This is a genomic window from Staphylococcus sp. HMSC072E01, from assembly GCF_001814125.1.
Classification (GTDB): Bacteria; Bacillota; Bacilli; order Staphylococcales; family Staphylococcaceae; genus Staphylococcus; species Staphylococcus hominis.
The window spans coordinates 44372-102042 of the sequence record NZ_KV814963.1 but is presented as its reverse complement, the minus strand read 5'-3'; the positions used below and the strand labels follow the sequence as shown (position 1 = coordinate 102042).

Below are 57671 nucleotides of genomic sequence, written 5' to 3'. Positions count from 1 at the left end.
TTTAAAACAATAGGTAACATTCCATTTTTTGTACAATTCATATAGAAGATATCGCTAAAACCACCAGCAATAATAATATTAAAGCCAAAATCTTTTAAAGCCCAAGCAGCATGTTCACGACTTGAACCACAACCAAAGTTGTCTCCAGTAATAAGAATTGAAGCACCTTTATATTTTGGTTTGTTTAGATTAAAATCTGGGTTATCTGATCCATCAGGTAAATAACGCCATTCATCAAAAGCAAAGAGTCCAAAACCAGTTTTAGTAATTCGTTTAAGATGAACTTTTGGAATAATTTGATCTGTATCAATATTATCGTTAAACAAAGGGACTACTTTACCTGTGTATTGGGTGATAGGCTGAATATCCATTACTTATACAACCACCTTTCTTACGTCAACGAATTTACCATTTATTGCTGCGGCTGCTGCCATGGCTGGAGAAACAAGATGTGTACGTGCACCTTTACCTTGCCGACCCTCAAAATTTCGATTACTTGTTGAGGCACAATGGACACCTTCTGGTACTTGGTCAGGATTCATTCCTAAGCACATGGAACATCCAGGTTCTCTCCATTCAAAGCCTGCTTCTTTAAATACTTTGTCTAATCCAAGAGATTCTGCTTCTTTTTTTACTGTACGTGAGCCAGGAACAACAATAGCAGTAATTTTAGGATGTACTTTTTTTCCTTTTACGATATGGCTTGCTTCTATCAAATCTGATAGGCGAGCATTAGTACATGAACCTAAAAAGACATAACCTAAATCGATATCTTCTGCTTTTTGACCAGGTTTCAGTCCCATATAGTTGTATGCCCGTTCATCATTAATATTTTGAATTTCTGGGAATGGAGAACTAAAATTCACACCCATCTCTGGATTTGTGCCCCATGTCACTTGAGGTTCTAAATTTGTTACATCAAGTGTAATCACTTGGTCAAAATGAGCGTTTTCATCTGAATATAGTTTCTGCCATTCTCCAATAGATTGATTAAAGTTTTGTGCATATGGACGACCTTTGATATATTCAAATGTAGTTTCATCCGGTTGAATAATACCGTATTTAGCTCCACCTTCAATGGCCATGTTACAAATTGTCATTCGCCCCTCCATGGATAGTGATTGAATTGTTTCTCCAGTAAACTCAAGTGCATAGCCTGTTCCGAAATCTACACCATATTGATTGATTAAATGTAAAATAATATCTTTAGCATACACACCAGGTTGTAATTTACCAGAAACTTCAATTTTAAGATTTTTTGGTTTTGTTTGCCATAATGTTTGAGTTGCAAAAACATGTTCTACTTCACTTGTTCCAATGCCAAAAGCAATAGCACCAAATGCCCCGTGAGTTGCTGTATGTGAGTCACCACATACGATTGTCTTACCTGGTTGTGTTAATCCAGTTTCAGGGCCTACCATATGAACGATACCCTGCTCATCGGAACCCATATCAAAAATATGTACCCCAAAATCTTTGGCATTTTTCTGTAAGGTCGTAATTTGTTTATTAGCAATTTCATCTCTAATATTAAATATATCGATTGTAGGAACATTATGATCAAGAGTTGCAAAGGTTAAATCTGGACGTCTAAGTTGTCTTTTTTGAAGCCTTAATCCTTCAAAAGCTTGAGGAGAGGTCACTTCATGTATAAGATGCAAATCTATGTATAAGAGTTGAGGTTCGCCTTCTTTACCAGTTAAGACATGTTTATTCCAAACTTTATCAAATAATGTTTGAGCCATTATTTATGTACCTCCCTTTATTGATAGCTTTTTTTAAGTAACTCAAAGATTTCTGAAGTTTTATAGTGTCCTCCAAGGTCTTTTGTTGTTTTACCAATTTTAATTAAATGATATACAGCATCTTCTAATTCTTCTGCTGCTACACTTTGATTTAAACTTTCTCTTAAACACATTGCTAGTGACAATACCATTCCAAATGGATTAGCAAGATTTTGATTAGCAATGTCAGGCGCTGAGCCATGAATAGGTTCATAAAGTCTAGTACCGTGTTCACTAAAACTTGCCGAAGGGGATAAACCAAGTGAACCAGGTATTACTGAAGCTTCATCACTTAAAATATCACCAAAGAGATTTTCAGTAACAATGACGTCGAATTGTGAAGGATGAGTAATCAAATGCATACTACACGCATCAACGAGTAAATGATTTAATTCGATGTCCGGATAAGACTTGCTTACTTCAGTAACAGTTTTTCTCCAAAGTTTACTTGAAGCAAGGACATTCTCTTTATCTACAGAAGTTACTTTTTTATTACGAGTACGTGCTAATTCAAATGCAACTTTAGCAATACGTTCTATTTCAGCTTTAGTATAAATAAGAGAATCTAATGCTTCAGAATGATTAATATGTCTAGGTTCACCAAAATAAATGCCACTCGTTAATTCACGAACTATAACTAAGTCTGTATGTTTAACACGCGCTTCTTTTAAAGGTGAAAATTGACTGGTACCTTCAGTCACTTTAGTAGGACGAATATTAGCAAATAAGCCTAACTTTTTACGTAACGCTAATAATCCTTGTTCTGGACGATTATTAGAATCTGTCCATTTTGGTCCTCCAACTGCTCCTAATAAAATCGCATCTGCTTCTTGACAGGCAGAGAGTGTTTCATTAGGAAGGGGAGTGCCATGTGTATCAATGGCGGCTCCTCCAAAATCATAACTTTTTAAATTATAGGTGAAATTGTATTTCTTACTTATTATTTCTAATAGCTCCAAACTTCCATTTAAAATTTCAGGACCAATGCCATCTCCGGGTAAAGCAACAATTTTATATGTCATTATTTATTACCTACTTTCTCTAAATCTTGGGCAATATATTTAGCATGAGCTTCTACATATGCTTTACAAGAAGCTTGAAGTATATCATGATCGATACCTATGCCATTAACATGTCGATTTTCAATAACAAGCTCAACATGAACCTCAGCTTGTGCATCTGTACCTTCAGTAACTGAATCAATTCTATAATCGATTAGTTCACTATCCTTTTTAAAAATACGATCAACAGCATTGTAAATTGCAACAATTGATCCTGTACCAATGCTTGAGTCTTGATAAATATGACCTTTTTTATCTTTAATGACAACAACAGCACTTTGTAGACCATTTGAAACGTATTGTAATTGCAACGTTTCTACTTGATAAATTGCATTTTGTTCATGTTCAGAACCTTGAATCATCGCATGAATATCTCGATCAGATACTGATTTTTTCTTATCTGCTACTGCTTTAAATTGTTTGAATAACTCGATTTGTTGTTTAGGTTCAATGTCATAACCTAACGTTTTAAGTTTTTCAGCAAAAGCATGTTTACCAGAAAGTTTGCCTAAAGGTAATTCATTTTTACTTATTCCAACAAGTTGAGGCGTCATGATTTCGTACGTTTCAGGATTTTTAAGAACACCATCTTGATGAATACCTGATTCATGACTGAAAGCATTTTGACCAACAATTGCTTTATTTCTTGGAACTCGAATGCCTGCATATCTAGAAATTAATTCTGAAGTCAATTTAGTTTGCTCTAATTTTAATTTTGTTTCAATACCATAATGATCTTTGCGAACATATAGTGCTAATGCAATTTCTTCTAATGCAGTATTACCTGCACGTTCACCAATACCATTTACAGTACCTTCAATGCGTTTCGCGCCATTTTCAATTGCAGCTAAGCTATTTGCTACTGCCATACCCAAATCATCATGACAATGTGCACTATAAATAATTTCTTTTTCTGATTTAACATTTGTAATAAGAGATTTAAAAATGGCACCATATTCACTTGGATAGTTATATCCAACAGTATCTGGAATATTGATTATTGTAGCTCCAGCATCAACAGCTGTTTGAACAGACTTTATAAGGAATGCTTGATCTGTTCTTGATGCATCTTCTGGTGAGAATTGTACTACATCGAATAATGATTTAGCATAACTGACATGTTCTTTAATTGATCCTAAGACTTCTTCTTGAGTCATTTTTAGCTTATGTTCTAAATGGATAGGGGAAGTAGCAATAAATACATGAACACGTGATTTAGTAGCACATTTTGTTGCTTCATATACTGCATCAATATCAGATTTTTTACATCTTGCTAATCCACACACTGCAGTGGTAGTTAATGCTTTAGAGATTGCTTCTACTGATTTAAAGCTTCCAGTACTTGAAGCGGGGAAGCCTGCTTCAATAACATCGACTCCCCATTTTTCAAGTTGCTTGGCAATACTTAAACGTTCATCAAATGAAAAATTCACACCAGGTGTTTGCTCTCCATCTCTTAACGTTGTATCAAATATTTGAATATGGCTTTCCATTTTTAACATCTCCTTACATTTTATTTTTGAATGCTTTTAGATTTAATGAATGGCATCATTTTTCTTAGTTCACGACCCACTGCTTCAATTTCATGACCGTGTTGTTGTTCACGCAATTCATAAAATTCTTTAAATCCATTTTCGTTATCTTTAACAAAGCGATTAGCGAAATTACCATTTTGAATATCTTTAAGTACTTCTTTCATATTGTCTTTAACATCTGGAGTAATGACACGTGGACCAGATACGTAGTCACCAAATTCAGCAGTATTTGAAATTGAATAACGTACATTTTCCATACCGCCTTCATACATTAAATCAACGATAAGTTTCATTTCATGTAGTACTTCAAAATATGCTAATTCTTTTTGATATCCAGCTTCCACTAATGTCTCGAAACCACTTTGAATCAGTTTATGAATTCCCCCACAAAGTACAGCTTGTTCACCGAATAAGTCAGTTTCAGTTTCCTCTTTAAATGTTGTTTCAATAACACCAGCACGTGTAGCACCAATACCTTTTGCATAACTTAAAGCAATGTCACGTGCATGACCTGTAGCATCTTGTTGAACACCAAATAATGCTGGCACAGCTGAACCTTCAACAAATGTACGTCTTACTAGATGACCAGGACCTTTAGGTGCTACTAAGAAGACGTCTACATCTTTAGGAGGTTCGATGACGTTAAAATGAATATTAAATCCATGTGCAAAAGCTAATGCATTACCAGCTTCTAAATTTGGAGCAATTTCATTTTTATATACATTACCTTGAATTTCATCAGGAAGTAATACCATAATAACGTCTGTTTGTTTAACTGCTTCAGCCACTGGATAAACATCTAATCCATCTTCTTTAGCTTTATTAAATGAATTACCTGGACGAATACCAACTCTTACGTCGTAACCGTTATCTTTAAGGTTTTGAGCATGTGCATGGCCTTGAGAACCGTAACCGATAATAGCAATTTTTTTACCTTGTAGTGCATCTTTTTCTACTGATTGATCATAATAAACTTTTGTCATAATACTTTCCTCCATTAGTTAAAAAATTTAAAAAACTCTGAATATTGAAAAGGTAATAATTAACTTCGTGATGTTAGACATTAAATATGATAATTGATGTAAAATGCTAGCGCATCATCTAAGAATTAATCATTCACATCTTCAATATTAATAACACTGACTTGTTTTTTTAATTTAGTAATTAAAATTCGATATATATCTTCATCCTCAATATGAACTTTGATTGTCATATCAGATATGCCATCTTCACTAGCAGGTTTTACATATAATTCATTGATATTGTACTGTAATCTTACAAAAGCACTTGTGATTCGATTTAATGTACTGACTTGATCAGCTACTTTTAATTTTAAAGTTCGGTTCATTCTAGACCCTCCATTTCATGATTAGCTTTACCACTAGGAATCATAGGGTTTACAGGTTCCGCTGGAGAAATTCTTACTTCAATTAAAGCAGGACCTTCATAATTAAAAGCTTCATCTAATTGCGCTTTTAATTTATTAGGGTGATCGATTAAGAAGCTTTTAACACCGTAAGCTTCAGCCATTTTAATAAAATCTGGTTGATCATTAAAAACAGAATGTGAAAAACGTTGATTAAAGAATTTATCTTGCCATTGTTTTACCATTCCTAATGTACCGTTGTTAATTAAAACAATTTTTACATTTAGATGATATTCAGGTAATAACGCCATTTCTTGATTGGTCATTTGGAATCCACCATCACCTACAAAACAAATAACTGTTTTATCTGGAGCTGCGAGTTGGGCACCAATTGCTGAAGGAATACCGAATCCCATTGTTCCTAATCCACCACTTGTAACCCATTGACTATGATGTTTGAAAGGATAAAATTGTGCTGACCACATTTGATGCTGACCTACATCTGTAGTGACGATGGCTTCACCATTTGTGATTTTACCAATATATTCAATGGCTTCTTGAGGACGACAAAATGTATCATTAGCTTCTTTGTATTTAAATGGATGTTTTGATTTATTATCTAAACAATGGTCTACCCATTCTTTGTATGTAGCATGACTATGATGTTCAGTAACTAATGCTTCTAATACTTTTTTACAATCTGCAACAATTCCGAGTGTTGTAGGAATCACTTTATTAATTTCTGATTCATCAATATCAATGTGTACCACTTTAGCGTTTGGTGCGAATTCGTTAGGATTACTAGCCAAACGATCATCAAATCGACTACCTAAATTAATGAGTAAGTCACATTCAGTGAGTGCCATGTTACTTGCATAAGAGCCATGCATACCGCCCATACCAAGGAAAAGGGGATTTTCATATGGAATAGCACCTAGACCTAATAAAGTTGTAACAACAGGAATTTGATGTTGAGTAACAAATTCAGTTAATAAAGCATTTGATTTTGAGTGATTGATACCTGCTCCAGCTAAAACGACAGGTTTTTTTGCATGATTTAAATATTGAGAAAGTTGTTGAATATCTTCTTTATTTGGATTTTCAGTTACTTGATATGAAGGTAAATGAACCTCTTCTTCAAGTGGAGCAGAAGAAGTTAAAACACCCATATCTTTTGGGAAATCAATGACTACAGGTCCTTTACGTCCAGTATTTGCTAAATAGAATGCCTCGTGAACAATTCTAGGGATATCATCTACATGTTTAACTTGGTAATTAGCTTTTGTAATTGGCGTTGTCATTGATAATAAATCAGCTTCTTGGAATGCATCTTTACCAATACCAGGGGTTGCCACTTGTCCGGTAAATACGACTAAAGGTAGAGAATCACAATAAGCATCAGTAATACCAGTGATAGCATTTGTAGCTCCAGGACCACTTGTTACGACGACGACACCTGGTTTGCCTGAAACACGTGCGTATCCTTCAGCGGCATGGGTAGCACCTTGTTCATGACGTGCAAGAATATGTTTAATTTTTTCATCATAAAATGTATCGTATAATGGTAAAACTGCGCCACCTGGATATCCAAAAATGAAATCAACATCTTCGTGTACAAGTGCTTCTACTAATAAGTCAGAACCACTTCGAGTTGTAAGTGTTTCAGTTTGTTTATTACTTTCCTTTGTTTTTGACATATTTATCGCTCCTTAAATTTAAATAAGATTTTCTGGGACTTGCATAATACCACCCGTATTTGCACTGGTTACTAAAGCAGTGTATCTTGCAAGATAACCTGTTTTTACTTTAGCTTTAAAAGGCTCAAGTTCTTCTTTACGTTTATACAATTCTTCTTGAGGCTGATTAACGTCTAAAGTTCGATTTACTAAGTCAATAGTAATTTCATCACCATCTCTAATCAGACCAATAGGACCTCCTGAGGCTGCTTCTGGTGAAATATGACCTACAGCGATACCACGAGTGGCTCCAGAAAAACGACCATCCGTAATTAAAGCAACATCTTTTCCTAAACCTCTTCCGACGATAGATGATGTAGGAGCTAACATTTCTGGCATACCCGGACCTCCTTTAGGTCCTTCATATCGAATGACAACTACGTGACCTTCACGAACTGTTTTATTATCAATTGCTTCTACAGCTGCATCGTGTGAATCAAAGCAAATTGCTTTTCCTTTAAATACTTTAATTGAAGGATCAACACCACCAACTTTAATTACTGCACCTTTAGGAGCAATATTACCGAATAAGACGGACAATCCACCTTCTTTATCATATGGAGCATCTAAAGAATGAATAACATCGAAATTTTTAATCTCTTTACCTTGGTTATTTTCTCTTAATGTTTTACCAGTAACTGTTAGTCGATCTGGATGCAGAGTTCCTTCTTTTTTCATTAATTCATTAATGATTGCTGGACATCCGCCAGCTTCATGAACATCGTGCATAGAATAAGAAGAACTTGGTGCAATCTTAGATAAATAAGGCGTTTTTTTAGCAATTTCATTAATTCTTTCTAAGTCATATTCAATTCCAGCTTCATTAGCAATTGCTAATGTATGAAGTACAGTATTTGTTGAACCACCCATTGCCATATCTAAAGCAAATGCATCATCAATTGCTTCTTTCGTAACAATATCACGAGGTTTAATGTCATTTTTTATATTTTCTACCAATTGAAATGCTGCTTGTCTAATCATTTCACGACGTTGATCGCTTACTGCTAAAGCTGTACCGTTGTAGGGAAGTGCTAATCCTAAGACTTCCATTAAACAATTCATAGAATTTGCTGTGAACATTCCTGCACATGATCCACATGTTGGACAAGCATTTTGTTCCATATCTAAAAATTCTTCTTTAGTAATTGAACCTTCTTTAAAAGCTCCGACTGCTTCGAACATAGACGATAAAGTTAAAGCTTTTCCTTGAGCAGATAAACCAGCTTTCATTGGACCACCTGAACAAAAGATAGCAGGGACATTTGTTCTAACAGCTGCTAATAACATTCCAGGTGTAATTTTGTCACAGTTAGGAATATAAAATACACCATCAAACCAATGAGCATTGATAACAGTTTCAGCCGCATCTGCAATAATTTCACGTGACGGTAAGGAATACCTCATACCAATATGTCCCATTGCTATGCCATCATCGACACCAATTGTATTAAACTCAAAAGGAATTGCACCTGCTTCACGAATCGCTTCTTTTGCAATATCTGCTAATTCTCTTAAATGAACATGTCCAGGAACGATATCGATATATGAATTACAAATTGCTACAAAAGGCTTATTCATGTCAGTAGGACTTTTAAGTGCTCCTGTCGCGTGTAATAGGCTTCTTGCTGGTGCTTGATGATCACCTTTTTTTATCATGTCACTTCTCATTTATTCATTCCCCCATAAATTACTAATTATTAAAATAAAAAAACGCCCCAATAAAGTTGGGACGTTTTTAAGTCCCATTCAATGAGAAATAGGACTTAAACATTTAGTAAATTAAGCTACTAAAGTTCCAGCCCTGAAGAGTATAATAAAATAATTAAATTTTCTAGTGGTGATAGTGAATATGTAAATGATTGCATGATATTATACTCCTTTCTTGAATGGATGATTATTTGAATAGTTAGAATTGTTTAAAAATTTGATAAATTTAATTTACACTAAACAGATATTAAAGTCAATACTATTTTTAGAATTTTCTAACAATTTAGAAGAATGATTTATATTTTATTAATGAGAAATTTTTAGTAAAGTTTGTTACAATTATTAAGTTAAATTTAGATGAAATAACGAAGTGTAAAATAAACATGAGGAGAGAGAACAATACATGATACCTATCAAAAATTTAGATGAGATGGAACATTTTGCTAAAATTTTAATGAAGCATGTTGGTTCAAAAGATGTCATTTTATTGAATGGAGATTTAGGTGCTGGTAAAACAACGTTGACTCAATTTATAGGTAAATATCTAGGAGTAAAGCGTAATATTAATTCTCCTACGTTTAATATCATAAAATCATACAAAGGTAAGGAGTTAAAACTTCATCATATGGATTGTTATCGCTTAGAAGATTCAGATGAAGATTTAGGATTTAATGAATACTTTGAAGATGACGCTGTTACAATAATTGAATGGAGTCAATTTATACAGGAGTTCCTTCCGGAAGAGTATTTAGTGATTAATATTACGACTATAAATGAAAATCAACGACAAATTAATATAGCAGCAAAAGGCTATCATTATACTAAAATAAAGGAAGAGATAGACAATGAACTTACTGTTAATTGATACTTCAAATCAACCCATGTCAATTGCTTTGATGAACGATGATGAGGTGTTAGCAATAAAAACAACAAATAGTAAAAAAGATCATTCGAGCCAACTTATGCCTAGTATTCAATCCTTATTTAATGAATCGAATTTAAAAAAACAAGAATTAGATGGGATTGTTATTGCAAAAGGGCCTGGCTCTTATACAGGAGTGAGAATAGGCGTTACTGTAGCGAAAACATTAGCCTATGCTTTGAATACTAAATTATATGGTGTATCATCGTTAAAAGCATTAGCGGCTACTATAGATACGAATGATAAAAGAATTATCGTACCAATATTTGATGCTCGTCGCGAAGCGGTATATACAGGATTATATCAATATGAAAACAATCAATTAAATACAATTGAAAAAGACCAATATATTTCTTTAGAAGCGTTGCATAAAAAACTCAATGATTTAAATCAACCTTATGTGTTTGTAGGAGAGGACACGGAAAAATTATCTGAATTACTACATGGAGATATTGAGGCTAAACTGCCTAATGCAACTGTCATGAAACACTTGATTCATCAACCTGAGAACATTCATACGTTTGTACCAAATTATATAAAATTGTCAGAGGCGGAACGTAATTGGTTAAACCAACAGAAGAACAGTTAACCATTAGAGCGATGCAAGTCGATGATGTACCAAGTGTTTTCGATATTGAGAGAGAAAGCTTCAACGATAGTTCATGGACCATCGATGCATTTTACCATGAACTAAATGAAAATAACTTCGCAAAATACTTTGTTGTTATTTTTCAAGAAGAAATTATTGGATATTTAGGATTATGGATAGTAATAGATCAAGCTCAAATTACAACAATAGCAATCAAAGAATCATTCAGAGACTATGGATTAGGTCAGCTATTACTTAATTATGTGATGGACTATGCTAGGCATAATTGTGATGTGATGAGTTTAGAAGTGAGAATTACGAATGTGATAGCTCAACATGTATATAAAAAATTAGGGTTTCAATATGGCGGTAAAAGAAAAAATTACTATGGAGAAGGCGAGGATGCATTAGTGATGTGGGTGAATTTAAATGAATAGAGACATATTAATATTAGCGGTTGAAACAAGCTGTGACGAAACAAGTGTAAGTGTTATAAAAAATGGAAATACGATTTTATCTAATATTGTACTTAGTCAAATAGAAAGTCATAAACGTTTTGGGGGAGTAGTCCCTGAAGTTGCAAGTAGACATCATGTAGAGGGAATTACGACTACAATTGATGAAGCGTTATCTTCAGCTAATGTTACTATGGAAGATATCGATGCCATAGCTGTTACACAAGGACCTGGATTAATAGGGGCACTTCTAATAGGAATTAATGCAGCAAAAGCTTTAGCATTTGCTTATAATAAGCCAGTCATTCCTGTTCATCATATTGCAGGACATATTTATGCTAATCATCTTGAAGAACCGTTAGTCTTTCCTTTAATAGCATTAATCGTTTCGGGTGGACATACAGAACTCGTTTATATGAAATCACATTTAAATTTTGAAGTAATTGGTGAAACACGAGATGATGCTGTAGGAGAGGCTTATGATAAGGTAGCAAGAACAATTGGTTTATCATATCCAGGAGGCCCAGCTATAGATGCACTTGCTTTGAAAGGAAAGGACACATACCATTTTCCTAGAGTATGGCTTGAAAAAGATAGTTATGATTTTAGTTTTAGTGGATTAAAAAGTGCAGTGATTAATAAGTTACACAATCAACGACAAAAAAATGAAGACATAAAAAAAGAAGATGTTGCTACCAGTTTCCAAAATAGTGTCGTCGATGTATTAAGTACAAAGGCTATTAATGCTTGTAAAGCTTATCATGTTGAACACCTTATTGTAGCTGGCGGAGTAGCTAGTAACAAAGGATTAAGAGAACGATTAAATCATTTGTGTAAAGAAAATAACATTAAACTTTCAATACCTAATTCAAAGTTATGTACAGATAATGCTGCTATGATTGGGGCTGCTGGATATTATTACTATAAAGCTGGTGTAACTTCATCTCTAGATTTAAATGGAAAAAATAATATAGATATTGAAGATGTAACAGTTGAATAATAAAGTAAAAAGTAATTGAACTTAAAATCAAATAAGTTTCAATTACTTTTTTATTTAATTAGGTTAATATATTGACTGTTGATATATGTCAATAGAGAACGTGTGTACTTATCAACAAATAGTTAATATCTTGTGGATAAAAAGGGGGCAAAGATGTGAATATCGTTTAAATGTTGTGTAAAAGTTATGTGAATTATTATCGTTCGCGTTGTGGATAACTAGGATAAGTTCGTTGATAACTGAGATATCAGTATTTTATTTGTTTATAAATTTGTGAATGAAATAAATAAAAAACTAGTAAAAATTTGATACTTTTACTAGTTTTCTTAGATGTATTAAATTTTTTCTTGTAACTCTTCCCATTCAGCCATAACATTCTCTAATTGTTGTTCGGTACTTAATTTCTGTTCAGCAAGTTCATTTGCCTTAATAGGATCATTAAAAATATCAGGCTGAGTCAATTGTTGATTAATTTGAGTAATGTGTTCTTCATATTTTTCGATTTGTTCTTCACATTGCTCAATTTGACGCTCAATTTTTCGTAATTCTCTCTTATATTGTTTTTGAGAAGCATACGTATTAGTTGTTGACGAATCGGTGTCTTCTAAATCAAGCGTTTCATCTTTATTGTTTTCCGATTCAAATTCCTTTAACGCAGAAGCTTCTTCTGTTTTCTCAATAAAATATTGATAGTCACCTAAATATAGTTGACCGCCATCTTTATTTAAATCAAATACTTTATTTGCTAGTTGATTAATAAAATATCGATCATGGGAAACAAATAAAATTGTACCTTCAAAATCTTTTAACGCTTGTTCTAACATTTCTTTAGAATCTATATCAAGATGGTTAGTAGGTTCATCGAGTATCAAAACGTTATCACGTTGTAACATAAGTAAAGCTAATTGCAAACGTGCTTTTTCGCCCCCTGATAAATCATTAATAACTTTTTTGACGTCATCTTGAACGAATAAAAATCGTCCTAAAACAGCGCGGACATCTTTTTCATTCATCATAGGATATTGATCCCAAACATAATCTAATATTGTTTTATTAGATTTGAATTCTGCTTGTTTTTGATCGTAATATCCTATGTTTAAATTAGCACCATAAGTAATTTCTCCACCTAATGCTTTTTGACGATTTGCAATTGTTTTGATAAGGGTAGTCTTTCCAACCCCATTAGGCCCAATAATAGCAATATGGTCTCCTTTTGTAACTTCAATATTAATAGGAGCAGTGATAGGGGATTGATAACCTACTTCTAGATTACGGATATGCATCACATCATTGCCAGTATTTCTATCAAACCCAAACTGGATATTAGCACTTTTAGCATCCATCATTGGCTTATCGATACGTTCCATTTTTTCTAATGTTTTTCGACGACTTTTAGCCATACCGCTTGTTGAAGCTCGAGTAATATTTTTTTCCACGAAAGTTTCAAGACGTTTAATTTCGTCTTGTTGTTTTTCATATTCTTGCATTCTTAATTCATAGTATTTATCACGTTGAGTAATAAATTGCTCATAATTACCTACGTAACGCTTTACATCTCCTAAAGCAACATCATATATTTGAGTTACAATTTTATCTAAGAAGTATCTGTCATGACTAATAATAATGATGGCACCTTTAAAATATTTCAAATAATCTTCTAACCACTTAGTTGTTTCCAAGTCGAGGTGGTTTGTAGGTTCATCTAATAGTAATAAATCTGGCTCACTTAAAAGCATCTGTGCTAAAGATAAACGTGTTTTTTGTCCGCCACTAAAATCATTAATGGGTTTATCAAATTCTTCTTCAGTAAAGTTTAAACCATGCAATACTGTTTTAATTTTACTTTCATATTGATAACCTTCAAGTTGTTCAAATTGATTAGATAATGATTCATAACGCTCCATATGTTGTTTATAATCTTCTGAATCATAACTATCAACGTGAGCGGCTAACCAATCAGTTTCATCATTAATAAGCGTTTCCATATGCTTAATATGTTCAAATGGTTTTGACATTTCTTCAATTACAGTAAGAGAAGAATCAAGTGTCATTTGTTGAGTTAAATAACCAATACGTAAATTCTTGATTTTTGAAATATGGCCACTATCATAATCTTCAACACCTGCAATAATCTTCATTAACGTTGATTTTCCAGCGCCATTTCTTCCTACTACGCCAATACGTTCTCCAGTTTTAACTTCAAAATTAACATGATTAAATATATCTTCACCATCAAACGATTTTGAAATATCATTTAATTGTAAAAGTATCATTCAAGTTTCACCTTTCTATCTATGTAACAATCACATTTATTTAACTTTAAATTTGACATTATTATATCATTTTACAATATAAGGTATGCTTAGGAAACTAAGATATTTATTTTTGAAATAGGTTACGGTATAATATTGCAGTATCCATAATAGGCATTATATATATTTCACTAAAATAACTAATTGCACTCTAGTTAGTTTGAATATATAGATTAAAAAGTTCAAACAAAAAGGGGGACATTGCATATGCCTCAAAATCAATCAAAAATACCTCGCGCTACATTAAAACGTTTACCTTTATATTATCGATTTGTTAATTCATTAAAAATTAAAGGTATTGATCGCGTGAGTTCTAAAACAATTAGTGAAGCTTTAGATATTGAATCAGCTACGATAAGAAGAGATTTTTCTTATTTTGGTGAGTTAGGTAAGAAAGGATATGGCTATAACGTTGAGAGTCTTTTAGAATTCTTTAAAACGGAGATTAGCGATAGTAATAATATTCACATTGCTATTGTTGGTGTAGGGAATTTAGGACGTGCATTACTTACTTACAATTTTTCAATACATGATGAAATGACAATTACAGCTGCATTTGATATTGATAAAGATATTGTTGGTACAAAAGTTGGAAAAGTGACAGTAAAGCATATTGATGATATTTCATCTGAACTTCAAAAACAGAATATTAATGTAGTGATTCTTACTACACCAGGAAGTGTGGCACAATCTGTTTCAGATCGACTTATTAAGGCAGATGTAAAAGGTATCTTAAACTTTACTCCTGCTAGAATTGATGTGCCAAATGATGTTCAAGTTCATCATATCGATTTAGGTATCGAATTACAATCACTATTATTCTTTATGAAAAACTCTTCAAATTAATATTAAATTATTTTTTAAAGCTACAATGCATTTGCATTATAGCTTTTTTTATAAATATATTAATTCAATGGAAAATATTGAAATAGGTTAGTTAATCCATTATAATACCTTAGTAAATCAATCGGGAAAGGGTGTTTTATTTGATTTGGATGATTATTAGTGGATTAATCGTTGGCCTATTATTAGGTTTTGTTATGCAACGTACACGTTTTTGTCTTACTGGCGGATTTAGAGATATGTATGTTCAAAAAAATAATAAAATGTTTTATGCTTTGTTAGTGGCAATTACAGTACAAAGTATAGGCTTACTAGTTTTAACTGGTTTTGATGTATTAACAGTTTCTTATCAAACATTTCCAGTAATAGGTACGATTATTGGTTCATTTGTGTTTGGTATTGGTATAGTATTAGCTGGCGGATGTGCAACTGGCACATGGTATCGAGCTGGGGAAGGATTAATTGGTAGTTGGGTTGCTTTAATTATGTATGCTTTATCAGCAACAATTACAAAAGCTGGAATTCTATTACCTTTAATGAATAAAATTAATAAACCAACGAATGTAAATGCTAGTATGTCACAAACGACAGGCATACCAAGTTGGATATTAGTTATTATATTAACAGGTGTAACATTATTCTTAGTTATCCGTACATTACGTAAACCAAAACCCAAAATTGCTGTACCCAAATTAAAGCAAAGATATTCAGGAATACGACATTATTTATTTGAAAAGCGCTATCATCCATTTGTAGCTGGAATTATTGTAGGATTGATTGCTTTATTAGCATGGCCTATGAGTTATTCTACTGGACGTGAAGATGGATTAGGTATCACTACTCCATCAGCACATATTGTTCAATTCTTAATGAGTGGAGATTTAAAATTTATCGATTGGGGCGTTTTTTTAGTATTAGGTATATTTATTGGATCATATATTGCTGCTAGAGGAGCAAAAGAATTTAAATGGCGTTTACCAGATAAAATTACTATTAGAAATAGTGCTATTGGTGGTATATGCATGGGATTTGGTGCTTCAGTTGCTGGGGGTTGTTCCATTGGTAATGGATTAGTGGCGACTGCAACACTAAGTTGGCAAGGTTGGATTGCTTTAGCATCGATGATATTAGGTACATGGTTTATGAGTTACTTTATTTTCGTAAGACCAATGAAACAAATTCAAAAACAAATAGCTCAATCTACTCAAATATCTAAACAAACTCAAACAACTTAATTATTGGAGGACTGAATATGTTATACGAATTAGGAACTGTTGGAATGGTATGTCCATTTCCACTTATTGAAGCACAAAAGAAAATGGAAACATTAAAAAATGGTGACGAATTAAAAATAGACTTTGATTGCACTCAAGCAACTGAAGCAATTCCAAACTGGGCAGCAGAACAGGGGTATCCTGTAACAAACTATGAACAACTTGATGATGCTTCATGGACAATCACAGTTCAAAAAGCTTAAGTTTTTCTTTATAAATGTAATGTAATATGACAAATTGTGTCATTTAATCTTACGTGTTTTTGCTATTCTTAAAAACTATTAATATGATGTTTTTTAAGGAAGTGGTAAAAATGAAGATGGATGACACAATTTTTTTATTTCTGTGTATTTTATTAGTTTGGTTAATGACACCGGGATTGAGTTTATTTTATGGAGGCTTAGTTCAATCTAAAAATGTTTTAAATACAGTGATGCAAAGTATGGCCGCTATCATTATTGTTACGTTTACATGGGTGGTCATTGGGTTTTCTCTTAGTTTTGGTCATGGAAATGATTGGATAGGTAATTTTGATTTTATTGGTTTGCAACATGTAGGATTTAATACGAATGTTCAATTTAGTCCACATATTCCGTTTGCCTTATTTATGTTATTTCAGATGATGTTTTGTACTATTGCAGTTTCCATTTTATCAGGTTCAATTGCTGAGCGAATGAGATTTATTCCTTTTATCATTTTTATATTTATATGGGTAATTATGATTTACAGTCCTGTAGCCCATTGGGTATGGGGCGGTGGTTGGATTCAACAACTTGAGGCTTTAGATTATGCTGGAGGTACTGTGGTACATATTACATCAGGAGTATCAGGATTAGTATTAGCAATAATGATAGGTCACGGAAAAAAAGTAGAAAAACTACAGCCGAATAATTTACTTATTACACTTATAGGTGGTATTTTTGTTTGGATAGGATGGTACGGTTTTAATACAGGAAGTGCGTTTACTTTAAATGATATAGCAGTGATATCATTTGTAAATACTATCATCGCTGCAAGCGGAGGAGCATTTAGCTGGTTGATTCTTGAATACTTTTCTAATAAAAAGTTAAGCTTACTTGGTTTATTATCAGGTGTACTGTCAGGACTCGTAACCATTACACCAGCAGCTGGATTTGTAAACTACTTAAGTGCATACATTATCTCTATGATTGGTGGTATAGCATGTTATTTTGTGGTCAATTCTATAAAAGAAAAATTAAGATATAATGATACACTTGATGCCTTTGGTATTCATGGTGTTGGGGGTGTGATTGGTGCAATATTGACTGGTGTATTTCAATCACATAAAGTTAATAAAGATATATTAGATGGATTAATCTATACTGGTCATTTACATACTATATGGATACAATGTATTGCAGTTGTAGTAGTAGTCGTTTACTCGATTATTATAACTTTTATTATTGGAAAGACATTATCAATTTTTATGTCCCTTGCTACGACCGTTGAAGAAGATATGACAGGTTTAGATCAACTTGTGCATGGTGAAAAGGCATATTTTTATGGGGAATTAAATAAATTACATAAAAGGTATTGATATATATTTAAAATGTTAAAGTTTCATTAGTAAAACAGTATTTGAAGATAATCACGATATGATAAAATTAATATTATATTGATATTAATTTAGATGATTAGTCTATTGAAAAACATATCAGATATTGCAAAGTTTGCGGGAGTATCAAAAGTACAATTTCCCGCTTTTTAAATTATAGATTGTAAAGTCTTAAGACTAATTACCGTTACGATATTAAGTGATAAAATTAATACTAATGATTTAGGAGGACTAATATGACTGAGTGGTCAAGAGAACAACGCTATCGTCGTATTGAAGATGTGAACAAAGATGAATTAGAAGCGTTAAAGCATCGAATAGAACAATCAAGGTATCGTCAACACTTTCATATTCAACCTGAAACAGGTTTATTAAATGATCCTAATGGATTGATGTTTTATAACGGAACATACTATGTATCTCACCAGTGGTTTCCATTGGGTGCTGTGCATGGACTGAAATATTGGTTTAATTATACTAGTAAAGATTTAGTGACATTTGAACCCAATGGGCCTATATTAAAGCCTGATACGATTTATGATAGTCCTGGGGTATATAGTGGAAGTGCTTTTGAATTTGAAGGAAACTTATATTACATGTATACAGGTAATCATCGAGATGAAGAATGGAAAAGATATTCGAGTCAAATGATTGCAAAAGTAAAACAAGATGGTTCAATTGAAAAATTAAATAAGCCTGTGATTGCTCATCAACCTGAAGGATATACAAGTCATTTTAGAGATCCAAAAGTATTTAAACATCATGAAGAATATTATGCAATATTAGGTGTCCAAACTCAACAAGAATTAGGACGTTTACTTTTGTACAAAATGATACATCGACAGATTGACCAATGGGAATATATTGGAGAAATTACAACCGAACTAGAAGATTTTGGCTATATGTGGGAATGTCCAGACTATTTTAGTTTAAATGGACAAGATGTCATTATTTTTAGTCCTCAAGGTATTGATGCAAAAGATGAAAAATATAGAAATATTTATCAATCTGGATATCTAATCGGTCATCTAAATTTCGATACATTAGAATTCAAACATGAGACATTTATAGAACTTGATAATGGTTTTGATTTTTATGCGCCACAAACGTTTATAGATGAATATGGTAAGCGTATTTTAATTGGGTGGATGGGATTACCAGATACTCACTATCCTACAGATGAAGAAGATTGGGCACATTGTTTAACGATACCTAGAGAGTTAACAATCGAAGAAGGACGGTTACGCCAACGTCCTTTGAAAGCGTTAGAGACGTTACGTCAAAATAAAGAAACAGCATTAGGTTATGCTAACAAATATAATACAACACTTCATCCTTACGAAGGTACGCAATATGAGCTTATTATTGATATTTTAGAAAATGAAGCAACAGAAATATATTTTGAATTAAGAGCATCTAAGTTAAATTCAACATTAATTTCTTATAATACTAGGGAGCAAAAGATTACATTAGATCGATCAGAAAGTGGTGCATTACCTAGTAATGTTGAAGGTGTGACAAGATCTACATATTTAGATTCGCCATTAAAACAATTACACATTTTTGTGGATACGTCAAGTATTGAAATTTTTTGTAATGATGGAGAGTGTGTCTTAACGTCAAGAATTTTTCCTGATGAAAATGCTACAGCAATTCGCACATCTACAGAAACAGGTCAAGTTTATTTAAAATTTACTAAATATGACTTAGGGAGAGAAAAATAAATGAGGAAGTTATATGCTATTGGTGAAGCATTAATCGATTTTATTCCAAATAGAACAAATATTGAACTTAAAGATGTAACGCAGTTCAGTCGACAAGTTGGCGGGGCACCTGCTAATGTGGCAAGTGTGGCTAAAAAATTAGGTAGTAGGACAGAAATGGTTACACAATTAGGTAATGACGCTTTTGGAGATATTATCGTAGAGACGTTAGAGAAAATAGGCGTTGGTACAACATATATTAAACGAACACATGTAGCTAATACTGCACTCGCATTCGTTAGTTTAAAAGAAAATGGAGAACGAGATTTTTCTTTTTATCGTAAACCATCAGCTGACATGCTTTATCATGCTTCGAATTTAGATGAAATTAATATTTCTAATCAAGATGTTCTACATTTTTGTTCTGTTGATTTAATTGAATGTGATATGAAAAATGCACATCTTGCTATGATTGAAAAATTTGAAGCGGCTCATGGGATGATAGTGTTTGATCCAAATGTTAGATTACCATTATGGGATAGCGCAGAAGCGTGTAAAGCGACTATTCAGTCATTTCTTCCAAAAGCAAATATCATTAAAATTTCAGATGAAGAAATTGAATTTGTTACTGAAATAAGTGATGAACATAAAGCGATTCAATCTTTATTTAAAGGAAATGTTGAAGTAGTTATCTATACACAAGGAGACAAAGGAGCAACAGCCTATTTAAAAGATGGGACAATTATTCATCATCAAGGGTATAAAGTTGAAGCTGTTGACACTACTGGTGCCGGAGACGCGTTTATTGGTGCAGTCATTAATAGAATTTTAAATACAGAATTAACAGACATTACTTCTCTATTTAAAGAAAAAGGAGAAGAAATTTTAAAATTTAGTAATTTAGTAGCTGCAAAAGTAACTACTAAATATGGCGCTATTGAAAGTATTCCAAGTTTAGAAGAAGTTATTGAAGAACTTTAAAAAAGAGATTAAGAAACCCCTTCAGATATTAAAATGAAGGGGTTTTAATATTATATCTTTTTAACATTACGTACAGAGGCATAGCAATGCTCACCATTTCTGAAAGTTACAATTCGTTCTTTAGAATCGACTGAATCGATATTATGGCGATTTACAACAAAACTATTGTGACATCTGAAAAAACGATCATCGAGTTGTGCTAATTCTTTAAGATTTCCGTAGAATTCAATCTGACGGTTATCAAGATGTGCAATTAAACGATGGGATTTTGTAGACGATTCAAAGAACATGACATCATCATATTGTACATATATTGAATTGCTACCACGTTTTAATTCAATTGTTTCAACATTGCTTTCTTTTGAAAGTAATTTTAAACGTGTATGAGCAGTTTCAATGCAATCTATTATTCGCGTTTTTAGTTGATTAGGATCATCTTTAAAAATAAAATCCATTGCAGATACCTTATAGACAAATGTTAGGTAAGTGAGTTCACTATGACTTGTAACAAAGATGATATTCCCAATAGGATCATACTTTCGGATTTCACTTCCAAGTTTAATACCGTTAATATCAGCTTCCAATTGTATATCTAAAAAATAACATCCAACATCATTCATTTCTTTTGACTGTTCAATAATTTCATAAGGATCATCTGTCGCTAACGCTATTTCCATCGGTTTTTCTTCAATCATTATATAGTTGTTAATAATTGAAACCATATTTTCACGTTGTTTCACATCGTCTTCACAAATGAATATTTTCATTTTCTCACATCCTTATGGCATATTATTTATAATTTCTACTTTTTGAACGAAGTAGCCATTTTCTATAGTCGTATCAAGTAACACGTTTTCAGTAGTATCAGTAATTTCTTTTAAAGTCGTTAGACCAAGTCCTCTGTTATCTCCTTTAGTTGAAAAGGAGTCTTGAAATAATTCATGGATTTTCGGCATATCTTCTTTACATTTATTCATAACAATAAACATGACTGACGTTTCGACATTGATAAATGCAATTCTAATTAAGGCATCTTCTAATTCTTCTGAAGCCTCAATAGCGTTATCAATGATAATCCCAATGATACGACTTAAATCAACCGTATTCATCTCCATATGATCAATTAACTCTGGCACCTCAATACTAATAGGTATATTTTTTTCTTGAGCTTGTAAAATTTTAGTTGTTATCAATCCTTTAATAGCACGCACTTTTAAATTATCCGTACCATTAATTTTGATTGAGTTCATTTGAAGGTTATCTTTCATAGGAACAATATTATCATTAAAATATGTCTTTAAACCATCCATATCATTTTCTCTTATGTATTCTGACATTGTAGTAAGGATATTGACATAATCATGTCTAAACTTACGCATTTCATTATTAATCGATTCTATTTGTAGTGTGTATTCATAATACGTTTCAATTTCTTCCAAACTTTGCTTATAACGCATTTCTCTTAATGTGCTTATCGATATTAATATAATAACAATGACGAAAAAGAGAAGTATACTAATAAAAATTAAAGCATAACCTTTTAAAGTTGTTCCATTACTCTTAGGTATTTGAGAATACGTAGAAAGTATCATAAATGATGAAACTAATACTATAGAAATAACAAGTAAATAAGTTTTGTTAATTGCTAAATAAGATTTTTTAAGTCTTCTAAATAAAAATTTAAAAGAATAACCTAGGATAATAGAAATAAATGAAAAAATTATAGTATATGAAACAGCAACTAAAATAGTATTACTAATATAGAATCGCAAGAAAATTGATATAAAAAAACCTATAAAGTTACTTAAAAACATTAAGATTGCACTACTTAGGACAGCTAAAATAGAATATAACTTTACTTTTAAATATAAAAATATTACACAACTAATAAGTAAAAATAATAATAGAAAACTACCAAAAAAGTAATACAAAAAAGCAGAAGGGATTATAATCGCCAAAATGATTAAATAATCCCTTAAATTATATTTAATATCTAAAATAATTTTTGCAATTAAAAATAAAAGAAAACTTTGAAAAAAAGGTAAAGCTAAGTTTTCAAACAAATTCATAAGTCACACACTTTCTGACAAATACTATCTTTCTAAATTTGTTAACTCTTTAGGAACTTCTGATTCATCGAAATATCCATAGCATGTTGAATAAGTGGCAAGTGTACCAACAGTTTCTAAGATTAATGAGAATAGTTTAATGAATAAATCTGTAATAAATGTCATAATTAATAATCCTCCTTAGGAAAAAAGAATGGTAATAGTGTTGTACTTTCAAGTATCATACCTAATAAAATTAATTGTTTATATGGCTCTGGTACTATAATAGAAATAATGATTAAAACCACTACTAAAATAATAGACTTTATTTTTTTGCGAGGTTTTAGTCGTTCGGGTATAGGTTGTTTCTTAGTGGCAGCTGGTGCATAAATAATAATCAGTAATAATGCAAGGCCACTAACACTATACATGATACCCATATTAATATGATAGTAAGCAATAAGCCATGGTAAACCAACAAATAAGATTAAATTTTGAATATGGCATAGCAAAGTAGACTTTGCATGCGCCCCGTGTGCATTGTGTCGAATTAAAAAATAACTAATGTGTGTGATTAAAGTATACAAAAATGTATGGAATATGAGCGCAGCACCATATGTCACAATTGTTTTAGCAATATTACTAACAACCACTTGCATGCCTAATCGTACTTTTAAGAATTGGATATGATCAAGGTTGTTTTTCTTCTGTAAATAAGATGCAAAGTGCTCAATTTTATCATCAATTGCTTTCAATATTGTGCCACTCTCCTTGACTATATTATACAATTTTGCGCAATTAGTCTGTAAAATAATGCTTAACTGTTGAAATTTAATACTTAACTGTTAAAGTAATTCGATAACTCATATTTTACCATATAAAAATAAACAGTTTAGTAGAAAAAGTTGCAAGTTAAGAAATTTTTAATTACTTAAATGAATGTTATGTTTTAATATACTCATATCACATTAAAGTGATATCAACTTAATAATCTTAGTCTTTAAATTGTTAGTCTTTGTTTTATTCGAATAAATCTTTTTTTGATTTTGTTAGTAGTTGCGAAATTAAAAGTTGATTTATCGATGAGTTGTAAGGAATGTTTGTGTAGTTTGACTATGTATTTGTGATGATCGAGACCAATGGGTTATTCGATAATATCGATTTTCATAGTAAAATATTTCATTTATTTATTTCTTCGTGTAGTTCCATTCATTAATAAGCTATCCCAACTTATTGATGAGAAATGCATAAGACTCGCTGAAGTGTTAACTCAGTAGAAAATAATTAACTTAGCTATTCTGAATAGAAGGTAATTATTTTCAATATGCAAGCTATCATAACATTGTTATGCAATGTAATTTTTCATAATTAATAACATCCCCAAAAGATTGAAAAATAACTGTAAAACATTCCCTTAAGTAAAAGTCGTGAGTCTCTCCCAAGCTCACGACTTTTTTTATTTATATAAATGAGGTTTTAAATTTCTAAAGATTGGAATAGCATCTCTTTGGCGTGATACTTCTTGAATGTTGATATCAACTGAAATAGTAGCTTCTTCTCTGTTTAACTCAACAAGAATATCTCCATTAGGATTGATAATCATTGAATGTCCAGCGTATTCAGTATTTCCATCATGACCTGTGCCATTACATGCGACGATGAAAATATCATTTTCTATCGCTCTAGCTTGAAGTAAGCTTCTCCAATGATTAAGGCGAGATGTTGGCCATTCGGCGACATAAAATGCGATTTGAGCACCTTCTCTAGAGGGGTATCTTAGCAATTCAGGAAATCTTAAGTCATAGCATATAATTTGAGTGGCGAGCGCACCTGATGATAAAGTAAATGGTTCTGGAACTGTTTTTCCATCTTCTAAAAATTCTGGTTCATTTAGCATTGGAACTAAATGAACTTTATCATATTTGTTAATACGACGACCTTCTTTAGAAACAGTAAAAGCAGTATTATAAACTTTATTATTTCGTTTATTTGAAACAGATCCTGCGACGATATCAACTTGATATGTTTGAGCAAGATTCGAAATAAAAGGAAAACTACGTGATAATGCTTGATCTGCTTTTTCATTTAATTCTTCTAAAGCATAGCCATTGTTCCACATTTCTGGTAACACAACAACTTCAGTATCAGCATCTAATTGAGTATTAAACCATTCTGAAATTTTTTGTTCATTTTTCTCAACATTTCCATATTCGACATAAAATTGGAATATTTGTATTTTCACTTTAACCACTCCTCAACCTGCTTAATAATTTCAATTTACTAAATTTAGCTATGAAAAGCAAAATGAAGCACATTACAATTAAGGTAAAATGACTTAATTGAAATATGCTTCATTGATAAGTTTAAATTTATTATTTTTTAATAATAAATCGTTGATCAGTAGGGTGAATTTCTTTTTCACCAGCTTGTTCTTCAATATCACCAAATGGCATTTGTGCTACAAGTTTCCATGATGCTGGAATATCAAATGTTTGTGCTGTAATTTGATCAACTAGTGGATTATAGTGTTGTAACGATGCACCGATACCTTTTGAACTTAGTGCAGTCCAAATGGCGTATTGATGCATAGCATTTGTTTGAACAGCCCAGTTAGCAAAATTATCAGCATATGATGGCATTTGTTCTTGTAATGATTTTATCACATCTTCATCTTCAAAATATAAAATAGTTCCGTAGGCATGCTCGAAACCATTAATTCTTTGATCTGTAGATTCAAAGTCGCGATCTGGTCCCATTACATCTTTGAGTACAGTTTTAGCGTTTTCCCAGAATTTAATATGTTGATCGTTAAGTAATAAAACAATACGTGTTGATTGTGAATTAAAAGCTGAAGGCATATATTTTACAATATGTTCAATCAATTCCTCTAATTCTTCATCACTAATAGAAATAGATGTTTTAGTTTTATAAATTGTACGTCTGTTTTCAACTTCAGTTAAAAATGGTTTTGTGTTTTCTTTATCAAATAATCCCATCAGATAATCTCCTTTTTTTAATATATATCCAGTATAAAATTTATACTAGAATAAGTAAATTATTATATAACAAAAAATTTCATAAATATTAATATTCTTTATCAATTTGTTTATATACATGCATGATATTTTTTTATTCTTTATACTAAAACTGTTAAAAATAAGAGGAGGTCTCAGAATGATAAAACAAAACGTTATTCGAACAAGTCTTATTTTTGCTATAAGTACAATTATATTTAGTCACTATAGTTATGCTGAAACCTCTTCTAATATAGAGAGTGAAGGCGTAGATCAGAAAGTAAACCTACAAAAAACTTCTGACAATCAGCATTCTAAAATTGAACTAAGTAATGAAAATCAAAACATAAAAGAATTTAATCATACCAACGATGAAACTAGCAACACAGAAGAATCAAAAACAGAAGAATCACAACAAGAAAGCAACGAAACTAACAGTAAGGAAGAATCAACAGCAGAAGAATCACAACAAGAAAGTAACGAAACTAATAATACGAAAGAATCAACAGCAGAGGAATCACAACAAGAAAGTAACGAAACTAATAATACGGAAGAATCAACAGCAGAGGAATCACAAGAAGAAAGCGAAGAGCCTAACAGCACAAAAGAATCAACAGCAGAGGAATCACAAGAAGAAAGCGAAGAGTCTAATAGCACAAAAGAATCAATAGCAGAAGAGTCACAACAAAAAAGTAACGAAACTAATAGCTCTGAAGGATCAAAAAAAGAAAAAGTTAATGATAAGAATCAACAAAAGAGTGGAATAGAACATATTCATAAAAATAACACGTCATCTTCTAAAGAAAAAAATCATACTAAATATAAAACAGCACAAAAAAGTAAAAATTATAAAATTGATGATTCAACTATTTTTAAGCAAGAAGAACATCAAAATGTAAGGTCTAAATCAATGAAGTCGAAACAAAATCAAATCATACAACCATATAATGATAATATTTCATCTAATGTTTACTCAAAAACTACTTATCAAAAGGGTAAGTCTCAAAATAGTATTTCCAAAACAATGTTTAACCAATTGGTTTCACGACAACTAGTTGAAAACAATCATAATAATTTTGAACCAACACATTTAAAGCAAAATAATCTATATTTCCAAAGTGATAGAGGAAAAGAATCCACTTATCGAAATGCATATCAAATAGAGTCAAGATTTTCAGAAAATATCTTAAATAGGTTTAATCAATATGCAAAAGGTGCTTATAAGTACAACCCTTATATTATTAATAAGGTTAATCATTTAGATGATAATGGTGAAAAGATAACAAATAAAGATTTTAATCGTTTAATTAAGAAACAAAAATTTGATAATCAAAATCTAAATATATTACAAGAGGATTCTCAATACTTTAGATTTCAATATTTTAATCCACTTAATGCTAAAGAATATTATAAAAATTTAGATGAGCAAGTTTTATCATTAATTACAAGTGACATTGGCTCTATGCCTGATTTAAAAAAGCCAAAAACAATTCATAAGGATGAAGTAGAAGAAGAACAACATAAAAAAGTCATTACTTCTTCTCATAAAAAAACAGAATCAAAATCATATATAAAAACTTTGAATATGGTACTGATTCCTACTTTAATTTTAATATCTTCCGCTGTAATGATAATTTATGTATATCAAAATTTAAAAACGAAAAAAAAGTAAAAGCATCAAATGTCTAGAGCATTCGATGCTTTTATTTATTAAGATAAATTATATGCTAATTACACAAGTGAATAATAAATTGAGTTTGTTGTTTCAAATGATTTAATGAATCGCCAAGGAAAAATTGCATTACTACAACGAAGCCATTTTGAAATATATGAATAAGTATCGGCACAGAAATTCGTTTTGTTAAAGTATAAGCTAACGAAAGTATCATCCCCATACCAAAATAAATAAGAATAAATTTAATATCATTATGCGCTAATGCAAAAAGTAAAGAACTTACGGTAGAAGCAATTAAGAAGGCAATGATTCTATTTCCTTTAATTCGATCATATAGTTCACCAAAGAACACTTTTCTAAATACATATTCTTCTAAAATAGGGCCTACAACAGAAATTAATATAATAAAAATAGGAAGTTGTTTTGCTACAGCCATTATTCGTTGAGTATTTGGACTTTGTTGTGGTTGACCGAAAATCCATATATTAATCACGCCTACAATAACTTGATATAACATGACAATGAAAAAGCCAAGTATAGCCCATGGGATAATATAACGTTTTGATTCTTTATGTTCCTGCTCTAAGTTTGTAGGATTCTTAATTTTGAAATGAAGAAAGATGATTAAAATTGCTGCAAGTATAAATAAGATAACTTGAGTATACACCCCAGCTCTAGCTAAAGCCATACCTGATAAACGACTAAATATAGGCGTTTGTGCTAGAACTAAGGGTAAAAATTGTGCTAAAGCATATATAATTAATGTTAGTATTGCCACCCAAATTCTTGCCATTTGAAACCTCCAGATTAAATATCAATTATTCTTATTTTATCGTAAAACACTCAGATGTACAAAAGTAAGAGAGAGTTTTTACTTGAAATATTGACCAAATTTGATTATTATAAAAATTAGATTAGCACTCATTATATTAAAGTGCTAAATAGACCCTGCTAAGGAGGAACAATCATGCTTAAACCATTAGGAAATCGTGTGATTATCGAAAGAAAAGAACAAGAACAAACAACTAAAAGTGGAATCGTTTTAACTGATAGCGCAAAAGAAAAATCTAACGAAGGTGTTGTAGTTGCAGTAGGCAGCGGACGTCTTCTTGATAATGGTGAGACAGTTGCTCCCGAAGTAAAAGAAGGTGATTCAGTAGTATTTCAAGAATATGCTGGATCAGAGATTAAACGTGGAGAAGAAAGCTATTTAATTTTAAATGTAGAAGATATATTAGCAATTATAGAAAAGTAAAAATAACTATATAAAATTGTCGAAAAACAGGATTAATATTAATGGAGGTTGTATAAATGGCTAAAGATCTTAAATTTTCAGAAGATGCACGACAAGCAATGTTACGTGGTGTGGATAAATTAGCAAACGCTGTTAAAGTAACAATTGGTCCTAAAGGTCGAAATGTTGTATTAGATAAAGAATATGTTGCACCTTTAATTACAAACGATGGTGTAACAATTGCCAAAGAAATTGAATTAGAAGATCCATATGAAAATATGGGTGCTAAGTTAGTTCAAGAAGTAGCAAATAAAACAAATGAAATTGCTGGTGATGGTACTACAACTGCTACAGTATTAGCACAAGCAATGATTCAAGAAGGTTTGAAAAACGTAACAAGTGGTGCAAATCCAGTTGGTTTACGTGAAGGCATTGATAAAGCAGTCAGAGTAGCAGTTGAAGCATTACATGACATTTCTCAAAAAGTTGAAAATAAAAATGAAATCGCACAAGTAGGTGCAATTTCTGCTGCTGATGAAGAAATTGGTAAATATATTTCTGAAGCAATGGATAAAGTAGGTAATGACGGTGTTATTACAATTGAAGAATCTAATGGACTTGATACGGAATTAGAAGTTGTAGAAGGTATGCAATTTGATAGAGGTTATCAATCTCCATATATGGTAACAGATTCTGATAAAATGATTGCGGAATTAGAAAGACCATATATTTTAGTTACAGATAAGAAAATTTCATCATTCCAAGATATATTACCTTTATTAGAACAAGTTGTTCAATCAAGCCGACCAATCTTAATCGTGGCAGATGAAGTTGAAGGTGATGCATTAACAAATATTGTATTAAACCGCATGAGAGGTACTTTCACTGCTGTAGCTGTTAAAGCACCTGGCTTTGGTGATCGTCGTAAAGCAATGTTAGAAGATTTAGCAATATTGACTGGTGCAACAGTGATTACAGATGATTTAGGATTAGAATTAAAAGATGCTTCTATTGATATGTTAGGTACTGCAAATAAAGTAGAAGTAACAAAAGATAATACAACTGTTGTTGATGGTGATGGAGACGATAACAGTATTGATGCACGAGTAAGTCAAATCAAAGCACAAATTGAAGAAACTGATTCAGACTTTGATAGAGAAAAATTACAAGAACGTCTTGCTAAATTAGCTGGTGGTGTAGCAGTGATAAAAGTAGGTGCTGCTTCTGAAACAGAATTAAAAGAACGTAAATTACGTATTGAAGATGCATTAAATTCTACACGCGCTGCAGTTGAAGAAGGTATTGTTGCAGGTGGTGGTACAGCTTTAGTTAATATCTATAATAAAGTTGAAGAAATAGAAGCGGAAGGCGATGTTGCGACAGGTGTTAATATTGTACTTAAAGCTTTATCAGCACCAGTACGCCAAATTGCTGAAAATGCTGGATTAGAAGGTTCAGTTATTGTTGAAAGACTTAAACATGCTGATGCAGGTGTCGGATTCAATGCTGCTACAAACGAGTGGGTGAATATGCTTGAAGAAGGTATTGTAGATCCTACTAAGGTAACACGTTCAGCTTTACAACACGCTGCAAGTGTTGCTGCAATGTTCTTAACTACTGAAGCGGTAGTTGCAAATATTCCAGAACCTGAAAGTAATGACAATGCTGCAATGGGCGGTATGCCAGGTATGATGTAAAAACACCTATAAATGTTGATATATCAATGTTTTGTGTTTTTACTGGTCATGGTTATAGAAATTTAGAAAATATAATAAAAAGACTGATAAGTTCATTTTGAAGTGCGCTCAGTCAAATAGACAAGTAAATAATTAAAAGATATGGTTGGTTTTGTTTTATGCAAAATCAGCCATTTTTAATGTTAGTTTTTTGTATTAAAAAAGTAGATATATTCTTTAATTACTTATTTAATTTCACTGATATCTTTAAATATAATTTGAACAATTTTTACATAAAACTTGTCAAAATTTTACATCTTTTGATTTTTAACAATTTTATTTAATATACAAATTGAAAAAAAGATAATAAATAAAAATGCTAAATTTAATAATCAAAATAATAATATAGATTAATATAGTGATAAAAGAATTCTTGCTTTTTATATTTATGTTGTTATTTAATTTTCTGACGGTTTTGATTATAGAGTGAATCTGTACTGAAATATTGATTAGTTAATTCAAAATGATCCAGTCAAAGGTGATGTATGGGTTAAATGGTATGCAAAATTATTAAATGTTAATCCTAATATGAATATTGAACTAGCGTCTTCATTTGAACGTGGTGCTAGTAATGAAAAACTCAAAAAACATGGTGGAACACTGATTTATATTAGATGGAAAGATAGAATGAACCCTATTAAATACTATAGTGACTTAATAGAAAATAGAAAAGTATGAGTTTTATATTGGAGTCTATGGCAAAAAATGATTGTCTTAGATTCCTTTTATATATTGGAGTGCTTATAAAAGTTTTTTAAATATAAAAATTATATAATTTTTATAGTATTTATTTTAAGTGTTTCGAAGTATAATGATAGCAAAGATATAAATAAACATTGACTTTTAAAGGAGAATCAACAATGAGGATTAATATTTTACAACATACCCCTAATGAAGGTCCTGGAGTTATCAGAGATTGGGCTACCGAGCATCACCATGAATTATATATTTATCATCCTTATTTTAATAGTGGTATCCTTCCCAATGTTAAAGAAACAGATTTACTTATTATTTTAGGAGGACCCATGAGTCCTAATAATGAGGATAAATGGATTTTTGAAGAAAGAGAATTAATTCGCAATTTAATACAGCAAAATAAGCCAATATTTGGTATATGTTTTGGCGCTCAACAAATTACTAAAGCACTAGGATATACTGTAGGAAAATCTCCAGTAAAAGAAGTCGGTTGGAATAAAGTTTATCTTGAGTCATCCATCATTCCTAATATTCCAAAAGAATTGATGGCATTACATTGGCATGAAGAAACATTTTATATACCTAAAAATGCACAATTATTATTTTCAAGTCAATATTTAAAAAATCAAGGATTTATTTTGAATAATAATATTATCGGACTACAATTTCATTTTGAACCAAGTGCTCATGATATAAAAGAGATTATCATGAATGATGCTTCATATGTGTTTGATTCCGTATTAAATCAAACGCCAGAACAGATTCTTAACCAAGAAGTACCAAGAGAGAATAAAGAAGTAATGTTTAAATTGTTAGATTTTATTACAAGTCATTAAAAAATAGCGAGAACCTTCCTAGTTAGGTCTCTCGCTATTATACTTTTATGTTATTTTAAGTCATCAATTGCTTTAGCAATAGAATCAAAAACATGTGGAATATCGTTTTTTTCAACACAACTAAAAGCAATACGAATATCTGTATCATTAAGTGCAATAATACCAATTGAATAGTTGTCGATTAAATGAACACGAAGTTTTTCTGGGTTAACGCCGATTACTTTAAGTGCCATAAAGTATCCAGAGTTAAAATCATATGCTTGCCAATGTTGTTTATATTTTTCATCATAAACCACTTCTTTTGTTACTTCATAACGTTCTTGTAATGTTTTTACATTAGCTTGAATTTCTTTATCAAATTGTTCATGATTCTCTAGTATATATTTAATTGCACTTTGAGAAGGCATTGCTCCACTTGAAATATTACTTCTAATTAATCCTTTAACTTTAGCCTCTAATACGTCTTTAGCTTTTTGATTACTTAATCCAAATGTAAGAAAGCCAACACGTAAACCCCAAGCAAAAAATTCTTTAGTTGCACCGTCAAGGCGTATCGGTAAAATGTTTTTTGAATTTAATTGAGTAATTGCAGTAAAAATAGATTGTGTATAGACATCTTCATAAAATAAACCATAGTATGCATCATCTACGACTGTAATCACCTTAGTTCCTTTTTCTGCTAAGCGTTCAATTGCTGAGACAATTGTAAGAACTTCTTCTTTAGTAGGTGTATAGCCTGTTGGATTATTAGGATAGTTTAAGATAATAATAGCTTTATCTTGTTTAAAATTATCTAAAGTAGATACAAGTGAGTTTGTTGTATAATGTCCATCTTGATCGAAAATAGCATAAGTTTCAATATTTGCCTTATGTCTTGTATTAAAAATAAGTTTATAGTTTCCCCAGTTATGTGTTGGTAATAAAATTGTATCTTCATCATTTACAAATAAGTCAGCAACTAAAGATAAACCATGGGTTAATGCATTCGTCACGATCGGACGGCTTATAGATGAAGCTTTTAAACTAGGATTTTCTTTTAACATTTTTTGTTGCCATAAATCTCTTAAAGTTTCAATTCCTTGTGGCGGAGCATATGGGAAAATCTCATCAGGCGAAAGATGATTGTAGACATCAAATAATGTGTCTGCATACATTTTTCCTTTATCATTAGTTGCCATACCAATTGTTGCATTGTATTTTGTTGATTTAGCTTCTGCAGACTGAGACAGAATACCTTTGGGATAAAACATAGATTGACCTAATGTCGATAACATGCTTAATATTTCAGGACGGTCATCGCCTAGTTGATCGTTTAAATGTTGTGCTAAAGGATTCATTTTCATAACCTCGCTTTAAATTGTTATTCACATTATATATTATCTTGAATTAAACAAAATATAAAGTTTTCTAATAAAAATAAAGCAGAGAAGTGTTTTTATTAGAAAACAGAACGTATGTTCTGTTTGTGTGTTAAAATATATATAGGTCATCATGAGATATGACACTTTACTTTGTGGAGGTGTAGTGTAATGTCGTGGTTATTAGAAGGTTTAGTCACACTTATAACAGGGAGTATGCTAATTATATTTCGAGTTTGGTTAGAAACTAAGTGGAAAAATAAATAAGATGACCTTACACAAAAACCCCTTAACTTGATGTGGCAAGTTAGGGGGTGTAATGCAATTTGTGGATATAACACTATCTTAACATAGAACATATACAATTCAATTTTAATTAAATAAATGATTAATGCATATAAAATAAAAAATTTGATATAATTATTATAATGAGGTGACTAAAAATGATGAAACACCTAACAAAAATTTTTGTAGGTTTAGCTATTGTTTTGTTTGTCATTGGATATTATCTACAAGCCACTGGACATGAAAGTCAAGGTATAAAGTTATTATTGGCTGCCATTATGTTTATGATATGTGCATTTATTAATCGTAGCAATGACAGACGTAAAAATAAAAAGTAACATATGAAAACTATGATGCAATTACCACTGTAATACTGTATCATAGTTTTTTTGTTTAACTATGTTTATAGTGTATATACAACTTATGTCTTAAGAATACTGATTTTATCTTATTTTTATTATTTCACTTTACAAATCTGTATATACTGTATATATTATTTATATACAGTTGTAAAGGGGGACATAAATGAAAGTTATTCTAAAAAACACCAGTGAACAGCCCATTTATGAACAAATTAAACAACAAATTAAAGAAAATATATTAAAAGGTTACGTTGAAGCTGGAAGTCACTTACCATCTATGAGGGAACTGGCGAAAGATTTGCAAGTCAGTTTAATTACAACAAAGCGTGCCTATGAAGATTTGGAAAAAGAAGGGTTTGTCACAACAATAAGAGGTAAAGGAACATTCGTAAAAGAACAAGACAGTTCAATTTTAAAAGAAAAACAATTTTTTGTAATTGAACATCTTGCACGTTCCATGGTAAAAGAAGCAAAAACAATTGGTATGCCTCTAAAAGAATTAAATGAAGTTTTAGCTTTAATTTACGAGGAGGAAGATGAATGAAAGCGATTGAAGTTAAACACGTAAGTTATAACACTAAAACTTTCCAAATCAAAGATCTTTCATTCAGTATTCCTCAAGGGTTTGTTACGGGCTTTATTGGGAGTAATGGTGCTGGCAAGACAACAATGATTCGATTAATGATGGATTTACTTGAACCTAATACTGGAGAAATTAAAATCTTAGGACGACAAATGAAAGAATCAGCAAAATGGATTAAAAATAAAATTGGTTTTGTTTACTCAGAAATTTATTTCAACCAACAATGGAATATAAAAAAACTAGAAAATATGATTTCTCCTTTTTATTCTAAGTGGGATAGTCATATATTCCATCAGTATTTAGAGCGATTCAATATACCAAGTCATCTTAAAATTAAGCATTTCTCTAGTGGAATGAAAATGAAGTTATCTTTAGCCATTGCTTTAAGTCATCACGCTGAGTTATTTATATTAGATGAACCAACAGCAGGTTTAGATCCAATTGTAAGAAATGAAGTTCTAGAAATATTGCAGCAAGAATTAATAGATGAAAATAAAACGGTTTTTATTTCGACTCATATTATTTCAGACTTAGAAAAAATAGCAGATTATCTTGTATATATAAAAACAGGCAATCTTGTACTTGAAGGCTATTGTGATGATATAAAAGAGAAATATTTTATCGTAAAAGGTGATAACAAAGATTTAGATGATGAATTAAATCAACTCCTTTTATATAAAGAAGAAAAGCAGACAGGTTATGTTGGTTTTACAAAACATGGTCAAACATTTAAGGAACTATTTGGAAAACAAGTTGAAATAAAACATCCAACGATTGAAGAATTAATGATTTACCTTGAGAAAATGAAAGAAACTAATGATGTTGAAACTCAAAATAGAAACGGGTTGATGACATGAAGCAACTAATAATAAGAAATTTTAAGTTAAGACGTTGGACACTTATCATTTATGTAGTGCTTATTGTTATTAATCCTATTTATACACTATTTTTTTCAAAAACAAGCTATGGTTTCGTTGTATATATTCCACTTGCCATTACATTAATGATTATAAGCATTTTAGATTCAGGACAATTATTTAGAGTACATAGACGGTTAGGTGGAAAAGAGGCGTATCTTTTTTATGAAAGTTTACCAATAACTAAGAAAGAATTGCTTAATGCAAATTATCTGACATGTATTATATTAACGATTTTAGGAACATTGATTATTGGATTATATAATTTTCAATCAACAAATATTCAGGTAAATGAGTTGCGTTATTCGACAGCACTTTCATTTTTAAGTGTAAATTTATTTAGCATTCCTATTGCCTTTAGTAAAAGTACAGAAAGAAAAAGAGAATATATTTCTTACACTGTTTATATTATTTTAATGGTACTTGCTATACCGATGGCAATTGCATTTATCTTTTTGACTATTAATTTATTTATCTTTCATAATGCACTTGATCCAAATGTATTTAATAAATATTTAAGTATTGGATTAGTTATTATAAGTGTGATTTGGCTAGTTATAAATTATTTTATTCAAATAGCACGTATTAATCGTCGCTAGAAAAAAGGAGGACTTTTATGAAATTAGAAAATATTACTAAAACATACGGTAATCATAATGTTTTAGACAATATAGATTTTGATTTTGGAGATAGCAAAATTGTAGGACTCATTGGTAAAAACGGTGTAGGTAAAACTACACTGATGAAAGTGATGAATGGAAATATTATTAATTACAAAGGTAAAGTTAATTTAAAAGATGATGAAAATATTGGCTATCTCATTGAACATCCAAAACTTTATGATAATAAAACAGGGCTTTATAATTTAAGACTCTTTGCTCAGGTGCTTGGTCAAGGATTTGATAAAGCATATTCAGATAAAATTATAGATGCTTTTGGTATGCGTCCCTATATTAAGAAAAAAGTTAAAAAATATTCAATGGGTATGAAACAAAAATTAGCGATTGCTGTATCATTAATGAATAAACCAAAATATCTTATTTTGGATGAACCGACCAATGGCATGGATCCAGATGGCTCAATCGATGTTCTAGAAACGATACAATCTTTAGTAAATGAATTAAATATGAAGATTCTTATTTCAAGTCATAAATTAGAAGACATCGAATTAATTTGTGATAGAGCTGTCTTTTTAAGAGATGGACATTTCGTTCAAGATGTCAATATGAAAGATGGTAGTTCAGAAGAAAGTACTTCTATTACGTTGGACAATGATGATTTTGATCAAGCGCTAAATTATTTACAAGAACATTTTAATGTTATTCATTCTTATAAACAAAATGGAGAAATTCTTATTAAAGCAGAACGAGATTATCGAACATTGCTTAAAGCGCTCGCACATATTAATGTGTATCCTAAATATATTGAAACACGTAAAAATTCGCTTCGAGATACGTACTTTAATATTAATCAAAGAGGTGACCATTAAATGAAAAGTTTACAATTAGTTAAATATGATATATTAAGTTTTTTTAAAAGTTATTTAACATATATCGCGCTTATATGTATTTGGGGTATCATCACAGCAATGACTGTACTATTAGCAAAAAATACTGATAAAGTCGATTATTCAATGATATTACCAATGGCAAATTGGATGTTTCTATTCTTTGGTTTACTTGTTGTTATTAAAACAATTACACGTGACTATTCTCAAGGAACGATTCAACTTTATATGAATAAAGTGAAAAATAGAGTAGGTTATGTGATAGCAAAAACGATTTCGATTATTATTTTTTCATTCTTATTTACACTTATCACGTATGTTACACTTTTAGTTATTCAAACTTTTACAGATGGTAAAAATTTAAATGGAGATAAATTCCTAACAAATATTTGGTTCTATCTTATCTTTTTACTATTTTTTGGACTATTATTATTCTTAATTACTTTAATTGTACAAAAACCAGCAGTCATTTTTACATTAGGTATCTTTTTAGTGTTTATCGTACCATTTTTACAACCATTTTTAGGTTTAATCCCTGAATGGGGCGATAATATTCAAAAATCACTCAAATATATACCTTTTAGTTACTTAACAGAAAAATCATCATCAGGTAGTATTGAATTTACGAATTGGCAATGGTTCATTTCTATTGCATCTATTGTTATTTTATTTATTGTTGATGTACTTTATGCTGCTAAACGAGACATTTAAATTAATAACTTTTTAATAAAACTGGCGACGATACGTTCAATTTTTGTCGCCAGTTTTATTTGCATTGAAAGATACTTTGATATTTTTTGAATATAATCATAGTTATGATATATTAAAAAAAATAAGTATATAAGTGGTGGTCCTATTGCATATTCAAAATAGATGGGTTATCTCAATTTTATTTATTGTCATTTCTTTATTAGTTGTACTAGGATTGACAATTTATAAAAATGAAAGAACGGTTGATTTAAGTGATGTAGAAATTAATCATTTAAAGCTTAATAAAACGTTTGATAACTCAGAATATAGTTTAAATAAGCATGTGAAATTAGATAGGTATGTTTTTTATAATCATAATAAATATAAAAATTTAACAATAAAAGTCAAGAAAAAACATCATAAAATTAAAGGAATTATCTTAGTTAAAGATACTTTTGTTAACACAAATTTTGATGTTCATATAGGTGACCCAATCGATGCTGTTATAGATAATCTAGGTTATAACTATGACAAAGATAAGGTAGGTAAAGGTTATGATGCTTTAGTATATCTTGATAAAGATCATCACATGAAATTATCAATTTTATATAAAGATAATATTGTTAAGCGAATTGAATTCTTTAGTCGTTGATAGTTAATAAAAATAAATTTATATTTTAAGAAAGTATGTGAAAGAGAAATGGATAAAATTACTTTTTTGAATGAACTGGAAACGGAGCTTGATGATTTACCACGTAAAGACAAAGATAAAGTAATGAATGAATATGAAGATATCTTTTATAATCAAGAAACAAAAGGCAAAACAGATGCTCAAATATTAGATGATTTGAAAAATCCTTATACTATTGGAAAAGAAATAAAAGCTAAAGAAGCAATTTCACATGCTAAAGTTACACCTAACTTTCGTAATATTGTAAAAGCTATTATGGCATCATTAAGTTTGGGTGTTATTTCTTTTTTCTTAATTGTTATCCCAATGATAATATTCTTAATATTTCTAGCCTTTGTTTTCGTCATTTCAATTGTGCTTATTTGTTTACCTATCTTATTAATTATTATTAGTATCCTTAAAAGCACTCCTGACTCTTTTAGTAATTTTCTTTATAGTATTTCTTATGCTGGAATAGGTATATTAGCGTTCGTTGCAATAATAAAAATTGTTCAGAATTTATATAAACTTGTTTTAAAATATTTATCATGGTATATAAAAATAATTAAAGGAAGAATCCAGTGATGAAAAAGTTAACAATAAGTGGATTAGTTATATTTGTTGTTTTTTTTCTAGCAGCAACGTTGGTATGGTTTGTTCATGATAAAGATATTTATAAACGACTGAAATATAATGAAACGTTTCATCAATCATCTATCTCCAAATTGAATATAGATAGTTATAGTTCTGATATCACTATTACTCAAGGTTCTTCATTTAGAGTGAAATATTACGGGGACAATAGTATAAAAGTGAACACTCAAAAAGACAGCTTAAATGTAAAAGAATCACGTTCTTCTAAAAGAGGGTATAGCTTTAATTTAAACCCTTTTAAAAGAAGCAAGTTCAACATACATATAACTATTCCACCTGATAAATTAAAACAATTAAATATTGATGCTAAATTAGGAAAATTAAATATTAATAATATAGATATCAAAAAAGCCAGAATTAGAAAAGACGGAGAAAATTTAAATATCAAAGAAGCTAAACTTGATCGTATTGATTATTATAGCGATCATGGAACAATTAATATTAAAAATAGTGATATTAAAAATAGTCAATTTAAAGTAATAAATTCTAATATTGTGGTTAATCATTGTACCTTGAAAAATGGGTTATTCATTACAAATGAAGGAAAACTTGACTTTAAAAACATGCCAAGTCAAATTGATATGAAGAGCTCAAGTAAAAAAGGTGATATAAACATTGAGTATAAAACTAATCCTAAAGACACCTTGTTAAAACTACATCCAGGAATGGGTGACAATAACATTAAGAATCCTTATTTTAAAGATAGCAAAGTAGGTAATAGTTATAATATTATAGAGTGTTATAACGTTAAAGGTGATATAAATATTAAATAGGATGAAAAAGATTAGACAAAACGTTGATTAATTAAATTTTAAAACGTTTATCTAATCTTTTTTTATTAATACGTAGCAAATGTTAAATCAGTATCTAGCTTTCCAGTAAATTCTATTAAATCAAGTTCATGACCCTCTAACCATGATTGAAAGTCGATAGATAGAGGGGGTCTATTCTCACCTAATGTCATCCAAGCTTTTAAATGCTTAGGTTCATACATTGATGTATGAATCGTTCCTGACCAACTTTTAAATAACTTACTATAAATGTCATATTTAGGATCATTAAAAAGTTTAAACGCAGTATATTTATCTATATCTTCTGAAGTTTGACTAATTGTGCGAGCAAGACGTTCTTTAGATTCTTTGGTATAGTTACGATTTTCATGTGTTAATATTTCAAAGTGATTAGTACAAACTTTATCATATCTAACATCAAATGAGCGTGGCGTAATTTCAACAATTGCATGATTTAAATGCTTATCCATTAAAATATAACTAAATGAACTTCTATGGGGTAACTCTTTTAGAAATTGAATTGCTTCTTTTACATCTTTACAATATTCTAAGACAAGTCGTCCTACCATATAACATACAAATCCATTTGCAGGATGCTTACGGTGCATAAAATTATATCCCATCACAAGACCTGCTTCATTCATACCATCCATACGACCAGTTACTCTAGAGGTTGGTCCTATTTGCGCGAGTCCACCATCATTTGGTTGATAAAGAAGATATCTGCCATCATATGTAGCAGGATGATAGTCATAATTACGAACCATATAATCTTTACCTTGAAAAACTGTACATCCACTTTCATTTAAATCAGTAAAACGATAGTGACCGAAATTTAAAATCATTTGTTTAGTCGGTAAATTTAATATCTCTTGCATTCCTAATAATTCTTCCCAGATTTCTGGTGCATACGTTTGGAAAATGCTATATGTTTCATTAACATCAATGTCAAAACGAGGTATACGCTTCTTCCATTCACGTTCTCTATTTTCTAGTAAGGGCGTCTGTTTTAACCACTGAGCAGTTTTGATACCTAAATCAAAATGTGATCCGCGAAAGGTCATAATATCTGACTTAACTTCTTGCATGAAAAATCCTCCTATCATTTGTTTTATTATTTATATTGAACAATAATTTATATTAAATTTAAAGCCTTATAATGTTTATTTATATATGATAGTAATTCACTGTGTAAATAAGACAAATGTCATTCATTATAAATAAAGAAAAAATATTTGATTTTTTAAAAATCTTTAATTTTAGGTTTGAAATAATATATAAAAAGGTATGTATTTAATCATAACGTTAACTATGTTAAAATTATTTAATGTAAACGTATTTATTTTAAGTACAGGGGTGAAACATAAATGTGGGATTTCATTAAAGGTTTATTTAAATTCTTATTAAGCTTTACAGCTATTACAGCACTAGTTGTTGGTGTAGTAGTAGTAGTATTTGGCTTTATTTTCAAAAAAGACTTTGAAGATATCGAAAGAAAAACAAAAGAAATCGTATCTGATATTGAAAGCAATAATGCTTAATGCAACGATGTACTATATACCAGTAATTTCATTTGAAGTTACTGGTTTTTTTTATTACTCTTAAATAAATACAATTGGCTAGTATAAATGTTAATAATATTGAATATAATGGAGGTATTAAAATGACAACCAAAGGTTATGTGGGGTCTTATACAAAAAAAGAAGGTAAGGGTATTTATATATTCGAACTTAATGAAGATAATGGAGAAATACAATCAGTAGATACAGGATATGATATCGAAGCATCGACTTATCTTGCTCAAACTGAACAATTTTTGTATGCAATTACTAAAGAGAATGAGGCATGTGGTGTGGCTGCATTTAAAAAAGACGAGAATGGACAGCTTACACTCATTAATAAATGTTTAGCTTCAGAGAATGGAACAGGGTGTTATATTTCTGTTTCTAGTGATCATAACTTCTTATTCGAAGCGGTTTATACTGCTGGAATAGCACGTATATATCAACTTAATCCAGAGACAGGCGAAGTGGTAAAATTAATTGAAGAGTTAGAACATAGTTATCCAACTGGAACACATGAGCGTCAAGATCATAATCATATTCATTTTATTAGAGAAACCCCTGACCATAAATATGTAGCTGTGACTGATTTAGGTGCAGATAAAATTGTAACATATACATTCGGAGTTGAAGGGTTTAAAGAACATGCAGTATCAAAATTCCATGCTGAAGATGGACCGCGTCATATTGAATTCCATAATAATGGGACATACGCGTATGTTGTTCATGAGTTATCTAATAGAGTAAGCGTTGTACAATATCATGATGGAAAATTTGAAGAAATTGAACGTCATTTAACGATTCCTGAAGATTTCACTGGAGAAACTAAATTAGCAGCTGTGAGACTATCTCATGATGAACAAAATTTATATATTAGTAATCGTGGACATGATAGTATAGCGATATTTACAGTAGTTGATGATGGAAAAGGAATTAACCCAGTTGAAATAGTAAAAAGCGGGGGAGAATTTCCAAGAGATTTTAATATTACTGAGTCAGATGAATACCTTGTATGTGCACATCAAGAAGGAAATTACGCGTTAACAGTATTTAGACGTGATACAAATAGTGGTATGTTGATTGCTACTGACAATCAGTATACCGCACCTGAAGGTGTATTTGTTGATTTCTTGAATTCATCGTTATAGATAAAAAATACCCTATAATGTAAACACTTGTAAAGTGAGCCATTATAGGGATTTTTTTATAAGTTTTTGAAAAATGTTCTAATATATTTGAATTTACCTTTATAAGGGGGATAGATAATACTCGAATCTAGTCGAGTAGATTTAAAAATATATGATTTCATATGACTAAATGTATCAAATGAATATTTGCCATGATATTCGCCAATTCCTGAAGCACCTACGCCACCAAAGGGTAAATTTGGGTTAGCTAAATGCATTAAAGTGTCATTGATTGCACCGCCACCAAATGACAATTCTTCTAGCACACAGTTCGTTGTATTTTCATCTTCACTAAATAAATATAAGCTTAGAGGTTTAGATTTACTTTGAATAATATCTATCGCTTCATTAAAATCATCGTAGACGATGATTGGTAATAATGGACCAAAAATTTCTTCTTCCATAATTTTAGATTGTGGAGTAATACCGTCTAAAATTGTAGGTTCGATATATTGTTCATTTTCATCAGTATGCCCACCAAAAATCACTTCATTACGATGTATTGCTAATAATTCAGAAAGTCGATTGAAATGTTTTGTATTAACAATACGTCCAAAATCAGGGCTATTTTGAATATTTTTGCCATAGAATTCTTCAATAGATTGTTTAAATGCTTGAATTAATTCATTTTTAACTTTTCTATTCACTAAAATATAATCTGGTGCTACACAAGTTTGACCAGCATTGGTGAATTTACCGAAGCTAATACGATCACTTGCTACTTTAATATTAGCAGTTTCATCTACAATCACTGGTGATTTACCACCAAGTTCAAGTGTGACAGGAACTAAATTTTTACTTGCTGCTTCGTAAACAATTCGACCTACATTTTCGCTACCAGTAAAGAATATATAATCAAATGGAAGATTGATTAATGTTTGAGTTTCTTCAACGCCACCTTCAACGACAGCTACAAAATCGCTTGTAAATACATCCTCAATCACTTTTCGCACTACTTGTGCAACATGAGGAGTAAGTTCAGAAGGTTTAATGATGGCGTTATTACCAGCTGCTATAGCACCAATAAGAGGTTCGAATAAAAGTTGTACGGGATAATTAAAGGGACCGATAATTAATATTGTTCCATAGGGCTCAGGCTTAATATAACTCTTTGATGGAAACATAAATAGGGGTGTATCTACTTGCTTAGTTTTAGCCCAGTTTTTTAATTCTTTACGAGCTGTTTTTATACTTTTTAAAAGTATACCAATTTCAGTAGCATACGCTTCTACTGAACCTTTCCCTAAGTCTATTTTTAACGACTCTAATAATTCTGTTTCATGGTCTTTAATACTTTTACTTAATAATTTTAATTGTTGTTTACGAAATTTGATATCTTTAGTTTGATGTGTTTTAAAAAACTGTTTACTTTCTTGAAATTGTTTTTCTATTAAATTCAATTGTAGTACCTCCTGTACAGTCAATCACAATACCGTTATAGGTGTGATTGACTATATAATTTTAGTTAAATGTATCCAAGGTTAAAACATTTGAATGAATGATTAAAATAAATTAAAAAAGGCTGAGAGTTAAGTAACTTACTATCTCAGCCTTATTATATATGAATTAAAATATGAATTATTTAGTTAAAATTTCAGTGATTTGAGGTACAACTTGTTTTTTACGAGAAACTACACCCGATAAGAAAGCCATACCATCATCTAATTGAACATTGAAGGCTTGACCAACTTTATCCTTTTCAGCCCCGACAACTAAAATTTTAGAATCACTGTTAATAATATCAGTGACAACTAATACAAATAAATCATATTTTTCGTTTGCACTTGTTTCTAACATTGCTTTTTCCAATTCATCTTTACGATTTAAGACTTCATCAATATCTACAGTATTGACTTGAGCAATACGAGTAACATAATCTCCCATATTAAATGATTTAGCATCCATATTTAATAACTCTTCAGCAGATTTATCAGTTGTTGAAGCACCTGCTTTCAACATTTCTAAACCATATTCATCTAAATCGACATTAGCAATGTCTTTTAATGCTTTAGCGGCATTTACATCTTCGTCAGTACATGTTGGAGATTTAAATAATAAACTATCTGAAATAATAGCTGAAATCATTAATCCAGCAATTTCAGGTTTAATCTTAAAGTTACGTTCTTTATACATTTTATAAAGAATTGTAGCAGTACAACCTACAGGTTCTGCACGATAGTATAAAGGACCTGCTGTTTCAAAGTTCGCAATTCTATGATGATCTACGACATTCACAATATTCGCTTTAGCAATAGTTTCAGCACTTTGTTGGAATTCATTGTGGTCAACTAAGATAACGTCTTGACCTTCTAAATCATCATTTAATAAAGTTGGTGCATCAACTTTAAAATGATCTAATGCATATTTTGTTTCAGCACTCACTTCACCTAAGCGATAAGGAGTTGCTTCAGAATTTCCAGTTTGTTGTTCAAAATCAGCCATTATAATAGCTGAAGATATTGCATCTGTATCCGGATTTTGATGTCCAAAAATATAAGTTTTTGCCATTGATTTATTCACCCTTAATTTTTAAATTTATCCTTATTTTAGCATGTTTTAATTGATAACTTCTACCTTTGCACCTAATGAGTTTTTAAAATGAGCTAAAGCGAACTGATGACCCTCTTCATTAAATGAGGCAACACCTTGTTCAGGGATAATAATATGATAGCCTAAATTATAAGCAGAAATTGCTGTATGGAGTACACATATATCAGTACATACACCTACAATTTCAACAGTATCAATATGTCTTTCTCTTAATAAACTATCTAAAGCAGTACCATAAAAAGAATCATAACGTCGCTTATCTAAATAATGTACAATATCTTCATTTTTATATTTATCAAAAAATGATTTTACCTTACCATATAATTGACGACCTGAAGTGCCTTCAATGTTATGTGGTGGGAATAATTTAGTTTCAGGATGATACGGGTCTTCTTCAAAATGTAAATCCATCATGAAAAAGATATTATCATGTTGATGTTGATATTGATTGAGTCTTTCTACAATAAACTGTTCAATATCTTGGCCTGGTTTACCACAAGTTAATCGGCCGTCATCAGCGATAAAATCATAAGAATAATCTACAACAATCAATGCTTTGTTAGTCATAATAAACATCCCTTTCTTAAAAAATGTTTGAATACCTTAAAAAATGTATAATATTAAATTATAAATATAGTATAGCTATACACCATTATGGTTACAAATATATTTAATAACAACATAAGATAGGGGATAAAAAATATTGATCAATGCACAGGATTTTGGTTTAAAAGGAAAACATAAACGAAGAGATACTAAAGCTATACAAAAAGCACTTAATGCCGCAAGATATGGAGAACATACAGTTTATATACCATCTGGGACTTATTATATTAGTAAAGCATTAGTGATATATGATCATACCACTTTAATATTAGAAGATGATACCATCTTGCAGCGTCACTCGAGAGATGCATTGTTAAAAAATGGTAAAAAATTTGGTTTCTATCATGGATATCAAGGAAATGGGCATATTAAAATAAAAGGTGGTATATTTGATATGAACGGTTCAAAGTACCCCTACAATAATACCGCAATGTCTATAGGTCATGCTGAAGATATCGAGTTAATAGATATTACAGTACTTGATGTTGTAGGTGGACATGCACTAGATGCTTGTGGAATCAATGGTTTATATATTAAGAACTGTAAGTTTAAAGGCTTTTTTGATGTAAATGGTGATCGTTCATTTTCTGAAGCAATTCAATTAGACATTCAAGTGCCTGGGTCATTTCCTAAATTTGGTACGACTGATGGCACGATTACCAAAAATGTTGTCATTGAAGATTGCTATTTTGGAAATTCAAACCAACCTAAAATGCAAGCTTGGAATAGAGCGATAGGCTCTCATGCCAGTCGTTATAATCGCTTTTACGAAAATATTCATATAAGGAATAATGTGTTTAACGGAATGAATGAATATGCATTAACTCCGTTAAAATCAAAGACAATGTTTATCTCAAATAATACCTTTATAAATTGTAATGGTGGTATTCGTTTTCTTGGAGTTAAAGATGGAAAAAATGCGGCTGATGTTTCTACAGGACAAGTTCAAAAGACTCAAGCTGGAGATAATTTGACTGTAACCGGTAATCATTTTGAAGGAGAAATGAAAAGAGATGCTATACACGTGAGAAGTTATAATAATGTAAAACATACTAATGTTTTTATTGCAGGTAATTCGTTTAATCATTCGACACAAAGATTACATTTAGAAGATATTTCTAATTTGACATTTAATCAAAATGATAAAGTTAAAGTTAAAAAAATTAATATTGATTAGTATTTAATTTAAAAAGGTATAATTATAGATGAAAAATAAATGATACGCGCTTTATTATGATATATAATAAAGCGTTTTCTTTTATGTTATAATATCATTATATATTTTCAAAAAAGTCAGATTTCTATGAGGGCTTGTTTGCAATATAATAGGTATCAAATCAACTTTGTTGAGATGATGCCATATTTCTAAAAATAGAATATATTAAGTTAAGTTTCTAATTTTAAAGGGGGAGAATTAGATGACTAAGCAATCAGGTTTTCGAAGAAATGCACAATACTTAACATTTTTTTCTAAAAAAGATCATACAAATCAATCTTATTCTATGGGGCAATTATTGGGGCTCATTTTAGGACCGTTATTGTTTGTTCTTATCTTATCATTCTTTCATCCAGTAGAACTTCCTTTCAAAGGGGTATATGTTTTAGGAATTACGGTGTGGATAGCTATTTGGTGGATTACAGAAGCGATACCAATTGCTGCAACGAGTTTTTTACCACTCATACTTTTGCCTTTAGGACATGTACTTTCGCTTGAACAAGTCTCTTCTGAATATGGTAATGATATTATCTTTTTATTTTTAGGTGGTTTTATTCTTGCAATTGCTATGGAAAGATGGAATTTACATACACGTGTAGCTTTAACTATTATTAGATATATTGGCGCAAGCACGAGTAAAATATTATTAGGCTTCATGATTGCTACAGGATTCCTATCAATGTTTGTATCAAATACAGCGGCTGTTATGATAATGATACCTATTGGTTTAGCAATTATTAAAGAAGCGAATGAGTTGAAAGATGATGACGTTAAATCAGATAGCATTTCGAAGTTTGAAAAATCACTTGTCTTAGCTATTGGTTATTCTGGGACCATCGGAGGATTAGGTACACTTATTGGAACACCGCCACTCATTATACTAAAAGGACAATTTGAACAACATTTTGGACAAGAAATTAGCTTTGCTAAATGGATGATTGTTGGTATTCCTACAGTTATTATTTTAATAGCATTAGCATGGGCTTATTTAAGATTTATCGCATTTAGACATGATTTGAAGTATTTACCGGGTGGTCAAACATTGATTGAAGATAAACTCAATCGTCTTGGTAAAATGTCTTATGAAGAAAAAGTGGTTCAAGCTATTTTTATTCTTGCAAGTTTACTATGGATAACAAGAGAATTTATTTTAAAAAATTTTTCAATAACATCTGAAGTTGCAGACGGTACAATTGCAATATTTATTTCTATTTTACTTTTTATATTTCCGGCTAAAAGTAAAGAAAAGCATAAGCGAATTATTGATTGGGAAGTGGCAAAAGAATTACCATGGGGTGTACTTATATTATTTGGTGGAGGTTTAGCTTTAGCAAAAGGAATTTCAGAAAGTGGTTTAGCAAAATGGCTAGGTGAGCAACTAAAAATGTTAGATGGGGTGCATCCACTAGTAATAGTTATTGTCATTACAATATTTGTGTTATTTTTAACAGAAGTGACTTCAAATACAGCAACTGCTACAATGATTTTACCTATTCTTGCTGCGCTATCTGTAGCAGTAGGTGTACATCCAATGTTATTAATGGTACCCGCAGCTATGGCAGCAAACTGTGCTTACATGTTACCAGTAGGAACACCCCCAAATGCTATTATATTTGGATCAGGTAAGTTGAGTATTAAAGAAATGGCTAAAGTAGGAGTTTGGGTTAATTTAATTTCTGCAGTGATTATTATAGTAATTGTTTATTTCTTAATGCCATATATTTTAGGATTTGATATTTCTGATACATTAAATTTAAAATAAAATTAAATATCTTGAAATCATATATTCATTATGTATGTTTTATCTTAATATTTTAAATAAATATATAAAAAAGCCTGGGACATCATGAGTTCATGAGTGGTTCTAGGCATTTTTAATATGATGCGGCTAGTTTTTCAGAATGAAAGGATACATTCAACACAAATATTGTCCACTCCCTTTTATTGACGATGAAAAGCACCAATAATTTTCACTGAAAAATCTAATGTTTCTAATATTGATATAACTTTATTCAAATTATCTGATAGCCCGGTATCTGCTTGTACGAAGAAGCGGTACATGCCCAGTTGAGTTTTCAATGGTCTTGATTCAATCCATGATAAATTAATATCAAATAATGCAAATGTAGTCAGTATACTTGCCAGTAATCCAGCTTTGTCATACTTAGGGGTAATTAATAGCATTGTGTTATTCGTTTTAGACTCAAAGTTATTATCATTTTTTATGACTAAAAAACGTGTAACATTATGCGGGTAATCTTGAATATTACTCTCTATAGCAGTATATCCGTACATTTCACCACTACCTACAGGGACAATGGCTGCTACATCCGAGGAGATTTTTTCTAATCCTTGAATTGTACTCTCAACATAATCGTAAGAAAATTGATGTTTTTGAATGTATTGGCTTGTTTGACTGATGGCTGGTGCGATAGAGTATACCTTTTTTATATTTTCTATCTTTGAGTCCCTTGTGGCATATAAACCAAAATTAATATCTAAATGTATTTCCCCATGAGCAAAAACATGTTGTTGAGCTAGTGCATCTGCCACAATGTTTATAGTTCCTTCAATTGAATTTTCTATGGGTACAATTGCTACAGATTGAGCGTCACTATTTACTGACTTAATGACTTCATATAAATTAGACTTTGGTATGAAGTTAAAGTTATCTTTTGAAAAATATTTTTTAGCAGCTAAATATGAAAATGTACCTTCGGGACCTAAATAATATAAATGCATGATGAATTGTCACCTCATGAATCTTGTACATTAGTGGAATGGACATTTCATCGGTGTCGCTTTTTTATAATGGAAATTAGGATCTTTAATAATATTTTTGTATCCATGATGGTAATTAGCAGTTAACGTTGGCGATAACGGTGGGGCTAACCATGACCATTTTCCAGTAACATCACGATGATGCTGTTCCTCTTTTTCTTCAAATAATTCAAATTGTTTAGCAGCAGTTAAGTGGTCAACAATAGAAACACCCTGTGATTTAAAAGAGTGATAAACTGCATAATTTAATTCTACTAATGTACGATCTTTATTAAATGAATTATTTTTAAGTGTACCAAATTCAAATGTTTCTGCAACTTTTTCAAGCAAATTATAGCGGTAAGTATCAGTAAAATTACGAACTGCAATTTCAGTGACCATATACCAACCATTAAAAGGAGCAGTTGGATATGTAATTCCACCTATTTTCAAATCCATATTAGAAATAATAGGAACACCATACCATTTTAAATGTAAATCTTTCAGCTTTGGAAATTGATCATGTTCTATATCTACTTCTTTAATCAATGAAGCTGGAAATTCATGATATTTTATAGGTGAATTTGGTAATTGATAAATAAGAGGAAGCACGTCAAAGTCTGAATCTTTGCCTTTCCATCCCAAATGATTAGCTAATTGTGTTATCTCGCGTTCTGATGGATCACCTTTATCTTCATATCCTGCGTAACGTATTAATTGATTGTTATATATTTTAGGTGCATCAGTTGAAGAAAATATAGTGATATATGGTTTGATTTTACCGCCATTTGTTGCTTTGTTTAAATGATTATGAAGCGCATCTAAGAAATGTTGTTCTGTATAAATATCGCGTGCATCCACAACATTTAATGATTCCCAAAATAAGCGCCCGACACATCGATTGGAATTACGCCATGCCATTTTAGCGCCATAATTTAGTTCTTCATAAGTATGTGTATAGGTACCTGTCCGATTGATTTCTTTCTCTATCTCAGTGATACGTTTAGAAATAGTATGATTTGAGTAATTTAATTCACCATACATAGTTTGGATAAAATTTGTAGCTTCTTCTAATAGCATATAATCACCTCAATAGTATTATAAGCGAGTAACTGATATAACACATACAATAAATACTTATGTCATGAATTTGTCGAATTAAAAAAATTTAATTTTTAAATTAAAGACTATTATCGAAAATACTCACTATTACTGAATTGTGATAAAATATACAAAAAGGTTGTTAGGAGAGATGAGGATGTATCGTTACGAAGATGATAGTTTAATGTTACATAATGACTTATATCAAATAAATATGGCAGAAAGTTACTGGAATGACGGTATTCATGAAAGAAATGCAGTGTTTGATTTGTATTTCAGAAATATGCCATTTGGAAGTGGATATGCTGTTTTTAATGGGTTAAAAAGAATGATTCAATTTATAGAAAACTTCCATTTTAGTGATTCTGATATCGAATATTTACAATCAATAGGATATAAAAATGATTTTTTAAAATATCTTAAAAATTTGAAATTTACAGGGAATATTCGCGCGATGCAAGAAGGGGAATTGTGTTTTGGGAATGAACCATTATTACGAGTAGAAGCGCCATTAATTCAAGCTCAACTTATTGAAACCATTTTACTTAATATTGTAAATTTTCATACGCTTATTACAACGAAAGCTAGTAGAATTCGTCAAGTTGCACCACAAGATACGTTAATGGAATTTGGTACACGACGTGCACAAGAAATTGATGCCGCAGTTTGGGGAGCACGTGCAGCATATATTGGTGGGTTTGATTCAACAAGTAATGTCCGAGCAGGCAAATTATTTGGTATTCCAGTTTCCGGAACTCATGCTCATGCACTAGTTCAAACATATGGTGATGAGTATAAAGCATTTAAGATTTATGCAGAACGACATAAAAATTGTGTGTTTTTAGTAGATACGTTCCACACTTTAAAATCAGGGGTACCAACTGCAATTAAAGTTGCAAAAGAATTAGGAGATTCCATTAATTTTATAGGTATAAGATTAGATTCTGGTGACATTGCATATTTATCGAAAAAAACTCGTCGTATGCTTGATGATGCAGGCTTTAAAGACGCAAAAATCATTGCTTCAAATGATTTAGATGAGCAAACAATTACCAGTTTAAAGGCACAGGGTGCAAAAGTAGATTCTTGGGGTATAGGGACTAAATTGATCACGGGTTATGATCAACCAGCCTTAGGAGCAGTTTATAAGCTTGTCGCTGTTGAAAATAATGAAGGTGAATATGTAGATCGTATCAAGCTATCAAATAATGCGGAAAAAGTTACTACGCCTGGTAAGAAAAAAGTATATCGTATTATTAATACTAAAACTGGCAAGGCTGAAGGTGACTATATCACGCTTGAACATGAAAATCCTAATAAAGAAAAACCATTAAAGATGTTCCATCCAGTTCATACTTATAAAATGAAACATGTTAAGCATTTTGAAGCAATTGATTTACATCATTCAATTTTCGAAAATGGTAAATTAGTTTATGACTTACCAAGTGAAAAAGAAACTCAAGATTATTTAAAACAATCATTATCACAATTGTGGGAAGAAAATAAACGTTATTTAAATCCACAAGAATATCCAGTAGATTTAAGCACAAGTTGTTGGAATAATAAACAAAAGCGCATTCTTGAAGTGACAGAACATGTTAAGGAAATGGAGGAAGATAATGACTAATTTACAAGATATCGTAGTAAAAGAAATGAAAGTAAAGAAACATATTGATAGTCAACAAGAAATTCGTGAGATTATCCAATTCATTAAAAATTATGTTCAATCACATACATTTATTGAGTCATTAGTACTTGGCATATCTGGTGGTCAAGATTCTACACTTACTGGTAAATTAGCGCAATTAGCAGTTGAAGAACTCCGTAAAGAAGGAAGAGAATGCCAATTTATAGCAGTTAAACTTCCCTATGGTAAACAAAAGGATGCTGATGAAGTAGAAGATGCACTTCATTTTATTCAACCTGATGAAGTGATTACAGTTAATATTAAACCAGCAGTAGATCAAAGTGTAGCATCATTGAAAGAAGCGGGTATTGAACTTACAGATTTCCAAAGAGGAAATGAAAAAGCAAGAGAGCGCATGAAAGTACAATTTTCTATTGCTTCAAATCGTAGTGGTATTGTTTTAGGAACGGACCATTCAGCTGAAAATATCACAGGTTTTTATACTAAATATGGTGATGGTGCTGCTGACATTGCACCTATCTTTGGACTAGATAAACGCCAAGGTAGACAGCTTTTAGAATATTTAGAAGCGCCAACACATTTATATGAAAAAGTGCCTACTGCTGATTTAGAAGATGATAAACCTCAATTACCTGATGAGGAAGCATTAGGGGTAACTTATAATCAAATTGATGACTACTTAGAGGGCAAAGAAGTACCAAGTGATGCAAAAACAACGATAGAGAATCATTATGTTAAAAATGCACATAAAAGAGAATTGGCATATACTCGCTATACTTGGCCTAAACATTCACATACAAAAGAATAAATGAATACTCTAATAATTAAATGATTTAATTACTATTAGTTTTTAGTGACAAAATTATTTGTGACTGATAAAATTATTTCGAATTTTAGTTAAATGAAATGAGGAATAATATGTCAGTAATTACGTCAAATCCATGGATAATGGTATTAGCGATATTCATCATTAACGTTTTTTATGTTACATTTCTTACAATGCGTACGATTTTAACGTTAAAAGGATATCGTTATATGGCAGCAGTAGTAAGTTTTCTTGAAGTTTTAATATATGTTGTTGGATTAGGGCTAGTGATGTCTAGTTTAGATCAAATTCAAAATATTATTGCATATGCCTTTGGATTCTCAATAGGTATCATTGTTGGAATGAAAATTGAAGAAAAGCTTGCATTAGGCTATACAGTTGTAAACGTAACATCTGCAGAATACGAGCTTGATTTACCTAAAGAGTTACGAAATTTAGGTTATGGTGTTACTCACTATGAAGCACATGGTAGAGATGGAAGTCGAATGGTAATGCAAATTTTAACACCTAGACGTTATGAACGAAAATTAATGGAAACTGTTCGTAGTTTAGATGAAAAAGCATTTATCATTGCGTATGAACCTAGAGCCATTCACGGTGGATTCTGGACTAAAGGTGTTCGAACTAAGAAAGTAAAAGCATATGAAGTAGAAGAAATAGAAAGTGTTGTGGAACATAGTGAAGTTCAAGGTAAATGAAAATGAAACTATTTCAGATTGTATTGCACGTATGAGAAAAGAAGGATACATGCCAGTCAGACGTATTGAAAAACCTGTTTACTTTGAAGATAAACAAGGAAATATAAAGATATTACGACAAGATATTCAATTTGTTGGTAAGAAAATAGAAAATGACATTTAATAACTGCTCATATATGGGTCTTTGACAATTTAGAAGTCAGAGACCTTTTAATATTTTTATAAAGTTCGTAAACCTATATTCAATTAGAATAAAAAATCTTTATACTTTTAGTATAGAATCTGTTAAACTATAAATATAGAATTAAATACGAACTATTTTACTTAAAAACGATTTAATGTACAGCTTTTTATAAAAATAATTACATAAGATAGGAGTTTAATAATGATTGAACGTTATTCAAGAGAAGAAATGTCTAGTATTTGGACAGACCAAAATAGATATGAAGCATGGTTAGAAGTGGAGATTCTTGCTTGTGAAGCCTGGAGTGAATTAGGATATATTCCTAAGGACGACGTAAAAAAAATTCGTGAAAATGCTAAAGTGGATGTCAATCGTGCAAAAGAAATTGAACAAGAAACGCGTCATGATGTAGTAGCATTTACAAGACAAGTATCTGAAACACTTGGAGAAGAACGTAAATGGGTTCATTATGGATTAACTTCTACAGATGTTGTAGATACTGCATTAAGTTATGTAATTAAACAAGCGAATGAAATTATTGAAAAAGATATTGAACGCTTTATTAAAGTACTTGAAGAAAAAGCTAAAAAATATAAATATACATTAATGATGGGTCGTACACACGGTGTTCATGCTGAGCCAACCACTTTTGGCGTAAAAATGGCATTATGGTATACAGAAATGAAACGTAATTTAAAACGTTTTAAAGAGGTACGTAAAGAAATTGAAGTTGGGAAAATGAGTGGCGCAGTAGGAACATTTGCCAATATTCCTCCTGAAATTGAAAGTTACGTTTGTAAACATCTTGGAATTGACACAGCCCCTGTATCAACTCAAACACTTCAACGTGATCGTCACGCTTATTACATTGCAACTTTAGCGTTAATTGCGACATCATTAGAAAAATTTGCTGTAGAAGTTCGTAATTTACAAAAAACTGAAACGAGAGAAGTTGAAGAAGCATTTGCTAAAGGTCAAAAAGGATCATCAGCAATGCCGCATAAACGTAATCCAATCGGTTCAGAAAATATTACAGGTATTTCAAGAGTGATTCGTGGTTATATTACAACTGCTTATGAAAATGTCCCATTATGGCATGAACGAGACATTTCTCATTCTTCTGCAGAGCGAATTATGTTACCAGATGTAACAATTGCATTAGATTATGCTTTAAATAGATTTACTAATATTATCGACCGTTTAACAGTATTTGAAGATAATATGAGAAATAATATGAATAAAACATTTGGTCTTATTTTTTCACAACGCGTTTTACTTGCATTAATTAATAAAGGTATGGTGCGTGAAGAAGCATACGATAAAGTACAACCTAAAGCGATGAAATCTTGGGAAACTAAAACACCTTTCCGTGAACTTATAGAACAAGATTCAACCATTACAAATGTTTTATCTAAAGAAGAATTAGACGAGTGTTTTGATCCAAAACATCATTTGAACCAAGTCGATACCATTTTTAAACGTGCTAATTTAGAATAGTTTACTAATATAGTTTTAGCATTTTCAATTGAAATAACTACACTTTAATTAATTAATGCGTTAAAATATAGTTATATTTAATTTGAAAATAGGGGTTGCTTGAGATGCAAATTGAAAAATTAAGAGGAGAAGCATTGAATGAATTATTTGATGCCATCTTAACACTTAAAGATAGAGAAGAATGTTATCAATTCTTTGATGATTTATGTACAGTCAATGAAATTCAATCTTTATCTCAAAGACTTCAAGTTGCTAAAATGATAAAGCAAGGTTTTACTTATGCAACTATAGAAGAGAAGTCTGGTGCATCAACAGCTACGATATCTAGAGTTAAACGCTCACTGCAATGGGGTAATGATGCGTATACAATGATTTTAGATAGATTAAATGTTGAAACAAAAGAATAAATAAAGAGAGACAATTGCTTAGCTAAAAATAGCAATTGTCTCTTTTTTGTGAATATAATTTTTACAATTTGTAATAGTATAAACTTAGTGTATGGATTTAGAATTGCAAAGATAAAAATGCTATAATTTAGTGTATGTTAAAAGAAGGAGTTATGGATAATGTATGACATTAGAAAGTGGCAGCATGTATTTAAACTTGATCCTGCCAAAGAGATTAGCGATGAAAATTTAGAAGCCTTATGTATGTCAGATACTGATGCCATCATGATTGGTGGGACAGACGGTGTAACTGAGGATAATGTCATTCATCTTATGAGTAGAGTTAGAAGATATCCATTACCTTTAGTACTAGAGGTTTCAAATTTAGATAGCGTAATGCCTGGCTTTGACTTTTATTTTATACCTTCAATATTAAATAGTAATGATGTGACATATCATAATGGTTTGCTTCATAAAGCATTAAAACAATATGGTCATATGATTAATTTTGAAGAAGTGATGCTTGAAGGGTATGTCGTTCTTAATCCAGATAGTAAAGTAGCCAAACTTACACAATCAAATACTCAGTTAGATGTTGAAGATATTGAAGCTTATGCGCAACTCGTTGAAGAAATGTATAAGTTGCCAATTTTGTATTTAGAATATAGTGGTACATATGGAGATAAAGAGATCGTAAAAGCCGCTTCCCAAATGTTAACCCATACACAATTATTTTATGGTGGTGGTATTAGTTCTTTAACTGAAGCTAAAGAAATGAAAAATTATGCCGATACAATTATTGTAGGTAATATTATATACTCAGATATTAAAAAAGCTTTAAAAACTGTAAAAATAAAGAAGGAGTCGAAATAATGAATGCTCTAGTAAGTAATATGAATAAAGAACAAAGTGAAGCAGTTAGAACGACAGAAGGTCCTTTGCTTATCATGGCTGGCGCAGGGTCAGGTAAAACAAGGGTGTTAACACACCGCATAGCCTACTTATTAGATGAAAAAGATGTTTCTCCGTATAACATTTTAGCTATTACGTTTACTAATAAAGCTGCAAAAGAAATGAAAGAGCGTGTGGAACACTTGGTTGGTGAAGAAGCTCAAGTGATTTGGATGTCAACATTCCATTCAATGTGTGTAAAGATTTTAAGAAGAGATGCAGATCGTATTGGTATTGAACGCAACTTTACCATTATTGACCCAACTGATCAAAAATCTGTAATTAAAGATGTACTTAAAAATGAAAATATTGATAGTAAACGTTTTGAACCGAGAATGTTTATTGGTGCCATCAGTAATTTAAAAAATGAATTGAAAACGCCCGAAGATGCGATGAAAGAAGCAAATGATTTTCATTCACAAATGGTTGCAACAGTATATAGTGGATACCAACGTCAACTATCTAGAAATGAAGCATTGGATTTTGATGATTTAATCATGAAAACGATTCGTTTATTTGAACGTGTACCAGATGCATTAGAATACTATCAAAATAAATTTCAATACATCCATGTAGATGAGTATCAAGATACAAATAAA

At 30.9% G+C, this 57671-nt stretch carries 59 protein-coding genes and 1 pseudogene (1 of these 60 cut by a window edge); 37 read left to right on the top strand and 23 right to left on the bottom strand.

The features are described from left to right. The 8 genes from leuD to ilvD form a co-directional block, all read right to left on the bottom strand. Nucleotides 1–371 carry the 5' portion of a 3-isopropylmalate dehydratase small subunit gene (gene leuD / locus HMPREF2953_RS04850; RefSeq protein WP_070672087.1) on the bottom strand. Its footprint begins 199 nt before the window's first position, so 371 of the gene's 570 nt are visible here — the first part of the coding sequence; it begins with the start codon at nt 369–371; its stop codon lies off the left edge, out of view. A gap of 3 nt (nt 372–374) precedes the next feature. Further along, nucleotides 375–1745: a 3-isopropylmalate dehydratase large subunit gene (gene leuC / locus HMPREF2953_RS04845; protein WP_070672085.1), complete on the bottom strand. Its 1371-nt coding sequence runs from the start codon at nt 1743–1745 to the stop codon at nt 375–377. A gap of 17 nt (nt 1746–1762) precedes the next feature. Further along, nucleotides 1763–2806: a 3-isopropylmalate dehydrogenase gene (leuB, locus tag HMPREF2953_RS04840; RefSeq protein WP_049336667.1), complete on the bottom strand. Its 1044-nt coding sequence runs from the start codon at nt 2804–2806 to the stop codon at nt 1763–1765. Next, the gene (locus HMPREF2953_RS04835; RefSeq protein WP_070672083.1) at nt 2806–4338 is read right to left on the bottom strand and encodes a 2-isopropylmalate synthase; all 1533 of its coding nucleotides are present in this window, start codon (nt 4336–4338) and stop codon (nt 2806–2808) included. Before HMPREF2953_RS04835 ends, leuB begins: the two co-directional genes overlap by 1 nt. A gap of 20 nt (nt 4339–4358) precedes the next feature. Further along, the gene (ilvC, locus tag HMPREF2953_RS04830) at nt 4359–5363 is read right to left on the bottom strand and encodes a ketol-acid reductoisomerase (protein ID WP_070672081.1); all 1005 of its coding nucleotides are present in this window, start codon (nt 5361–5363) and stop codon (nt 4359–4361) included. Between the two features lie 125 nt (nt 5364–5488). After that, nucleotides 5489–5728: an ACT domain-containing protein gene (locus HMPREF2953_RS04825; RefSeq protein WP_070672080.1), complete on the bottom strand. Its 240-nt coding sequence runs from the start codon at nt 5726–5728 to the stop codon at nt 5489–5491. After that, a complete protein-coding gene (ilvB, locus tag HMPREF2953_RS04820; protein ID WP_070672078.1) occupies nt 5725–7443 on the bottom strand; it encodes a biosynthetic-type acetolactate synthase large subunit in 1719 nt (572 codons plus the stop codon). The genes HMPREF2953_RS04825 and ilvB overlap by 4 nt, the downstream gene beginning before the upstream one ends. Before the next feature lie 18 nt (nt 7444–7461). Next, nucleotides 7462–9150 carry a dihydroxy-acid dehydratase gene (ilvD, locus tag HMPREF2953_RS04815; RefSeq protein ID WP_002448260.1) on the bottom strand — a complete coding sequence of 563 codons (1689 nt, stop codon included), beginning with the start codon at nt 9148–9150 and terminating at the stop codon, nt 7462–7464. A gap of 442 nt (nt 9151–9592) precedes the next feature. Between ilvD and tsaE the strand changes: the two genes are divergently transcribed. From tsaE to tsaD, 4 genes are read left to right on the top strand one after another with little or no spacing between them, the layout of a single operon-like run. Continuing rightward, on the top strand, nt 9593–10054 hold the full coding sequence (tsaE, locus tag HMPREF2953_RS04810; protein WP_002448263.1) for a tRNA (adenosine(37)-N6)-threonylcarbamoyltransferase complex ATPase subunit type 1 TsaE: 462 nt from the start codon (nt 9593–9595) through the stop codon (nt 10052–10054). Then, on the top strand, nt 10035–10700 hold the full coding sequence (gene tsaB, locus HMPREF2953_RS04805; protein ID WP_002448261.1) for a tRNA (adenosine(37)-N6)-threonylcarbamoyltransferase complex dimerization subunit type 1 TsaB: 666 nt from the start codon (nt 10035–10037) through the stop codon (nt 10698–10700). The genes tsaE and tsaB overlap by 20 nt, the downstream gene beginning before the upstream one ends. An 11-nt stretch (nt 10701–10711) precedes the next feature. Next, nucleotides 10712–11137: a ribosomal protein S18-alanine N-acetyltransferase gene (rimI, locus tag HMPREF2953_RS04800; RefSeq protein WP_371090992.1), complete on the top strand. Its 426-nt coding sequence runs from the start codon at nt 10712–10714 to the stop codon at nt 11135–11137. Further along, the gene (gene tsaD, locus HMPREF2953_RS04795) at nt 11130–12155 is read left to right on the top strand and encodes a tRNA (adenosine(37)-N6)-threonylcarbamoyltransferase complex transferase subunit TsaD (RefSeq protein WP_070672075.1); all 1026 of its coding nucleotides are present in this window, start codon (nt 11130–11132) and stop codon (nt 12153–12155) included. The genes rimI and tsaD overlap by 8 nt, the downstream gene beginning before the upstream one ends. A 335-nt stretch (nt 12156–12490) precedes the next feature. Here tsaD and HMPREF2953_RS04790 read toward each other — a convergent pair whose 3' ends face one another. Next, a complete protein-coding gene (locus HMPREF2953_RS04790; protein WP_070672074.1) occupies nt 12491–14428 on the bottom strand; it encodes an ABC-F family ATP-binding cassette domain-containing protein in 1938 nt (645 codons plus the stop codon). A gap of 246 nt (nt 14429–14674) precedes the next feature. Here HMPREF2953_RS04790 and HMPREF2953_RS04785 point away from each other — a divergent pair, with 246 nt between their 5' ends. From HMPREF2953_RS04785 to HMPREF2953_RS04760, 7 genes and pseudogenes are all read left to right on the top strand, one after another. Continuing rightward, entirely contained in the window at nt 14675–15313 is a 639-nt protein-coding gene (locus HMPREF2953_RS04785; RefSeq protein ID WP_017175284.1) for a redox-sensing transcriptional repressor Rex, read from the top strand. A 143-nt stretch (nt 15314–15456) separates the two neighbouring features. Further along, nucleotides 15457–16545 (top strand): YeeE/YedE family protein, encoded by a 1089-nt coding sequence (locus tag HMPREF2953_RS04780; protein ID WP_176746033.1) that lies wholly within the window; start codon nt 15457–15459, stop codon nt 16543–16545. Between the two features lie 17 nt (nt 16546–16562). Continuing rightward, the gene (locus tag HMPREF2953_RS04775; protein ID WP_002448268.1) at nt 16563–16787 is read left to right on the top strand and encodes a sulfurtransferase TusA family protein; all 225 of its coding nucleotides are present in this window, start codon (nt 16563–16565) and stop codon (nt 16785–16787) included. Between the two features lie 110 nt (nt 16788–16897). Beyond that, entirely contained in the window at nt 16898–18142 is a 1245-nt protein-coding gene (locus HMPREF2953_RS04770) for an ammonium transporter (protein ID WP_049336643.1), read from the top strand. Between the two features lie 105 nt (nt 18143–18247). Further along, nucleotides 18248–18315: pseudogene (locus HMPREF2953_RS11795) on the top strand (LacI family DNA-binding transcriptional regulator); the annotation flags it as partial. A gap of 81 nt (nt 18316–18396) precedes the next feature. Next, entirely contained in the window at nt 18397–19884 is a 1488-nt protein-coding gene (locus HMPREF2953_RS04765) for a sucrose-6-phosphate hydrolase (RefSeq protein WP_070672070.1), read from the top strand. Further along, nucleotides 19885–20844 carry a carbohydrate kinase family protein gene (locus HMPREF2953_RS04760; RefSeq protein WP_070672068.1) on the top strand — a complete coding sequence of 320 codons (960 nt, stop codon included), beginning with the start codon at nt 19885–19887 and terminating at the stop codon, nt 20842–20844. Between the two features lie 50 nt (nt 20845–20894). On the opposite strand, the gene agrA is transcribed toward HMPREF2953_RS04760, so the two are convergent. The 6 genes from agrA to HMPREF2953_RS04730 form a co-directional block, all read right to left on the bottom strand. Beyond that, nucleotides 20895–21611, bottom strand: a complete 717-nt coding sequence (gene agrA / locus HMPREF2953_RS04755) for a quorum-sensing response regulator AgrA (RefSeq protein ID WP_002455088.1) — start codon at nt 21609–21611, stop codon at nt 20895–20897. A 12-nt stretch (nt 21612–21623) separates the two neighbouring features. Beyond that, complete coding sequence (agrC, locus tag HMPREF2953_RS04750) at nt 21624–22913, bottom strand: quorum-sensing sensor histidine kinase AgrC (RefSeq protein ID WP_070672067.1); 1290 nt, start codon at nt 22911–22913, stop codon at nt 21624–21626. Nucleotides 22914–22937: 24 nt separating this feature from the next. Next, nucleotides 22938–23078: a cyclic lactone autoinducer peptide AgrD gene (agrD, locus tag HMPREF2953_RS04745; RefSeq protein WP_070672065.1), complete on the bottom strand. Its 141-nt coding sequence runs from the start codon at nt 23076–23078 to the stop codon at nt 22938–22940. Nucleotides 23079–23080: 2 nt separating this feature from the next. Then, complete coding sequence (locus HMPREF2953_RS04740; protein ID WP_002455090.1) at nt 23081–23647, bottom strand: accessory gene regulator AgrB; 567 nt, start codon at nt 23645–23647, stop codon at nt 23081–23083. Nucleotides 23648–24348: 701 nt separating this feature from the next. After that, nucleotides 24349–25134, bottom strand: coding sequence for a carbon-nitrogen family hydrolase (locus tag HMPREF2953_RS04735; RefSeq protein ID WP_070672063.1), 786 nt, complete (start codon nt 25132–25134; stop codon nt 24349–24351). 130 nt (nt 25135–25264) lie between these two features. Beyond that, on the bottom strand, nt 25265–25888 hold the full coding sequence (locus HMPREF2953_RS04730) for a nitroreductase family protein (protein WP_070672061.1): 624 nt from the start codon (nt 25886–25888) through the stop codon (nt 25265–25267). Between the two features lie 178 nt (nt 25889–26066). On the opposite strand from HMPREF2953_RS04730, the gene HMPREF2953_RS04725 reads away from it, so the two are divergent. Next, nucleotides 26067–27578 carry an SdrH family protein gene (locus HMPREF2953_RS04725; protein ID WP_070672058.1) on the top strand — a complete coding sequence of 504 codons (1512 nt, stop codon included), beginning with the start codon at nt 26067–26069 and terminating at the stop codon, nt 27576–27578. A 55-nt stretch (nt 27579–27633) separates the two neighbouring features. Here the strand turns inward: HMPREF2953_RS04725 and mroQ are convergent, their stop codons facing one another. Beyond that, the gene (gene mroQ, locus HMPREF2953_RS04720; RefSeq protein ID WP_070672057.1) at nt 27634–28374 is read right to left on the bottom strand and encodes an intramembrane glutamic endopeptidase MroQ; all 741 of its coding nucleotides are present in this window, start codon (nt 28372–28374) and stop codon (nt 27634–27636) included. 174 nt (nt 28375–28548) lie between these two features. Between mroQ and groES the strand changes: the two genes are divergently transcribed. From groES to HMPREF2953_RS04700, 4 genes are all read left to right on the top strand, one after another. Further along, the gene (gene groES / locus HMPREF2953_RS04715) at nt 28549–28836 is read left to right on the top strand and encodes a co-chaperone GroES (RefSeq protein ID WP_002450026.1); all 288 of its coding nucleotides are present in this window, start codon (nt 28549–28551) and stop codon (nt 28834–28836) included. A gap of 56 nt (nt 28837–28892) precedes the next feature. Next, nucleotides 28893–30512 carry a chaperonin GroEL gene (gene groL / locus HMPREF2953_RS04710; protein ID WP_002450059.1) on the top strand — a complete coding sequence of 540 codons (1620 nt, stop codon included), beginning with the start codon at nt 28893–28895 and terminating at the stop codon, nt 30510–30512. Nucleotides 30513–31079: 567 nt separating this feature from the next. Beyond that, a complete protein-coding gene (locus tag HMPREF2953_RS04705; RefSeq protein WP_002455097.1) occupies nt 31080–31229 on the top strand; it encodes a hypothetical protein in 150 nt (49 codons plus the stop codon). 182 nt (nt 31230–31411) lie between these two features. Beyond that, nucleotides 31412–32083, top strand: coding sequence for a type 1 glutamine amidotransferase (locus HMPREF2953_RS04700; protein ID WP_070672055.1), 672 nt, complete (start codon nt 31412–31414; stop codon nt 32081–32083). 50 nt (nt 32084–32133) lie between these two features. Here HMPREF2953_RS04700 and HMPREF2953_RS04695 read toward each other — a convergent pair whose 3' ends face one another. Next, nucleotides 32134–33420: an aminotransferase class I/II-fold pyridoxal phosphate-dependent enzyme gene (locus HMPREF2953_RS04695; protein WP_070672053.1), complete on the bottom strand. Its 1287-nt coding sequence runs from the start codon at nt 33418–33420 to the stop codon at nt 32134–32136. Between the two features lie 467 nt (nt 33421–33887). Here HMPREF2953_RS04695 and HMPREF2953_RS04690 point away from each other — a divergent pair, with 467 nt between their 5' ends. The 9 genes from HMPREF2953_RS04690 (at nt 33888) to HMPREF2953_RS04650 (ending at nt 39882) form a co-directional block, all read left to right on the top strand. Continuing rightward, a complete protein-coding gene (locus HMPREF2953_RS04690) occupies nt 33888–34064 on the top strand; it encodes an SE1626 family protein (RefSeq protein WP_002455099.1) in 177 nt (58 codons plus the stop codon). 187 nt (nt 34065–34251) lie between these two features. Then, nucleotides 34252–34632 (top strand): PSM export ABC transporter transcriptional regulator PmtR, encoded by a 381-nt coding sequence (locus tag HMPREF2953_RS04685; RefSeq protein WP_002450053.1) that lies wholly within the window; start codon nt 34252–34254, stop codon nt 34630–34632. After that, nucleotides 34629–35528, top strand: coding sequence for a phenol-soluble modulin export ABC transporter ATP-binding protein PmtA (locus tag HMPREF2953_RS04680; protein WP_049335689.1), 900 nt, complete (start codon nt 34629–34631; stop codon nt 35526–35528). Before HMPREF2953_RS04685 ends, HMPREF2953_RS04680 begins: the two co-directional genes overlap by 4 nt. After that, nucleotides 35525–36187 carry a phenol-soluble modulin export ABC transporter permease subunit PmtB gene (locus tag HMPREF2953_RS04675; RefSeq protein ID WP_049335687.1) on the top strand — a complete coding sequence of 221 codons (663 nt, stop codon included), beginning with the start codon at nt 35525–35527 and terminating at the stop codon, nt 36185–36187. The genes HMPREF2953_RS04680 and HMPREF2953_RS04675 overlap by 4 nt, the downstream gene beginning before the upstream one ends. 17 nt (nt 36188–36204) lie before the next feature. Continuing rightward, nucleotides 36205–37077, top strand: coding sequence for a phenol-soluble modulin export ABC transporter ATP-binding protein PmtC (locus HMPREF2953_RS04670; protein ID WP_049335685.1), 873 nt, complete (start codon nt 36205–36207; stop codon nt 37075–37077). Then, nucleotides 37078–37806 (top strand): phenol-soluble modulin export ABC transporter permease subunit PmtD, encoded by a 729-nt coding sequence (locus HMPREF2953_RS04665; protein WP_070672051.1) that lies wholly within the window; start codon nt 37078–37080, stop codon nt 37804–37806. A gap of 145 nt (nt 37807–37951) precedes the next feature. Then, entirely contained in the window at nt 37952–38437 is a 486-nt protein-coding gene (locus tag HMPREF2953_RS04660; protein WP_070672049.1) for a hypothetical protein, read from the top strand. 48 nt (nt 38438–38485) lie between these two features. After that, on the top strand, nt 38486–39040 hold the full coding sequence (locus tag HMPREF2953_RS04655) for an HAAS signaling domain-containing protein (protein WP_019835505.1): 555 nt from the start codon (nt 38486–38488) through the stop codon (nt 39038–39040). Beyond that, nucleotides 39040–39882 carry a DUF4097 family beta strand repeat-containing protein gene (locus tag HMPREF2953_RS04650; RefSeq protein ID WP_070672047.1) on the top strand — a complete coding sequence of 281 codons (843 nt, stop codon included), beginning with the start codon at nt 39040–39042 and terminating at the stop codon, nt 39880–39882. Before HMPREF2953_RS04655 ends, HMPREF2953_RS04650 begins: the two co-directional genes overlap by 1 nt. Nucleotides 39883–39947: 65 nt before the next feature. On the opposite strand, the gene HMPREF2953_RS04645 is transcribed toward HMPREF2953_RS04650, so the two are convergent. Beyond that, nucleotides 39948–40988: a C45 family autoproteolytic acyltransferase/hydrolase gene (locus HMPREF2953_RS04645; protein WP_049417658.1), complete on the bottom strand. Its 1041-nt coding sequence runs from the start codon at nt 40986–40988 to the stop codon at nt 39948–39950. A 279-nt stretch (nt 40989–41267) separates the two neighbouring features. Between HMPREF2953_RS04645 and HMPREF2953_RS11245 the strand changes: the two genes are divergently transcribed. After that, nucleotides 41268–41441 (top strand): hypothetical protein, encoded by a 174-nt coding sequence (locus tag HMPREF2953_RS11245; RefSeq protein WP_002450085.1) that lies wholly within the window; start codon nt 41268–41270, stop codon nt 41439–41441. Nucleotides 41442–41563: 122 nt separating this feature from the next. Further along, a complete protein-coding gene (locus tag HMPREF2953_RS04640; RefSeq protein WP_070672045.1) occupies nt 41564–42610 on the top strand; it encodes a 6-phosphogluconolactonase in 1047 nt (348 codons plus the stop codon). Nucleotides 42611–42666: 56 nt separating this feature from the next. Here HMPREF2953_RS04640 and HMPREF2953_RS04635 read toward each other — a convergent pair whose 3' ends face one another. The 3 genes from HMPREF2953_RS04635 to HMPREF2953_RS04625 all read right to left on the bottom strand — a co-directional run bounded on the left by HMPREF2953_RS04635 (nt 42667) and on the right by HMPREF2953_RS04625 (nt 45766). Further along, complete coding sequence (locus HMPREF2953_RS04635) at nt 42667–44049, bottom strand: aldehyde dehydrogenase (protein ID WP_019835501.1); 1383 nt, start codon at nt 44047–44049, stop codon at nt 42667–42669. Between the two features lie 178 nt (nt 44050–44227). Further along, the gene (locus tag HMPREF2953_RS04630; RefSeq protein WP_049335676.1) at nt 44228–45157 is read right to left on the bottom strand and encodes a manganese-dependent inorganic pyrophosphatase; all 930 of its coding nucleotides are present in this window, start codon (nt 45155–45157) and stop codon (nt 44228–44230) included. A gap of 48 nt (nt 45158–45205) precedes the next feature. Further along, entirely contained in the window at nt 45206–45766 is a 561-nt protein-coding gene (locus HMPREF2953_RS04625) for a cysteine hydrolase family protein (RefSeq protein ID WP_070672044.1), read from the bottom strand. A 133-nt stretch (nt 45767–45899) separates the two neighbouring features. On the opposite strand from HMPREF2953_RS04625, the gene HMPREF2953_RS04620 reads away from it, so the two are divergent. Together HMPREF2953_RS04620 and HMPREF2953_RS04615 are read left to right on the top strand one after the other, a co-directional pair. Then, entirely contained in the window at nt 45900–46982 is a 1083-nt protein-coding gene (locus tag HMPREF2953_RS04620) for a glycosyl hydrolase family 28-related protein (RefSeq protein ID WP_039984319.1), read from the top strand. 241 nt (nt 46983–47223) lie between these two features. Then, nucleotides 47224–48783, top strand: a complete 1560-nt coding sequence (locus HMPREF2953_RS04615; protein ID WP_070672042.1) for an SLC13 family permease — start codon at nt 47224–47226, stop codon at nt 48781–48783. A 179-nt stretch (nt 48784–48962) separates the two neighbouring features. On the opposite strand, the gene HMPREF2953_RS04610 is transcribed toward HMPREF2953_RS04615, so the two are convergent. Together HMPREF2953_RS04610 and HMPREF2953_RS04605 are read right to left on the bottom strand one after the other, a co-directional pair. After that, nucleotides 48963–49763, bottom strand: coding sequence for a prephenate dehydratase (locus tag HMPREF2953_RS04610; protein ID WP_049335669.1), 801 nt, complete (start codon nt 49761–49763; stop codon nt 48963–48965). 30 nt (nt 49764–49793) lie between these two features. Then, nucleotides 49794–50861, bottom strand: a complete 1068-nt coding sequence (locus HMPREF2953_RS04605) for a nitric oxide synthase oxygenase (protein ID WP_070672040.1) — start codon at nt 50859–50861, stop codon at nt 49794–49796. 178 nt (nt 50862–51039) lie between these two features. Between HMPREF2953_RS04605 and HMPREF2953_RS04600 the strand changes: the two genes are divergently transcribed. The 8 genes from HMPREF2953_RS04600 to HMPREF2953_RS04565 all read left to right on the top strand — a co-directional run. Further along, nucleotides 51040–52509: a nicotinate phosphoribosyltransferase gene (locus HMPREF2953_RS04600; RefSeq protein WP_070672038.1), complete on the top strand. Its 1470-nt coding sequence runs from the start codon at nt 51040–51042 to the stop codon at nt 52507–52509. Next, entirely contained in the window at nt 52502–53338 is an 837-nt protein-coding gene (nadE, locus tag HMPREF2953_RS04595; RefSeq protein WP_070672036.1) for an ammonia-dependent NAD(+) synthetase, read from the top strand. Before HMPREF2953_RS04600 ends, nadE begins: the two co-directional genes overlap by 8 nt. A gap of 110 nt (nt 53339–53448) precedes the next feature. Continuing rightward, complete coding sequence (locus tag HMPREF2953_RS04590; RefSeq protein WP_002450021.1) at nt 53449–54054, top strand: DUF2179 domain-containing protein; 606 nt, start codon at nt 53449–53451, stop codon at nt 54052–54054. After that, entirely contained in the window at nt 54035–54217 is a 183-nt protein-coding gene (locus HMPREF2953_RS04585) for an NETI motif-containing protein (RefSeq protein WP_002455112.1), read from the top strand. The genes HMPREF2953_RS04590 and HMPREF2953_RS04585 overlap by 20 nt, the downstream gene beginning before the upstream one ends. 222 nt (nt 54218–54439) lie before the next feature. Next, the gene (purB, locus tag HMPREF2953_RS04580; RefSeq protein ID WP_049335659.1) at nt 54440–55735 is read left to right on the top strand and encodes an adenylosuccinate lyase; all 1296 of its coding nucleotides are present in this window, start codon (nt 54440–54442) and stop codon (nt 55733–55735) included. Between the two features lie 104 nt (nt 55736–55839). Further along, nucleotides 55840–56142: a YerC/YecD family TrpR-related protein gene (locus HMPREF2953_RS04575; protein ID WP_070672034.1), complete on the top strand. Its 303-nt coding sequence runs from the start codon at nt 55840–55842 to the stop codon at nt 56140–56142. A 159-nt stretch (nt 56143–56301) separates the two neighbouring features. Next, nucleotides 56302–56994, top strand: a complete 693-nt coding sequence (locus HMPREF2953_RS04570; protein WP_070672031.1) for a heptaprenylglyceryl phosphate synthase — start codon at nt 56302–56304, stop codon at nt 56992–56994. Further along, nucleotides 56994–57671 (top strand): UvrD-helicase domain-containing protein (locus tag HMPREF2953_RS04565; RefSeq protein ID WP_176746032.1); only part of this gene is annotated, 678 nt, incomplete at its 3' end. The genes HMPREF2953_RS04570 and HMPREF2953_RS04565, both read left to right, overlap by 1 nt.

Bases quoted from the DNA above. Each gene is read 5' to 3' on its own strand.
- HMPREF2953_RS04625 (WP_070672044.1), bottom strand. From the start codon at position 45,766: ATGACTAACAAAGCATTGATTGTTGTAGATTATTCTTATGATTTTATC.
- HMPREF2953_RS04605 (WP_070672040.1), bottom strand. From the start codon at position 50,861: ATGCTATTAGAAGAAGCTACAAATTTTATCCAAACTATGTATGGTGAA.
- HMPREF2953_RS04575 (WP_070672034.1), top strand. From the start codon at position 55,840: ATGCAAATTGAAAAATTAAGAGGAGAAGCATTGAATGAATTATTTGAT.
- tsaB (WP_002448261.1), top strand. From the start codon at position 10,035: ATGAACTTACTGTTAATTGATACTTCAAATCAACCCATGTCAATTGCT.
- HMPREF2953_RS04790 (WP_070672074.1), bottom strand. From the start codon at position 14,428: ATGATACTTTTACAATTAAATGATATTTCAAAATCGTTTGATGGTGAA.
- mroQ (WP_070672057.1), bottom strand. From the start codon at position 28,374: ATGGCAAGAATTTGGGTGGCAATACTAACATTAATTATATATGCTTTA.
- groL (WP_002450059.1), top strand. From the start codon at position 28,893: ATGGCTAAAGATCTTAAATTTTCAGAAGATGCACGACAAGCAATGTTA.
- HMPREF2953_RS04775 (WP_002448268.1), top strand. From the start codon at position 16,563: ATGTTATACGAATTAGGAACTGTTGGAATGGTATGTCCATTTCCACTT.
- nadE (WP_070672036.1), top strand. From the start codon at position 52,502: ATGACTAATTTACAAGATATCGTAGTAAAAGAAATGAAAGTAAAGAAA.
- HMPREF2953_RS04695 (WP_070672053.1), bottom strand. From the start codon at position 33,420: ATGAATCCTTTAGCACAACATTTAAACGATCAACTAGGCGATGACCGT.
- HMPREF2953_RS04785 (WP_017175284.1), top strand. From the start codon at position 14,675: ATGCCTCAAAATCAATCAAAAATACCTCGCGCTACATTAAAACGTTTA.
- HMPREF2953_RS04765 (WP_070672070.1), top strand. From the start codon at position 18,397: ATGACTGAGTGGTCAAGAGAACAACGCTATCGTCGTATTGAAGATGTG.
- purB (WP_049335659.1), top strand. From the start codon at position 54,440: ATGATTGAACGTTATTCAAGAGAAGAAATGTCTAGTATTTGGACAGAC.
- ilvB (WP_070672078.1), bottom strand. From the start codon at position 7,443: ATGTCAAAAACAAAGGAAAGTAATAAACAAACTGAAACACTTACAACT.
- ilvC (WP_070672081.1), bottom strand. From the start codon at position 5,363: ATGACAAAAGTTTATTATGATCAATCAGTAGAAAAAGATGCACTACAA.
- HMPREF2953_RS04615 (WP_070672042.1), top strand. From the start codon at position 47,224: ATGACTAAGCAATCAGGTTTTCGAAGAAATGCACAATACTTAACATTT.
- HMPREF2953_RS04650 (WP_070672047.1), top strand. From the start codon at position 39,040: ATGAAAAAGTTAACAATAAGTGGATTAGTTATATTTGTTGTTTTTTTT.
- tsaD (WP_070672075.1), top strand. From the start codon at position 11,130: ATGAATAGAGACATATTAATATTAGCGGTTGAAACAAGCTGTGACGAA.
- HMPREF2953_RS04685 (WP_002450053.1), top strand. From the start codon at position 34,252: ATGAAAGTTATTCTAAAAAACACCAGTGAACAGCCCATTTATGAACAA.
- HMPREF2953_RS04690 (WP_002455099.1), top strand. From the start codon at position 33,888: ATGAAACACCTAACAAAAATTTTTGTAGGTTTAGCTATTGTTTTGTTT.
- HMPREF2953_RS04645 (WP_049417658.1), bottom strand. From the start codon at position 40,988: ATGCAAGAAGTTAAGTCAGATATTATGACCTTTCGCGGATCACATTTT.
- HMPREF2953_RS04670 (WP_049335685.1), top strand. From the start codon at position 36,205: ATGAAATTAGAAAATATTACTAAAACATACGGTAATCATAATGTTTTA.
- HMPREF2953_RS04600 (WP_070672038.1), top strand. From the start codon at position 51,040: ATGTATCGTTACGAAGATGATAGTTTAATGTTACATAATGACTTATAT.
- HMPREF2953_RS04630 (WP_049335676.1), bottom strand. From the start codon at position 45,157: ATGGCAAAAACTTATATTTTTGGACATCAAAATCCGGATACAGATGCA.
- HMPREF2953_RS04610 (WP_049335669.1), bottom strand. From the start codon at position 49,763: ATGCATTTATATTATTTAGGTCCCGAAGGTACATTTTCATATTTAGCT.
- HMPREF2953_RS04680 (WP_049335689.1), top strand. From the start codon at position 34,629: ATGAAAGCGATTGAAGTTAAACACGTAAGTTATAACACTAAAACTTTC.
- agrC (WP_070672067.1), bottom strand. From the start codon at position 22,913: ATGAATTTGTTTGAAAACTTAGCTTTACCTTTTTTTCAAAGTTTTCTT.
- HMPREF2953_RS04835 (WP_070672083.1), bottom strand. From the start codon at position 4,338: ATGGAAAGCCATATTCAAATATTTGATACAACGTTAAGAGATGGAGAG.
- HMPREF2953_RS04570 (WP_070672031.1), top strand. From the start codon at position 56,302: ATGTATGACATTAGAAAGTGGCAGCATGTATTTAAACTTGATCCTGCC.
- groES (WP_002450026.1), top strand. From the start codon at position 28,549: ATGCTTAAACCATTAGGAAATCGTGTGATTATCGAAAGAAAAGAACAA.
- agrA (WP_002455088.1), bottom strand. From the start codon at position 21,611: ATGAAAATATTCATTTGTGAAGACGATGTGAAACAACGTGAAAATATG.
- HMPREF2953_RS04655 (WP_019835505.1), top strand. From the start codon at position 38,486: ATGGATAAAATTACTTTTTTGAATGAACTGGAAACGGAGCTTGATGAT.
- HMPREF2953_RS04825 (WP_070672080.1), bottom strand. From the start codon at position 5,728: ATGAACCGAACTTTAAAATTAAAAGTAGCTGATCAAGTCAGTACATTA.
- rimI (WP_371090992.1), top strand. From the start codon at position 10,712: ATGCAAGTCGATGATGTACCAAGTGTTTTCGATATTGAGAGAGAAAGC.
- agrD (WP_070672065.1), bottom strand. From the start codon at position 23,078: ATGACATTTATTACAGATTTATTCATTAAACTATTCTCATTAATCTTA.
- HMPREF2953_RS04675 (WP_049335687.1), top strand. From the start codon at position 35,525: ATGAAGCAACTAATAATAAGAAATTTTAAGTTAAGACGTTGGACACTT.
- HMPREF2953_RS04705 (WP_002455097.1), top strand. From the start codon at position 31,080: ATGAATATTGAACTAGCGTCTTCATTTGAACGTGGTGCTAGTAATGAA.
- ilvD (WP_002448260.1), bottom strand. From the start codon at position 9,150: ATGAGAAGTGACATGATAAAAAAAGGTGATCATCAAGCACCAGCAAGA.
- HMPREF2953_RS04725 (WP_070672058.1), top strand. From the start codon at position 26,067: ATGATAAAACAAAACGTTATTCGAACAAGTCTTATTTTTGCTATAAGT.
- HMPREF2953_RS04760 (WP_070672068.1), top strand. From the start codon at position 19,885: ATGAGGAAGTTATATGCTATTGGTGAAGCATTAATCGATTTTATTCCA.
- leuB (WP_049336667.1), bottom strand. From the start codon at position 2,806: ATGACATATAAAATTGTTGCTTTACCCGGAGATGGCATTGGTCCTGAA.
- HMPREF2953_RS11245 (WP_002450085.1), top strand. From the start codon at position 41,268: ATGTGGGATTTCATTAAAGGTTTATTTAAATTCTTATTAAGCTTTACA.
- HMPREF2953_RS04700 (WP_070672055.1), top strand. From the start codon at position 31,412: ATGAGGATTAATATTTTACAACATACCCCTAATGAAGGTCCTGGAGTT.
- HMPREF2953_RS04730 (WP_070672061.1), bottom strand. From the start codon at position 25,888: ATGGGATTATTTGATAAAGAAAACACAAAACCATTTTTAACTGAAGTT.
- HMPREF2953_RS04640 (WP_070672045.1), top strand. From the start codon at position 41,564: ATGACAACCAAAGGTTATGTGGGGTCTTATACAAAAAAAGAAGGTAAG.
- leuC (WP_070672085.1), bottom strand. From the start codon at position 1,745: ATGGCTCAAACATTATTTGATAAAGTTTGGAATAAACATGTCTTAACT.
- HMPREF2953_RS04590 (WP_002450021.1), top strand. From the start codon at position 53,449: ATGTCAGTAATTACGTCAAATCCATGGATAATGGTATTAGCGATATTC.
- HMPREF2953_RS04665 (WP_070672051.1), top strand. From the start codon at position 37,078: ATGAAAAGTTTACAATTAGTTAAATATGATATATTAAGTTTTTTTAAA.
- tsaE (WP_002448263.1), top strand. From the start codon at position 9,593: ATGATACCTATCAAAAATTTAGATGAGATGGAACATTTTGCTAAAATT.
- HMPREF2953_RS04770 (WP_049336643.1), top strand. From the start codon at position 16,898: ATGAAGATGGATGACACAATTTTTTTATTTCTGTGTATTTTATTAGTT.